At 68.8% G+C, this 57,671-nt stretch carries 49 protein-coding genes and 1 tRNA gene (2 of these 50 only partly in view); 19 read left to right on the top strand and 31 right to left on the bottom strand.

Annotated features, from left to right (window positions below):
• Positions 1–386: the 5' portion of a hypothetical protein gene (locus ACIA12_RS05500; protein WP_396365586.1), read on the bottom strand. It extends 346 nt beyond the left edge of the window; the window shows 386 of its 732 coding nt (coding positions 1–386); the start codon lies at positions 384–386; the stop codon falls past the left edge of the window.
• Positions 387–599: 213 nt separating this feature from the next.
• On the opposite strand from ACIA12_RS05500, the gene ACIA12_RS05495 reads away from it, so the two are divergent.
• The 3 genes from ACIA12_RS05495 to ACIA12_RS05485 all read left to right on the top strand — a co-directional run bounded on the left by ACIA12_RS05495 (position 600) and on the right by ACIA12_RS05485 (position 8,864).
• Complete coding sequence (locus tag ACIA12_RS05495) at positions 600–7,706, top strand: hypothetical protein (RefSeq protein WP_396365585.1); 7,107 nt, start codon at positions 600–602, stop codon at positions 7,704–7,706.
• Positions 7,707–7,769: 63 nt separating this feature from the next.
• Positions 7,770–8,300 (top strand): hypothetical protein, encoded by a 531-nt coding sequence (locus ACIA12_RS05490; RefSeq protein ID WP_396365584.1) that lies wholly within the window; start codon positions 7,770–7,772, stop codon positions 8,298–8,300.
• Positions 8,301–8,303: 3 nt separating this feature from the next.
• On the top strand, positions 8,304–8,864 hold the full coding sequence (locus tag ACIA12_RS05485) for a hypothetical protein (protein WP_396365583.1): 561 nt from the start codon (positions 8,304–8,306) through the stop codon (positions 8,862–8,864).
• Between the two features lie 6 nt (positions 8,865–8,870).
• On the opposite strand, the gene ACIA12_RS05480 is transcribed toward ACIA12_RS05485, so the two are convergent.
• From ACIA12_RS05480 to ACIA12_RS05435, 10 genes are all read right to left on the bottom strand, one after another.
• Entirely contained in the window at positions 8,871–9,497 is a 627-nt protein-coding gene (locus tag ACIA12_RS05480) for an acVLRF1 family peptidyl-tRNA hydrolase (protein ID WP_396365582.1), read from the bottom strand.
• A 32-nt stretch (positions 9,498–9,529) separates the two neighbouring features.
• Positions 9,530–12,130, bottom strand: coding sequence for an HNH endonuclease (locus ACIA12_RS05475; RefSeq protein WP_396365581.1), 2,601 nt, complete (start codon positions 12,128–12,130; stop codon positions 9,530–9,532).
• A 119-nt stretch (positions 12,131–12,249) separates the two neighbouring features.
• A complete protein-coding gene (locus ACIA12_RS05470; protein WP_396366030.1) occupies positions 12,250–12,606 on the bottom strand; it encodes a metal-sulfur cluster assembly factor in 357 nt (118 codons plus the stop codon).
• Positions 12,607–12,628: 22 nt separating this feature from the next.
• Positions 12,629–13,087, bottom strand: a complete 459-nt coding sequence (gene sufU, locus ACIA12_RS05465) for a Fe-S cluster assembly sulfur transfer protein SufU (RefSeq protein ID WP_363823930.1) — start codon at positions 13,085–13,087, stop codon at positions 12,629–12,631.
• Between the two features lies 1 nt (position 13,088).
• A complete protein-coding gene (locus ACIA12_RS05460; RefSeq protein ID WP_396365580.1) occupies positions 13,089–14,375 on the bottom strand; it encodes a cysteine desulfurase in 1,287 nt (428 codons plus the stop codon).
• Positions 14,372–15,136: a Fe-S cluster assembly ATPase SufC gene (sufC, locus tag ACIA12_RS05455; RefSeq protein WP_396365579.1), complete on the bottom strand. Its 765-nt coding sequence runs from the start codon at positions 15,134–15,136 to the stop codon at positions 14,372–14,374. Before sufC ends, ACIA12_RS05460 begins: the two co-directional genes overlap by 4 nt.
• Positions 15,137–15,167: 31 nt before the next feature.
• Positions 15,168–15,503: a non-heme iron oxygenase ferredoxin subunit gene (locus ACIA12_RS05450; protein ID WP_396365578.1), complete on the bottom strand. Its 336-nt coding sequence runs from the start codon at positions 15,501–15,503 to the stop codon at positions 15,168–15,170.
• Positions 15,504–15,505: 2 nt separating this feature from the next.
• Entirely contained in the window at positions 15,506–16,696 is a 1,191-nt protein-coding gene (gene sufD, locus ACIA12_RS05445; protein WP_396365577.1) for a Fe-S cluster assembly protein SufD, read from the bottom strand.
• Positions 16,696–18,108 (bottom strand): Fe-S cluster assembly protein SufB, encoded by a 1,413-nt coding sequence (gene sufB / locus ACIA12_RS05440; RefSeq protein WP_328324179.1) that lies wholly within the window; start codon positions 18,106–18,108, stop codon positions 16,696–16,698. The genes sufD and sufB overlap by 1 nt, the downstream gene beginning before the upstream one ends.
• On the bottom strand, positions 18,105–18,833 hold the full coding sequence (locus ACIA12_RS05435; RefSeq protein WP_396365576.1) for a helix-turn-helix transcriptional regulator: 729 nt from the start codon (positions 18,831–18,833) through the stop codon (positions 18,105–18,107). Before ACIA12_RS05435 ends, sufB begins: the two co-directional genes overlap by 4 nt.
• 127 nt (positions 18,834–18,960) lie before the next feature.
• Here ACIA12_RS05435 and ACIA12_RS05430 point away from each other — a divergent pair, with 127 nt between their 5' ends.
• From ACIA12_RS05430 to ACIA12_RS05420, 3 genes are read left to right on the top strand one after another with little or no spacing between them, the layout of a single operon-like run.
• The gene (locus tag ACIA12_RS05430; protein ID WP_396365575.1) at positions 18,961–19,680 is read left to right on the top strand and encodes an ABC transporter ATP-binding protein; all 720 of its coding nucleotides are present in this window, start codon (positions 18,961–18,963) and stop codon (positions 19,678–19,680) included.
• Complete coding sequence (locus tag ACIA12_RS05425; protein WP_396365574.1) at positions 19,677–20,456, top strand: ABC transporter permease; 780 nt, start codon at positions 19,677–19,679, stop codon at positions 20,454–20,456. The genes ACIA12_RS05430 and ACIA12_RS05425 overlap by 4 nt, the downstream gene beginning before the upstream one ends.
• 25 nt (positions 20,457–20,481) lie before the next feature.
• Positions 20,482–21,408 (top strand): heme A synthase, encoded by a 927-nt coding sequence (locus tag ACIA12_RS05420; protein WP_396365573.1) that lies wholly within the window; start codon positions 20,482–20,484, stop codon positions 21,406–21,408.
• Here ACIA12_RS05420 and ACIA12_RS05415 read toward each other — a convergent pair.
• Together ACIA12_RS05415 and ACIA12_RS05410 are read right to left on the bottom strand one after the other, a co-directional pair.
• Complete coding sequence (locus ACIA12_RS05415) at positions 21,401–22,450, bottom strand: ScyD/ScyE family protein (RefSeq protein WP_396365572.1); 1,050 nt, start codon at positions 22,448–22,450, stop codon at positions 21,401–21,403. The genes ACIA12_RS05420 and ACIA12_RS05415 overlap by 8 nt on opposite strands.
• A 484-nt stretch (positions 22,451–22,934) precedes the next feature.
• Positions 22,935–23,906, bottom strand: a complete 972-nt coding sequence (locus ACIA12_RS05410) for a heme o synthase (protein ID WP_396365571.1) — start codon at positions 23,904–23,906, stop codon at positions 22,935–22,937.
• A 315-nt stretch (positions 23,907–24,221) separates the two neighbouring features.
• Between ACIA12_RS05410 and tkt the strand changes: the two genes are divergently transcribed.
• The 7 genes from tkt (at position 24,222) to ACIA12_RS05375 (ending at position 33,641) form a co-directional block, all read left to right on the top strand.
• The gene (gene tkt, locus ACIA12_RS05405; RefSeq protein ID WP_396365570.1) at positions 24,222–26,399 is read left to right on the top strand and encodes a transketolase; all 2,178 of its coding nucleotides are present in this window, start codon (positions 24,222–24,224) and stop codon (positions 26,397–26,399) included.
• A gap of 33 nt (positions 26,400–26,432) precedes the next feature.
• The gene (gene tal, locus ACIA12_RS05400) at positions 26,433–27,542 is read left to right on the top strand and encodes a transaldolase (RefSeq protein ID WP_396365569.1); all 1,110 of its coding nucleotides are present in this window, start codon (positions 26,433–26,435) and stop codon (positions 27,540–27,542) included.
• On the top strand, positions 27,539–29,170 hold the full coding sequence (locus ACIA12_RS05395; RefSeq protein WP_396365568.1) for a glucose-6-phosphate isomerase: 1,632 nt from the start codon (positions 27,539–27,541) through the stop codon (positions 29,168–29,170). Before tal ends, ACIA12_RS05395 begins: the two co-directional genes overlap by 4 nt.
• A complete protein-coding gene (zwf, locus tag ACIA12_RS05390) occupies positions 29,167–30,717 on the top strand; it encodes a glucose-6-phosphate dehydrogenase (protein WP_396365567.1) in 1,551 nt (516 codons plus the stop codon). Before ACIA12_RS05395 ends, zwf begins: the two co-directional genes overlap by 4 nt.
• Positions 30,714–31,967, top strand: coding sequence for a glucose-6-phosphate dehydrogenase assembly protein OpcA (locus ACIA12_RS05385; RefSeq protein ID WP_396365566.1), 1,254 nt, complete (start codon positions 30,714–30,716; stop codon positions 31,965–31,967). Before zwf ends, ACIA12_RS05385 begins: the two co-directional genes overlap by 4 nt.
• Positions 31,964–32,746 (top strand): 6-phosphogluconolactonase, encoded by a 783-nt coding sequence (gene pgl, locus ACIA12_RS05380; RefSeq protein WP_396365565.1) that lies wholly within the window; start codon positions 31,964–31,966, stop codon positions 32,744–32,746. Before ACIA12_RS05385 ends, pgl begins: the two co-directional genes overlap by 4 nt.
• An 82-nt stretch (positions 32,747–32,828) precedes the next feature.
• On the top strand, positions 32,829–33,641 hold the full coding sequence (locus ACIA12_RS05375; RefSeq protein ID WP_396365564.1) for an isocitrate lyase/phosphoenolpyruvate mutase family protein: 813 nt from the start codon (positions 32,829–32,831) through the stop codon (positions 33,639–33,641).
• A gap of 49 nt (positions 33,642–33,690) precedes the next feature.
• Here ACIA12_RS05375 and ACIA12_RS05370 read toward each other — a convergent pair whose 3' ends face one another.
• The 7 genes from ACIA12_RS05370 to whiA form a co-directional block, all read right to left on the bottom strand.
• Entirely contained in the window at positions 33,691–34,050 is a 360-nt protein-coding gene (locus tag ACIA12_RS05370) for an RNA polymerase-binding protein RbpA (protein WP_026162441.1), read from the bottom strand.
• Positions 34,051–34,066: 16 nt separating this feature from the next.
• Entirely contained in the window at positions 34,067–34,300 is a 234-nt protein-coding gene (gene secG, locus ACIA12_RS05365) for a preprotein translocase subunit SecG (protein WP_328324205.1), read from the bottom strand.
• Entirely contained in the window at positions 34,297–35,115 is an 819-nt protein-coding gene (gene tpiA / locus ACIA12_RS05360) for a triose-phosphate isomerase (RefSeq protein ID WP_396365563.1), read from the bottom strand. Before tpiA ends, secG begins: the two co-directional genes overlap by 4 nt.
• A gap of 6 nt (positions 35,116–35,121) precedes the next feature.
• Positions 35,122–36,324: a phosphoglycerate kinase gene (locus ACIA12_RS05355; RefSeq protein ID WP_396365562.1), complete on the bottom strand. Its 1,203-nt coding sequence runs from the start codon at positions 36,322–36,324 to the stop codon at positions 35,122–35,124.
• A gap of 84 nt (positions 36,325–36,408) precedes the next feature.
• Positions 36,409–37,413, bottom strand: a complete 1,005-nt coding sequence (gap, locus tag ACIA12_RS05350; RefSeq protein ID WP_328324211.1) for a type I glyceraldehyde-3-phosphate dehydrogenase — start codon at positions 37,411–37,413, stop codon at positions 36,409–36,411.
• Between the two features lie 204 nt (positions 37,414–37,617).
• Entirely contained in the window at positions 37,618–39,147 is a 1,530-nt protein-coding gene (locus ACIA12_RS05345) for a M4 family metallopeptidase (protein WP_396365561.1), read from the bottom strand.
• A gap of 175 nt (positions 39,148–39,322) precedes the next feature.
• On the bottom strand, positions 39,323–40,306 hold the full coding sequence (whiA, locus tag ACIA12_RS05340; protein ID WP_020384835.1) for a DNA-binding protein WhiA: 984 nt from the start codon (positions 40,304–40,306) through the stop codon (positions 39,323–39,325).
• Positions 40,307–40,442: 136 nt separating this feature from the next.
• On the opposite strand from whiA, the gene ACIA12_RS05335 reads away from it, so the two are divergent.
• On the top strand, positions 40,443–40,940 hold the full coding sequence (locus tag ACIA12_RS05335; RefSeq protein WP_396365560.1) for a SigE family RNA polymerase sigma factor: 498 nt from the start codon (positions 40,443–40,445) through the stop codon (positions 40,938–40,940).
• The gene (locus ACIA12_RS05330) at positions 40,937–41,692 is read left to right on the top strand and encodes a hypothetical protein (RefSeq protein ID WP_396365559.1); all 756 of its coding nucleotides are present in this window, start codon (positions 40,937–40,939) and stop codon (positions 41,690–41,692) included. The genes ACIA12_RS05335 and ACIA12_RS05330 overlap by 4 nt, the downstream gene beginning before the upstream one ends.
• Before the next feature lies 1 nt (position 41,693).
• On the opposite strand, the gene yvcK is transcribed toward ACIA12_RS05330, so the two are convergent.
• Genes yvcK through uvrC form a run of 3 tightly spaced genes read right to left on the bottom strand, consistent with a single transcriptional unit; the run spans position 41,694 to position 45,531 of the window.
• The gene (gene yvcK, locus ACIA12_RS05325) at positions 41,694–42,635 is read right to left on the bottom strand and encodes a uridine diphosphate-N-acetylglucosamine-binding protein YvcK (RefSeq protein WP_396365558.1); all 942 of its coding nucleotides are present in this window, start codon (positions 42,633–42,635) and stop codon (positions 41,694–41,696) included.
• Positions 42,632–43,498, bottom strand: coding sequence for an RNase adapter RapZ (gene rapZ / locus ACIA12_RS05320; protein WP_396365557.1), 867 nt, complete (start codon positions 43,496–43,498; stop codon positions 42,632–42,634). The genes yvcK and rapZ overlap by 4 nt, the downstream gene beginning before the upstream one ends.
• Entirely contained in the window at positions 43,498–45,531 is a 2,034-nt protein-coding gene (uvrC, locus tag ACIA12_RS05315) for an excinuclease ABC subunit UvrC (RefSeq protein ID WP_396365556.1), read from the bottom strand. The genes rapZ and uvrC overlap by 1 nt, the downstream gene beginning before the upstream one ends.
• A 198-nt stretch (positions 45,532–45,729) precedes the next feature.
• On the opposite strand from uvrC, the gene ACIA12_RS05310 reads away from it, so the two are divergent.
• A complete protein-coding gene (locus ACIA12_RS05310; protein ID WP_396365555.1) occupies positions 45,730–47,013 on the top strand; it encodes a S8 family serine peptidase in 1,284 nt (427 codons plus the stop codon).
• 106 nt (positions 47,014–47,119) lie between these two features.
• Here the strand turns inward: ACIA12_RS05310 and ACIA12_RS05305 are convergent, their stop codons facing one another.
• Both ACIA12_RS05305 and uvrA read right to left on the bottom strand, forming a co-directional pair.
• Positions 47,120–47,653, bottom strand: a complete 534-nt coding sequence (locus ACIA12_RS05305) for a Rieske 2Fe-2S domain-containing protein (protein ID WP_396365554.1) — start codon at positions 47,651–47,653, stop codon at positions 47,120–47,122.
• Positions 47,654–47,936: 283 nt separating this feature from the next.
• Entirely contained in the window at positions 47,937–51,008 is a 3,072-nt protein-coding gene (gene uvrA / locus ACIA12_RS05300) for an excinuclease ABC subunit UvrA (RefSeq protein WP_396365553.1), read from the bottom strand.
• A 127-nt stretch (positions 51,009–51,135) separates the two neighbouring features.
• On the opposite strand from uvrA, the gene ACIA12_RS05295 reads away from it, so the two are divergent.
• On the top strand, positions 51,136–51,837 hold the full coding sequence (locus ACIA12_RS05295; RefSeq protein ID WP_396365552.1) for a maleylpyruvate isomerase family mycothiol-dependent enzyme: 702 nt from the start codon (positions 51,136–51,138) through the stop codon (positions 51,835–51,837).
• Positions 51,838–51,851: 14 nt separating this feature from the next.
• The gene (locus ACIA12_RS05290; RefSeq protein WP_396365551.1) at positions 51,852–52,511 is read left to right on the top strand and encodes an MBL fold metallo-hydrolase; all 660 of its coding nucleotides are present in this window, start codon (positions 51,852–51,854) and stop codon (positions 52,509–52,511) included.
• Between the two features lie 45 nt (positions 52,512–52,556).
• Here the strand turns inward: ACIA12_RS05290 and ACIA12_RS05285 are convergent, their stop codons facing one another.
• Positions 52,557–53,543, bottom strand: a complete 987-nt coding sequence (locus ACIA12_RS05285; protein WP_396365550.1) for an alpha/beta fold hydrolase — start codon at positions 53,541–53,543, stop codon at positions 52,557–52,559.
• A 96-nt stretch (positions 53,544–53,639) separates the two neighbouring features.
• Between ACIA12_RS05285 and ACIA12_RS05280 the strand changes: the two genes are divergently transcribed.
• Positions 53,640–54,173, top strand: a complete 534-nt coding sequence (locus ACIA12_RS05280; protein WP_396365549.1) for a GNAT family N-acetyltransferase — start codon at positions 53,640–53,642, stop codon at positions 54,171–54,173.
• Here the strand turns inward: ACIA12_RS05280 and ACIA12_RS05275 are convergent.
• The 5 genes from ACIA12_RS05275 to ACIA12_RS05255 all read right to left on the bottom strand — a co-directional run.
• A complete protein-coding gene (locus ACIA12_RS05275) occupies positions 54,163–55,092 on the bottom strand; it encodes a S1C family serine protease (RefSeq protein WP_396365548.1) in 930 nt (309 codons plus the stop codon). The genes ACIA12_RS05280 and ACIA12_RS05275 overlap by 11 nt on opposite strands.
• 33 nt (positions 55,093–55,125) lie before the next feature.
• The gene (locus tag ACIA12_RS05270) at positions 55,126–55,920 is read right to left on the bottom strand and encodes a hypothetical protein (RefSeq protein ID WP_396365547.1); all 795 of its coding nucleotides are present in this window, start codon (positions 55,918–55,920) and stop codon (positions 55,126–55,128) included.
• A 51-nt stretch (positions 55,921–55,971) separates the two neighbouring features.
• A tRNA-Pro gene (locus ACIA12_RS05265) sits at positions 55,972–56,045 on the bottom strand.
• A 70-nt stretch (positions 56,046–56,115) separates the two neighbouring features.
• Entirely contained in the window at positions 56,116–57,498 is a 1,383-nt protein-coding gene (gene der, locus ACIA12_RS05260; protein ID WP_396365546.1) for a ribosome biogenesis GTPase Der, read from the bottom strand.
• Positions 57,491–57,671 carry the final stretch of a lysophospholipid acyltransferase family protein gene (locus ACIA12_RS05255; protein WP_396365545.1) on the bottom strand. The gene runs 551 nt beyond the window's last position, so the window shows 181 of its 732 coding nt (coding positions 552–732); its start codon lies off the right edge, out of view; its stop codon occupies positions 57,491–57,493. The genes der and ACIA12_RS05255 overlap by 8 nt, the downstream gene beginning before the upstream one ends.

Below are 57,671 nucleotides of genomic sequence, written 5' to 3'. Positions count from 1 at the left end.
TTGTCGGTGAAGTTCTTGTCGGTGACGTACTGGCCCGGGTACAGCCAACTCTTCGAATACCTGCCCTTGACCCGCTTCTCCCACTGATCGGACGGGATCAGGGCAGCGGTCTTGCCTGCCAGGTCGCCTCTGGCCAGGTCGTCTTTGGTCATCTTGTGGCCCGGGCTGATCGGATCGGCGCCGATCGCGACGTAGTCGGTCCGGTCGCCGCTGCGGAGCGCGATCAGGGCCGACCCGGCGGCGCCGAGCAGGATCAGGATCACCGCCAGCGCGGCGAGCGCGGGACGGCGCTCGCGGCCGGAGGGAAGTCGGTTCGAGCCACCGGCCGGTGCCTTGGAAGCGCGGGCGCCAGGGGCGGGGGGACGCGTGGAGGACGAGAAACTCACGCGCCTACCGTAATGGTCGGGCAGGACCATCCGAACCGAATGGTCCCGCCGTTACCTCTTCGGTGCCCTGACCGCGACCCTGATCCGGGTACAGCCGGTACTCAGTGCCATCGATCGGTAGCCGGATTGAAATCTTTTGCCGGTTGCCCGAGGGAACCCAGGAGGTTACTTTGCGGTCACACTCACGTCAGCGACGACGAAGGAGCCGGCTGGATGACCATCGCGGCACCGGGCGATCCGGCACAGGGCGATCCAGCCCGGGGCAGCCCGGCACGGGATGACCTGGCCGCTGCCCGCGCCCGTGAGGCGCTCGGCATCGCCTTCGGCGTGGTCGCGCCCTCCGGCGTCCGCCTGCGCGACGGCAGCTTCCGGCTGGATGCCCATCAGACGCTGCCGGCCGAGGTCGTCGACGCTCTGGACAGACGGCTCAGCCGCCGGGCAGCGGACCGCGCGAGCGACGAGCGGTTGCTGGCCGAGTCGGTCGCGCTGGTCGGTGCCGAGGTCGCCCGCGGTCGCGACCTCGAGCCGGCGGACGGCGCGATCGCCGCGCTGGATCGCCTCTTGCACGTACCCGGCCTGCAGCAGGCCCGTCGTGACGAGGCCGACGCGATGCTGCGGATCGTCCTCGAGAGCGCCGCCCCGTACTCCGAAACCGCCGCGGCCCGCCTGGCCGACCTGCCGGACCGATCCCAACCGGCCACGCCGACAGAACTCGTAGCAGGCGCACGCCAGATCCGCCGCGACGCCCACCTCCTGAACCACCAAGCACCAGCCCCCGGACCAACCGGTACCGCGCTGCAGATCGCGCAGCAGCAGCCGCAGCCGCACCGACGCGGGCGCCATCGTTCCCGGCCCGGCTCGAGACACCGCCGGGCGGCGAACGCGCGGACCGCGACCCCCGAAGTCCGTGGCTCCGGACTGGTCACCGGAATCGGCGGCCGCCCAGCCCTCGACCCGAACCTCGACGAGCGGACAGCCCTCGCCGCCCTGCAACAGCTCGGCCGCGCGGAACTCGGCGGTTTCATCACCAGCAGGCCGACCATCGACCCCCACGCCCAACTCGCCGTACTCCAGATGGCGACGAGCGACGCACCGCAACACGTCCGCGTCGAGGTCCTGCCCACCTCCCGCGGCCTCGTCGCCGAGGGCCGGCTCCGCTCGGGCACGGCCAACGATCCCCACATACTCCGGATCTCGCCGCGCCTGGCCGACGATCAGCTCGCTCAGGTCTGGGTCCACCAGCTCAGCCAGCTGACCCACGAGCTCAATCCAGCCAACGCGCAACGACCGCCCGGCGTGCTGAACAAGTTGCGCTCGGCCTTCGGGCGCGACAACCGCGATCGCACGCTGAACGCCGACTATGCGTCGTACCAGTTCCTCAACAGTTCCTGGCAGCAGGCGAGGGGCCAGCAGAATCCGCAGCGCACGGCCGTGCTGGAACGGGATCTCGATGCACTCGCGACCTCGATCCGTCAGAAGGGCGGCGTGGCGCCCACCCTTCCCTGGGCCGCCGACGCGATCCACGTCCGTGGCGCGGCCGCGGCGGGCACGGCGGCGGCGCTCGCAGTACGGGCTGAGGCGGCCGAGCTGGCGCCGTACACGCCGGCTGCGCTGAGGCTGAAGGTGACTGACGCGGTCACTGGCCTGGAGTCCGAGGTCCAGGCGCTGCAGACCCTGGCTGACGCGAAGACAGCGAGCTCCACCGCGGCCGCCGAGGAAGCGCGGGAGCTGTCTGGCAAAGCCGTTGCCGAGAGCAAGTTTCACGACAAGGGCGCGCCCGAGCGGGCACGGGTGCTGGAGGTCCAGGCCGCAGGCGCCGTCCGGAAGGCCAAGCGCCACACGGAAATCGCCGGCGGCTACAGCGAGGCAGTAGGCGCAGCCGAACAGGCATTGACCAGTCAGCGCGACCTGCTGGCCGAGCTCAACGCAGTGCTCGCCGACCCGAACCGCCCGCAGGCAGCACTCGCCACACTGGCCCAGAATGCGGCTGAGAAGACCAGTGCGTACCAGCTCGCGTCGGATGCGGCCCTGCCAGTCAAGGACGTCCTGCACACCGGGGTACCGGCCGGGGAACTGCCAGCGGTCCCAGTAAGCGAGATCAACCAGGTACTGGCCGCGCACGGTATCTCCGCCCGGCTCAGTGACGGTGGGACCCCGTTACCGGTACCCCCGGCGGCGTACCGGCGACTGGTGACGGCCGAGGGAATCGAGTTCACCGTCGGCGGGAGTCCCAACTCCGATATCACCGAGCTGGCCCAGGTCCGGTTCCGGCTCAAGGCTCACGATGTGCGCGAGAACCTTGACCGGGACTACGACCTGGCCGAGCAGATGTCGGGCACGATCGGCGACGGCGGCCAGAGCGTCTCGACCACCGCCGCCCACTCGACCAGCGCCAACTTCGGCGTGAGCGCCCAGCCGGTCATGGCGATGGCGCCGCCTGGGAGCGCGGTCCACACGCTGTCGCAGTTCGCCGCTCCCCGCGTGGATGTGTCCTCCGGGCACGGGTTGAGCGAGTCGAGCGGATCCAGCTCACACGAGAAGGAAGGGTCGGTCGACGACGACCGGGGCGAGTCGCTGCAGGTCGGCTGGACCGGTCAGTGGGAGATCGAGGTCCGCGCGTCCGCGACCGAGCCCTGGTCGGCACCGGCCGCGTTCGACGCCGGCCAGCAGCTGACGTGGGTGTCGGCGGCGTACACGGTGAAGCCCGCCGCCGAGACCGTCACACTCGCCGAGCTCGGCCGGGCGGACGAAGTCAGCCAGGTCTTCCCCCGCCATACGGTCACCAATATCGACGGCATGACCTCCATCCGCGATCGGCTCGTCGCGGGCGGCCGCGAACGGTTCGGCAAGATCGACCGGGTCGCCTACGGTCAGATCGACGGCCTGCTCACCCAGGATGTCTCCCGGCTGTTGCGGCAGACGAGCAGGCCCGGCGGATACGGCCGGCAGATCGTCAGCGCGGGCGAGGCCGTGTACCACGTGCAGCTCGAGGTCGAGCCGATCTGGAGTACGGCGAAGCTCAGTGGCGAGGCCAGCTACGACCTCTGGCAGGAGAAGGTCGGCGTCGACTTCAACGGCGTCAGCGCGAGCCAGAACTCCAGCACCTCCGCGTCGGCGTCCGTCGGTGTCGGTGGGACCTTCAAGGACGTCGGCCCGACCACGGCTGACGTCAGCCCGAGTGTGTCGGCCGGTCGCAACGTGTCGCGCCAGGGTGGGCTGAGCGTCAGCGCGACCTCGATCACGCCGGTCGTTCACCGCAACCAGGGGCCGACGCAGGGCGTGGTGGTCGGCTTCCGGGTCCGGGCGACGCTGCGCGACCTCAGCCACCCCAAGGCGGATCCGGTCGTCATCAACGACTTCTGCGACGCCAGGCTCCGAATCCCCGAGAACGACCTGCTCCGCGCCGGCGGCCGGGTCGACAAGAACGCGGTACTGCGCAAGCCCGACGGCACTCTCCGCCTCGACCAGCACAATCGGGCCCTGCTCCGCGGCGATCCCGAGCCGCCGACCGGAGAACAGACGCTGCCACCCGTGATCGGGCCAGGCGCCGAGCAGATGCATGGCGCGGGCCAGGCGCTCGTCCAGAACTTCACCGGCGATCGCGACGCGTTGGAGCAGACCCTGCGCAAACTCAGTCGCGAAGGCTTGGTCCCGCCGCTCGACGACAACCTCCAGCCGGTCTTCGACGACCTGCCCGACGACCGCCGGCTGCGCAGCGGGCAGCTGATCAACTACGACCGGGTGATCCAGACCATCGGGTCCGATCGGCTCGAGGCCGGCTACAACCAGGCCTGCCAGAGCGGCATCCCGATGGTGCTGATCGACCAGCGGACCGGCCATGCGCCGCGGTACCGGACCTTCCGGGTCGCGGTCCAGCAGGACTTCGACGACGTCACCGGCGAGGGCACGAGCACGACGGACAACGTCGTACGGCTCGGCATCGCCTCGGACGCGAACAGTCGCTCCGGGGGCCGGTCGAAGGGCATGCCGGTGTCAGCCGGAGCCGGGGTCAGCGACGGTCCGGCCGAAGGTGTGCGTGGCTGGGCCGGACGACTCGGCGTGAAGCTCAGCCGGAGCGCGCTCGGCCGGAGCTTCAGCTGGTCGGCGGGCCGCCGGGTCAACCGGGTGTCGCTGACCGAGACCACTGCGCCGGTCGACATCCTCCGCGTCGGCCACGAGATCGTCGTCACCGAGGTCACTCCGAAGGGCGACACCACTCCCCTGGCCAGTGCGCCAGGCAGCGCCCGGATCTTCGTCGACAGTGCCTTGTCGCGTGCGGATGAGCCGGTTCGCGGCGCTCAGCCCAAGGCCCCGAGCATGTCCGCGGTCAAGCAGTCGATGCCGGTGCACGTCGACGCCGGCAACCCGGTCGATCGGATCACCTCGGCCGTCGACGCGATCGAGCTGGGCTCCAACACGTACCTCGAACTGCACGCGATGCTCGGACCGGACAGCCTGGTCGCGCACAAGGAGTGGATGAACGGGGAGCACCGGCTTCCACTGACGATCGTCCCGCCGGCCGGCAATCCGGTCGGCGCGGCCCGGCAGGGCACGATGCTGCCGCGCGGGTACAGCGTGGTGGTCCGGGGCGAGGCCGTCGATCGCGCGTTCGTCGCCATCACCCAGCAGAACTCGGGTGACATCAACCTCACCATGAAGGACACCGGCTTCACCTCGGGCCGGTCGTCGTCAGGCGGGGTCGGGGTCGACGGCGGGGCCGGTCTGGTTCAGGCCGATGGGTCCTCGTTCGGGGTCAGCCTCAGCGCCGGGCGTACCGGTGGCACCTCGCAGTCGACGAGCAACAGCCAGACGATGGGCGAAGAGGGCCTGCTGATCAACGTCGGCACGCATCACCAGTTCGTCGACCGGTACAAGCTGGTCGCGGACGTGGTCGATGCCGACGGCAACGTCGTCCAGTCCGTCCCGCTGCAGGACGCGAAGGTGCAGACGACGACGCCGGAGCGGCGGGCGCTGAGGCTGTACGGGCGTGGTGAACTCGACTTGCCGCTGGAGGTCGTCAGTGACGCGGCCGAGCGGTATCTGGGCGGTCAGCTCAAGATCGGCGCGCGCGACGCCGGCGCCTTCGTCCGTCGGTACAAGCGGGAGAAGGCCGGCGTCACCACCGGTCTCGCGGCCGAGCACACCGACGAGCGGCTGGCCGAGCGCCTCGTGACGCAGGCGAAGGAGTCCCAGGCGACGCCGGCGGTCCCTGCGCCGCGGCTCGATGAGGTGATCGCTGGGATCGAGCAGGTCGGCGATCAGCCGCGCGCGATGAGCTTGCCACCGCAGTACGACATCGGCCTGGCATCGGCGCAGATCGAGGACATCAGCCCGATCGGCCAACCAGGCGGCCACGTCGACCTGCTCACCCCGGCGCTGCGTCAGGTTGAGGAGCTGGCGCCGGGGGTGCTGGCGACCAACCCGATGCTGCGCGCAGCACTGGCCATCGATCTCGGTACGGACGGTTGGCAGGGGCATCTGGGCGACATGTACGGCGTCCGCGGGTTCGTGACCGAGGTCGAAGTACCGGTCCCCGGACAACCTCAGCCCGACCTGGTGGTCGTCCAGGTCAAGGCGCAGTACGCCGGACCGCCGATGGTCGACGGTACGCCGGACGTGCCCGAGGTGGACGCGATCGGGCTCAAGCAGAACTACGACTACCTCGGGCAGGACCAATCCGTCTCGCACTCCACGACCTACTCGGCCGGCGCGGAACTGAAGGGCTCTACCGACACGTCGCTGTCCGGTGGAGTCGGCACCGAGCGAGGCCGGACCGTCGCGGCCAGGCGGGGCACCCAGAAGACACACATCGACCGGACGGGCCACTTCAAGCAGGCCGAGATCCACCGCGACGCCGTCTTCGACATCCAGGTGTCCCGGGTCCGCAACGCGGGCGCTGCCACGATGGCAGGAGTGCGCTGGCGGCTGAACAAGACGCTGCCGGCCGAGCAGACGACCCATGCGACGCCCGTCCGGGTCGGTGCCCGGATGACGCAGATGGTGCCGCGGGAGTTGCTCAAGGAGGTCACCCCCGACGCTCCGGCTCAGCAGGCCCCGCAGCCTGATCACCGCTCGTTCCAGGTGCCGGAAGGCGCGACTGCCGAGGCGATGGTCCCGCACGGGCCGGGCGAGCCGGAGACCGATCAACTCCACGCGCAGATCCGGGGGTACCTGGTCGCCCACAAGGATCTGGGCGAGGCGGCGATGCGGGAGCACGACGTCGCGCTCGCGGGCCAGCTCTCACCGACCGCCCTGCGGGCCGCGCTCAAGCGCCTGACCAGCGAGGAAGGCCTCGAACTGACGGCGATCGCGGGCCGAGGCAACTCGGGTACCAAGTTCGTCGTCGTGGTCAAGGCCAGGCCGGTGGGCTGGACGATCCAGGACACGCCGATCCCCGGCGGTCAGGCCGGCCAGGTGTGGCGCGACATGGAGAGCAACGGGATCACCACGACCGGGAACAGGCTGATGCCGGGGACTGCGAGCGGCGGTACGAGCGGCGGACCGGTCAACATCGGTGGCTCGGTCAGTGAGCAGCTCAAGGAATCGTCCTCCGACTCGCAGGGGACGCGGCTGGAGACGAGCCGTTTCCAGGAGGGCGCCCTCGGCACGGTCGAGGCGCCGATGGTCTACAGCGTCACGGTTCACGAGGTGTCCGACACGGGCAAGAGCGCCCCGAAGATCAAGCATTCCGAGCACCTGCCGGAGACTTCGAAGGCCGTGTACTACCTGAAGATGCTGCAGCACGAGTACCTCGACGGGCTCCGCCAGCTCGAGTCCGGCCGCCGGGCCGCTCCCCCGTTGGAGGCCGCGGTGCCCAGGGCCGGCAAGGCCGAGCTGCGCGCGTCGGAGTACGGGATCGATGCCTCTGGCAACAGAGTTCACCAGCCGTACCAGCCGATGGTGGCCGCGTTGAGCAAGGCGGTGAACGAGCAGCGGACGGTGAATCTGACCATCGAGGAAGCCGATGGTGAGCGGAACTACCAGGCCTTCGCGGACGGCACGATGACCGAGCTCGGCGACAACAGCGGTTATGCCGAGGCGTTCGCACAGTTGCATCCGCAGGTGGCGCTGATGTGTGAAGGACGGGTGCCGCTGCGCGAGCTGTACAACGCCACGCCGAGGTCGGAGTCGTTCAACGCCAGGGTCGCCTCGGAGTTGGTGGACAACGGCGTACCGCTGGCGATGCTGAAGGGGCTCGACCACTCGGCGACGGTCCGGCAGTTGCCAGCGGCATCCGGGCAGGGCGAGCGGCAGCAGATCGGTGGTGCCACGTCGGCCAGGACGATCACGGGCCACGGGCCGTCTTTGGCTGGTTCCTGACAGGTGTGGGGCTGCTGCCCGGACAGCGGGCATGATGGTCCGACGACGACGAGAGGGAGACCGATGGCCTTCGCGGTCGCACGCACGAGGGACGAGGCGTACCTCTACCTCGAGCTGCAGCCCTGCCCGGACTGCGGTTCGGTTGAGGCGCCTTGGGAGCATGCGCTGATCGAGGTCGACGGCGAGCTGGTGATCAGCTACGCCGCGATCTGTCCGGGCTGCGACGCGGAGCGCGAGTACCTCTTCGGGATGCCCGCTCGCGAGACCGCGCCCGATTCCTGGCCGACCTTCGGTGGTACCGAGCCCTCGGAGCTGCTCGACGCGGGCCAGTGGATGGCGGTGGCCGATCAGGCTGCCGGCAATGTGCCGGTGGATCCCGCGGAGGCCCGGATCGCCTTGTCGATCGCGCGGGCGGCGGTCGGTGAAGTGATCAAATTCGTGCCGGCCGGGCAGGACGTCGTACCGGCGGACGAGTTCTGGACGCCGCAGGGGCGCCGGGTATTCGACGCCGAACCGGGTAGGTTCCGGCTGGACCGTCTGCTGGTGGTCCACGACACGTATTCCGAACTCGTACGGGAAACAGGAGCGAACTAACCGATGCTGACCGCAAGGACGCTGGCCGAGGCGCAGGTCTACGTGAGCTTGTCGACAGCGGTCGACGAGTCCCTACCGGCCGTAGAGCCGGCCCCGATCCAGCCGGGCGTGAACTCCGTCGAGGGCGAGGACGCGTGGACGCTCACCACGACGGCCGGCGAGATCGTGGTGCCGTACGCATCGGAGCAGGCGGCCCGGACGGTCGGTTCCCGCTTCGGGCTCGGGGTCTCGCCGCTCGTGGATGCCGCCCAGTGGGTGCTGGTCGCGGAGACCTACGCGCGCCGGGCGATGACGGCTGACCTCGCGTACACCGGCGAACCCGACCAGGACCGCACCAGCGTCGAACTGAACTGGGAGTTCGCGGCCGACGCGGTCGGCGAGGCGCTGAAGTTCCTGCCCGAGGGCGCCGAGGACGTCCCCGACGCCGGTGTCTGGTCCGACCTGGGCACGCGGACCCGCGCCCAGAACCCCCAGATGCTCACCCGCGGCAAGCTGGTCGACGACCTCCAGTACTACCGCGGCACCCTCGACGACTTCCGCGCGTTGTACGGCCCATCGGCCTGAGCGCTGTCAGCCTGCCTCGGGCGGGTCGGTGAGTTCGATCCGGATCGCCCGGGCGTCCACACTGGCCTGCTCCAGCACCTTCTGCTTCGGGTCAGCCACGCCGAGAAACGGCGGCCGGACCAGCGGCCGCAGGGCCTTCAACCGCGGATCCTCCAGCACGGTGTCGATCGCCTTGCGGTCTCCCCCGCACACCAGTACGTCGAGCTTGGCCGGCGCAAGAATCCGTACCGCCACCTCAGTCGCAGCGTTGAACGCCTCCCGAGCCTGGTTGTCCCGCCGCCGGGCAAACCGCTGCTGCGACCACCCACCAGCCTTGGTCGTCCCCTGCACATGCCGCGACCCAACCTTCGAGTCGATCAACTTGCCCCCATCGAACACACCCGCGCCGTAGCCTCCGCGGCGTACCAGCAGAACCCCCAGCCGCCGGTCGGCGAGCACGTGTGCGATCAAACCGGCGGGCGTCAGGTCTTCCAACGGCCCGAACGGTACGGCGATCTCCGCCCGGGCGCCATCCTCCGCGGCAGCGCTCAGTCGAGCCGGCGTCACGTCGTACGAGGTGACGCCATGGCGCTCGGTGAAGCCGGCCAGCCAGCGTTCGAGCCGCTCGGGGCCGATGGAGACGATACGGGTCACCCCGTCACGCTAGCGCATCCGCTGCGACGTGCTCACTTCTTCGCCAGCCGGGAGATCGAGGCGCCGCCGGTGTGCTGCACCCCGTTGTGCAGGCTCCACGGGACGAGAATCATCTTCTTGCCGCCGTGGTGGTGGTGCCAGGTCCAGTCCCGCACCTTCAGCATCTCCTCCACCGAACTCTGGGTCGGCTTCCCGCGGAAGGTGAAGCCGTCGAGCCCTTCCGATGTCAGCTCCTCGGCCAGGATCCGGTTCGCCTCGCGGAAGTCGGCCGCGTCACCGGCCATCGCCGGCAGCTCGATCTCGTAGAGAGCCCATTGCTGGAAGTCCGGGTAGCCACCGCTGTAGGGGACGCCGTTGCGGGCGTAGGTGAGCACCGCGGGATCGTAGCTGTACCAGATCGAGTCGCCCTTGGCGCCGGACCAGTGGCCGGTCCGTGGCAGCCGTGGCTTGTTGAACAGCCGGGGCGCGTCGTCGGTCAGCCAGGGCGACCCCGGGCGTTCCGCCAGGCTCGGATCGGCGAGCGCACCGTAGACCTCTGCCTGTTTCTTGCGCAGTTCCTCGATCGCCTCGTCGATCTCCTCGAGTTCCTCGGCCGAGACCTCGGTCTCGGCCTTGAGCCGGAGCTGACCGTCCAGTTCGAGGTCGATCTTCGACTTGTAGACGTCGAGCCGGTCCTTGGCCCCCAGGTCCTTCCACTTGCCGAGCTGACCGTCCTCGCTGAGCAGGGCCATCTTCTTCGCGTTGGCCGGCTCGGCGAGCTGCTGCAGGTGGATCGCCTCCTCCCGGATAGCGAACGCGTTGCCCTGCTCGCGGAAGATCACCTCCGGGATCAGCTCGCCCTTCGAACCGGTCCGGATCAGGGTGGCCGCATGCGCGGTGGAGTCGTACTGGGCGACGAACTCGTGCTTGGGCACGATCGTCACTTTCAGGTCCTTGTGCAGCTCGGCCAGCTCCGGCGTCAGTCGTTCTAGCACAGCAGCGCGCAACGCGCCGGTCGTCGGCCCAGGCGGGAGCTTGGCCGCCTGGAGCAGCGCCGCCTCCTCGACGTTCTTCCGCGTTCGCGCGACGTCCGCGATCGCTTCCCGGGTCTCGAGCTTCGCCACGTCGACAGTCCCGCCGGCGGCCGCCTTCACCGCGCGAACAGCGGCCACGGCGTCGGCGAACGACAGCCCGACCGAGATCCAGGCGAACACCAGGTCCGCCTCGCTGCTGACCAGATCCTGAGGTATCAGGCCGTCGCCCTTGTTGACATCGGTGTTCGCGGCCGCCTGGGCAGCCGCGAACTCCGCCGTCGCCTTGACCGCGTCGTACGCTCCGGCGCCGGCCGCCAGCCCGGCCAGCACCCAGCCGGCGGTACCACCGGTCAGCGCCATCGCCGCCAGCCCGAACGCCAGCTGGAACAGCTGCAGCGCCTGCTTCTCCATCTTGTTGCCAGCAGCAACCGCCTGTACCTTGTCGTCGATCCAGCGCAGCCGCTCCTTGTCGGTGATGCCCAGGCCGGACTTGGCGGCGGCGACGACGTTGGTCAGTCCCCACAGATCGATCTCGCCGCTCATCACGTTGGTCCGGGTGACGGCGATCGCCTTGTCGACGTCATCGGTCGCGCCGGCCAGTGCCTTGGTCTGTACCTCCGCGGGCTGCTGCAGGAAGGTTGCGAGAGCGCCCGTCGGCACCTTCGGCCCGCCCGCCGGGGCGCCGAGCTCGTCGTCGAAGTGGTCGATCCGCGACAGCAGGGGGTAGGCCAGCAGCACCGCCTCCCGCTGCACCCGCAGGTCTGCCATCTGCTGCTCGTGGGTCGCCTTCTCCGCCGTCGTGTCATGCCTGGCGCCCGCGGTGGCCATCGTGTACGCGTGCTCGCGGCGCTCGAGCTCCGCGTCCACATCCAGCAGCTTCTTGCCGACCGAGGCGATGGTCGCGGAGTCCGCCGGTGGCAACCCCTGCCCGAACCGCGCGCGCCGGTCAGCGGCCTCCGCGGCCGACCGATCGAGGGTGCTCAGCGCCGACGCGCGCAGGGCCAGTCCGAACTGCTTCAGGAACTGGTCCTCGGCGACCAGGTCCTTCATTCCCCCGCCGAACGCCCGCCGCGCGTTGTCGAACGGGTTGGCGCCCGGCTTGAGCGTGTCCTGTTGGTCCATCCAGGACTTGTAGTCGTCGGCGTTCCCGTACTGGTGCGGAAGGATCGCCGCGCCGTCCTCGGTGACGAAGGCGAGTACGCCGGGCTCGCCCTTGACGTTGGAGATGGGCGCGTCCGGATACATCCTGGTGCCCTTGAAGGTGAAGGACGAGAACCAGTCGGGGTACTCGACCGGATAGATGACGAACGAGGTCCCCTCCGCGAAGACGGCATGCGCCCCTTCGAGGCTGGTGGCGAAGGTGACAGCCACGTCGCGGCTGCTGAACGACTTCTCCAGCCGCTCCCCCGTGGTCAGCGCGGAGGGCCCGACGGTTCCCCAGGTACCGACCCGTTGCTTGGCATGCTGGGCCGGCCCAGCCAACGCGCCGGCGACGGCAGCATTGCCGGCTGTCCCCTGCAGAGCCGCGATCTGCCCTGCCGCGCCCCCGGAGTCCTGCGAGGCGGGCGCGGGAGCGCGTGGCGCCTCGGCGCGGCGGGGTTCCTCGGCAACATCACGCACACTTCCAGTGAACGGCACCGGCCGCCGCGCCACGTAGCCCTTTCAGGCAGACCTTCGGCGCAAAGACAAACGAGAGCCCGGGCCACCTGACCCGGGCTCTCGCAAACTCGAAGTGATGCTCAGACGTTGAAGCCGAGGGCGCGCAGCTGGTCGCGGCCGTCGTCGGTGATCTTCTCCGGGCCCCACGGCGGCATCCAGACCCAGTTGATCCGGAAGTCGTTGACCAGGCCGTCCAGCGACATCCGGGTCTGGTCCTCGATCACGTCGGTCAGCGGGCAGGCCGCGGACGTCAGCGTCATGTCGATGATCGCGGTGTTGCTGTCGTCCACGGTCACGCCGTAGATCAGGCCGAGGTCGACGACGTTGATCCCGAGCTCGGGGTCGACGACGTCCTTCAGCGCCTCGGTCACGTCCTCGACAGCGACCGGTGACGTGCCGGCCGGCTGACCGGCCGCTTCGAGGTCGACCTCGGGCAGTTCGATCTTCTCGTCGGTCTGGTCAGACATTGCTTGCTCCTTCTTTCTTCGCGAGTGCCTGGGCGGTCGCGTCCCGCCAGGCCGACCAGCCCAGCAGTGCGCACTTGACCCGGGCCGGGAACTGCGCGACACCCGCGAAGGCGACGCCGTCTTCCAGAACCTCTTCGTCCGGTTCGACATTCCCCCGGCCCTGCATCAGTTCCAGGAACTTCTCGTACGTCGCCATGCCCTCGGCGACCGGCTTGCCGATCACCAGGTCGCTCATCACCGAGGTGGCGGCCTGGCTGATCGAGCAGCCGACGCTGTTGTGCGTGACGCCGGTGACCGTGTCCCCGTCGAGCTCGACGCGCAGCGTGACCTCGTCCCCGCAGGACGGGTTCACGTGGTGCACCTCCACGTCGTACGGGTCCGACAGCCCCGCGTGGTGCGGGCTGCGGTAGTGATCGAGGATGATCTCTTGGTACAGGCTGTCGAGCTGCATATCAGTCCACCTTGAAGAATGACCGGACGAAGCCGAGGCCGTCGACGAGCGCGTCGATCTCGGCGGGTGTCGTGTACAGGTAGAAAGACGCTCTGGTCGACGATTGCATTCCGAACCGCTCGTGCACCGGACGCGCGCAGTGGTGCCCGGCCCGGACGGCGATGCCACGGGTGTCGAGAACGGTCGACACATCGTGCGGGTGCACGCCGTCGAGCTCGAAGCTGATCGCGCCACCGCGGTCGGCGATGTCGGTCGGCCCGAGGATCTTCAGGCCCGGCACCGTCTGCAGTCCTTCCAGCGCGTACGCCGTGATCGCCTGCTCGTGAGCCGCGACCTTGTCCATCCCGATACCGGCCAGGTAGTCCACCGCTGCACCGAGCCCGACTGCCTGCGCGATCGGCGGCGTACCGGCCTCGAAACGAGCCGGCGGCGGCGCGTAGGTCGAGCCGGTCATCCGGACGACCTCGATCATCTCGCCACCACCGAGGAACGGCGGCAGCTCGGCGAGCAGCTCGTACCGGCCCCAGAGCACCCCGATGCCGGTCGGCCCAACGACCTTGTGACCGGTGAACGCGAGCAGGTCGGCGCCAAGCGTCGACACGTCGACCGGGAACTGCGGCACTGCCTGCGAAGCGTCGACTACGACCGTCGCGCCGACAGCGTGGGCCTTGGCGGCGATCTCGGTGACCGGGTTGATCGTGCCGAGCGCGTTCGAGACCCAGGTCAGCGAGACGACCTTGGTGCGCTCGTTGATCAGCTCCTCGATGTTGCTGAGGTCGAGCCGGCCCTCGTCGGTGACGCCGAACCAGCGCAGGGTCGCGCCGGTCCGCTCACAGGCGAGCTGCCACGGGACGATGTTGCTGTGGTGCTCCATCTCGGTGATGAGCACCTCGTCGCCCGGCTTCAGCGATGCGCCGAGCGTGTGCGCGGCCAGGTTGAGCGCCTCGGAGGCGTTCTTGGTGAACACGATCTCGTCGCGGTTGGTGGCGCCGATGAAGGCCGCCACCTTGTCCCGGCCGCCCTCGTACGCCGCAGTCGCCTCGGCGCCCAGCTGGTGCATGGCGCGGGCCACGTTGGCGTTGTGGATCAGGTAGTGATCCTCGATCGCCTTGACCACCTGGCGCGGCTTCTGCGACGTGTTCGCCGAGTCGAGGTAGACCAGCGGATAACCGCCGGCCAGCTCGCGCGCGAGGATGGGGAAGTCCGCCCGGACCGATTGCACGTCCAAAGGACTCAAAAAAGATGGAGTCAGCGGACTGCTGAAGGTCCGCCGCGGAGCGGTGGTCATGCCTTGGCGGCTGTCTTCAGGAAGCGCTCGTAGCCGTTGGCCTCGAGCTCGTCGGCCAGCTCCGGGCCGCCCTCTTCGGCGACCTTGCCGTCGACGAAGACGTGCACGAAGTCCGGCGTGATGTAGCGCAGGATCCGGGTGTAGTGGGTGATCAGCAGAACGCCCTTGTCACCCTTCTCGGCGAACCGGTTGACGCCGGTGGAGACGATCTTCAGCGCGTCGATGTCGAGGCCGGAGTCGGTCTCGTCGAGGATCGCGATCTTCGGGTCGAGCAGCTCGAGCTGGACGATCTCGTGCCGCTTCTTCTCACCACCGGAGAAGCCCTCGTTCACGTTCCGGGTGCCGAAGTCGGGGTCCATGTCCAGGTCGGCGAGCGCCTTGTTGACGTCCTTGACCCAGGTCCGCAGCTTAGGCGCCTCGCCGTCGATCGCGGTCTTGGCGGTGCGCAGGAAGTTCGACACCGACACGCCGGGGACCTCGACCGGGTACTGCATGGCCAGGAACAGGCCGGCCCGGGCGCGCTCGTCGACGGTCATGTCGAGCACGTCCTCGCCGTCCAGCGTCACGGTGCCGGAGGTGACGTTGTACTTCGGGTGGCCGGCGATCGAGTACGCCAGCGTGGACTTGCCGGAACCGTTCGGGCCCATGATCGCGTGCGTCTGACCACCGGCGATGGTCAGGTCGACGCCGCGCAGGATCTCCTTCGGGCCGTTCTCGGTGTCGACCGACACGTGCAGGTCGCGGATCTCGAGTGTCGCCATGAGGTTTTCTATCTCCGTCGTTAGGAAGCCGTTAACTAGCGCTGTTCAGGGGGTTCTTGACGTCGACCATGAGCTGGTCGCCGTCGACGCGGACCGGGTAGACCGGCACCGGGTCGTAGGCCGGCAGGCTGGTCGGCTCGCCGGTGCGCAGGTCGAACCGGGAGCCGTGCAGCCAGCACTCGATCTCGCAGTTGCCGACGTCGCCCTCGGACAGCTGGATCTGCGCGTGCGAGCACTCGTCGCGGACGGCGAAGTACTGGCCCTCGCTCTTCACGACGGCCACCTCCACCCCGCCGACCTCGGTGGCGACGACCCCTTCGTCGGGAACGTCGGCCACCGCGCACGCGCGTTCGAACGAATCACTCATGCTCAGGCCTTGGCCGCCGCGCTGAGCTCAGCCGCCCGGGCGAGCTTCTGCTCGATCACGTCGTGCAGGTGGTCGGTGACCTCGGGGACACCGATCCGGCCGATGATGTCGTTGAAGAAGCCGGACACCACCAGTCGCCGGGCCTCGTCCTCGGGGATGCCGCGGGCCTGCAGGTAGAACAGCTGCTCGTCGTCGAACCGGCCGGTCGCCGAGGCATGCCCGGCACCCTCGATCTCGCCGGTCTCGATCTCCAGGTTCGGCACCGAGTCGGCGCGGGCGCCGTCGGTGAGCACCAGGTTCCGGTTCAGCTCGAAGGTGTTGGTGCCCTCGGCCGCCGCCCGGATCAGCACGTCGCCGATCCAGACCGAGCGGGCCCGGTCGCCGGCCAGCGCGCCCTTGTAGAGCACGTTCGACTTGCAGTTGATCGCCTCGTGGTCGACGAACAGCCGGTTCTCGTGGTGCTGGTCGGTCTCGGCGAAGTACACGCCGAGCAGTTCGGCGTCGCCACCCGGACCGGCGTACCGGACGTTGGTGGACAGGCGGACGATCTTGCCGCCGAGGGTGACCGCGACGTGGTTGAGCTTGGCGTCGCGGCCGATCACGGCGTCGTGCTGGCCGACGTGGATCGACTCGTTGTCGCCCTGCTGGATCGACACGACCCGCAGCTCGGCGCCGTCGCCGACGACGATCTCGACGTTGGCCGCGTACTCGCCGCTGCCGGTGTGGTCGATGATCACGGTCGCGCGGCTGTGCCGGCCGGCCTCGATCACCAGGTGACCGAAGCCGCGCCCGCCGAGGCTGGCGACGTTCACGTGCACCGGCTCGGACAGCTCGGCCTCGGCCGGGATCCGGACGGCCTGCGTGTCGACGGCCTGGTTCCAGGCCACGACGGCGATCCGGTCCTGCGGGGTGAGCGCCTTGACGGCGTCCGCGGCGATGCCTTCGAACACCACACCCTCGGGGCCGTGCGTGTCGATCTTCGGGGTCTCGGTGCCGGCCTCGTCGGCGAACAGCGCCTTGAGGGCCTTGACCGGGGTGAAGCGCCACTCCTCTTCACGGCCGTTCGGCACCGGGAAGTCGGCCACGTCGTACGACGTGGTCCGCTCGCTCCGGGCCTGCAACGGCACCGGGGAGCCCGGCCCGTGGGAGTGCGCCTGGTTACCGGTCGCAACCAGGGTTTCGGTGGCTGACATCAGCCGACGGCCCCTTCCATCTGCAGCTCGATCAGTCGGTTCAGTTCCAGCGCGTACTCCATCGGGAGCTCGCGGGCGATCGGCTCGATGAAGCCGCGGACGATCATCGCCATCGCCTCGTCCTCGGCCATTCCCCGGCTCATCAGGTAGAAGAGCTGGTCATCGCTGACCTTGGAGACGGTCGCCTCGTGCCCCATCGCGACGTCGTCCTCGCGGACGTCGACGTACGGGTAGGTGTCGGAGCGGCTGATCGTGTCGATCAGCAGCGCGTCACAGCGGACCGTGGACTTGCTGTGGTGCGCGCCCGGCGCCACCTCGACCAGACCCCGGTACGACGTCCGGCCACCGCCGCGGGCGACCGACTTGGAGATGATCGAGCTGGACGTGTACGGCGCGTTGTGCACCATCTTGGAGCCGGCGTCCTGGTGCTGGCCCTCACCGGCGAACGCGATCGACAGCGTCTCGCCCTTGGCGTGCTCGCCCATCAGGTACACGGCCGGGTACTTCATCGTCACCTTGGAGCCGATGTTGCCGTCGATCCACTCCATCGTCGCGCCCTCTTCGCAGGTGGCGCGCTTGGTGACCAGGTTGTAGACGTTGTTCGACCAGTTCTGGATCGTCGTGTAGCGGCAGCGGGCGCCCTTCTTCACGATGATCTCGACCACGGCCGAGTGCAGCGAGTCCGACTTGTAGATCGGCGCCGTACAGCCCTCGACGTAGTGAACGTAGGCGTCCTCGTCGACGATGATCAGGGTCCGCTCGAACTGGCCCATGTTCTCGGTGTTGATCCGGAAGTAGGCCTGCAGCGGGATGTCCACCTTGACGCCCTTGGGCACGTAGATGAACGAGCCGCCGGACCAGACCGCCGTGTTCAGCGCGGCGAACTTGTTGTCGCCGACCGGGATGACGGAGCCGAAGTACTCCTGGAACAGCTCCGGGTGCTCGCGCAGGCCGGTGTCGGTGTCCATGAAGATGACGCCCTGCGCCTCCAGGTCCTCACGGATCTGGTGGTACACGACCTCGGACTCGTACTGCGCGGCGACGCCGGCGACCAGGCGCTGCTTCTCCGCCTCGGGGATGCCGAGCCGGTCGTAGGTGTTCTTGATGTCCTCGGGCAGCTCTTCCCAGCTGGTGGCCTGCTTCTCCGTCGAGCGGACGAAGTACTTGATGTTGTCGAAGTCGATCCCGGACAGATCGGCGCCCCACGACGGCATCGGCTTGCGGTCGAAGAGCTTCAGGCCCTTCATCCGCAGGTCCAGCATCCACTCCGGCTCGTTCTTCAGCGTGGAGATGCCCCGCACCACGTCGGCGCTGAGGCCGCGCTTGGCGATGGAACCGGCAGCGTCGCTGTCGGACCAGCCGAACTTGTACGTGCCGAGCCCTTCGAGCTCGGGGTGAGCGGTTTGCGTCATCGAGTGGTCCTCGCAGATTCGCTGTCGGATACAGGGGAAACCGGTGCCGGGGCACCGGGAATGTGCGTAGTGCAGACACCGTCGCCGTGGGCGATGGTGGCCAGTCGCTGGACGTGCCGGCCGAGGAGTCTCGAGAACACCTCGGTCTCGGCCTCGCACAGCTGCGGGAACTGCTCGGCCACGTGCGCGACCGGGCAGTGGTGCTGGCACAACTGCTCGCCGGCACCGGCTTGCTGGGTGGATGCGGCATAGCCGTCCGCGGTGAGCGCCTGGGCCAGTACCTGCGCCTTGTCGCTCTCGGGAGCCGCCGCCAGCAGCTCCCGGTACCGCTCTTCCACCTCGGCGACCCGTTGCCGGGCGAACCCCACGACGGCCTCGTCGCCACCGGACTCCGCGATGAAGCGGAGCGCGGTCGCGGCCAGGTCGTCGTAGGCCTGGTGGAAGTCGTGCCGGCCGGTGTCGGTCAGCACGAAGACCTTGGCGGGACGGCCACGGCCGCGGGGGCCGTAGACGCGCTCCTCGCGGCTCTCGACCAGGCCCGCTTCGAGCAGGTGGTCGAGGTGCCGGCGGACCGCCGCCGGGGTCAGTTTGAGTCGCTCGGCCAGCACCGCGGCGCTGGACGGCCCGTTGGTCAGGATCGAGCGGGCGACCCGGTCCCGGGTGGACTCGTCCCGCGCGACAGCGGTGCCCTCAGGGGCGGTGCCGAAGTGTGCGGGAGTTTTCACAACATCAGTGTCACCTAATTGCCGGGGCCCTTCAAATAAGGCTGCCCTAACCGGTTCACGCCGCCCCGCCTGCCGCTTGGGGTGACCGTGAGCAGGGTCACGTCAAGGGGGTGACTACGCTGCACTTGTGCCAGTCGCGGTGGAGATCGACAACCTCGTCGTCCGGTACGGCGAGAAAGCCGCTGTCGACGGCCTCAGTCTCACCGTAACCGGCGGAACAGTGACGTCCGTGCTCGGCCCCAACGGAGCCGGCAAGACGACCACGGTGGAGAGCTGCGAAGGCTTCCGCCGGCCCGACTCGGGTCAGGTCCGGGTGCTCGGGCTCGACCCGATCGCCGACCACGACGAGCTGATGCCCCGGATCGGGGTGATGCTGCAGGAGGGCGGCGCCTGGTCGGGTGTCCGCGCGCTGGAGATGCTCCGGTACGTCGCTTCGCTGCACAGCCATCCACTGGAGTTGCCGGCCTTGGTGGAGCGACTCGACCTGGGTACTTGTGGGCGCACGCCGTACCGGCGACTGTCCGGCGGGCAGAAGCAGCGGTTGTCGCTGGCGATGGCGATCGTCGGCCGGCCTGAGATCGTCTTCCTCGACGAGCCGACGACCGGGCTGGACCCGCACGGGCGCCGGGAGATCTGGCAACTGATCCGGGACCTGCGCGACGACGGGGTCACGGTCGTGCTGACCACGCATGCGATGGACGAGGCGGAGCAACTGTCCGACCAGGTGCACGTGGTGTCGGCCGGCAAGGTGATCGCCTCCGGCAGCCCCGACGTACTGACCGAACACGGCGCCAAGTCGCTCGAGGACGTCTATCTGGCCCTGACGGCCCGGGAGAACAGCAAGTGAGCACTACGTATGTCCCCCGCCCTGGCTCTGCCCCGTGGCCGCGGAAGGTCTACTCGCATGCGGTGATGGAGTTTCGGCTGCTGCTGCGGAACGGGGAGCAACTGCTGCTTGCTCTGGTGATCCCGTTGGGGCTGCTGCTGCTTCTGGGTGGTACTGGTCTGGGTGACAGGCTCCCGCTCGGGGACGGGCCGGCGGTGGACCTCGCAGTGCCGCGGGTGCTGGCGCTGGCCGTGCTGTCCACCTCGTTTACCTCACTGGCCATCGCTACTGGGTTCGAGCGGCGGTACGGCGTTATCAAGCGGCTGGGTGCTTCTCCCCTGTCTCGCACTGGGCTGCTGGCCGGGAAGATCGGGTCGGTCCTGGCGATCCAGGTGATACAGCTGACAGTGCTGATCGTTGCTGGGTTCGCCCTGGGGTGGAAGCCGGTCGGTGGGGCTACTGCGGTCTTCGGCGTCGTGCTGATGGTGCTGTGCGGTACTGCGGCCTTCGCCTCACTCGGGCTGCTGATGGCCGGCGTACTGCGGGCTGAGGCGACTCTGGCCGCCGCCAACCTCCTCTACCTGCTGCTGTTGGTCGGTGGCGCGATCATGACGCCGGTGGAGGAGTACCCGTCGAGCATGCAGGGGGTAGTACGGCTCCTGCCGAGTGCTGCGCTGGCCAACGGGCTGGCGAACTCCACCCTGGAAGGCGTTGTGCCATGGGCCGCCGCCCTGTCCCTGGCGCTGTGGGCGGCAGTGCTCGGATACCTGGTGTCCCGGACCTTCCGGTGGGACTGAGCAGACCCTTCTCTAGAGTGTGCCGGTGACCACGGAAGCGCCCACCCACCCGACCGAGCCCGTCACCGGATTCTGGCGACTGGTGCCAGAGCCGAGTCTGGACGTCGTCCGCCGCTGGGGCTGGACCTCGGTGATCGTCAACATCGGCATCGTGGTGACCGGTGGACTGGTCCGGCTGACCGGCTCCGGCCTGGGCTGCCCGACCTGGCCGTCCTGCACCGACGAGTCGTACGTCCCGCACAGCGCGCTCGGGTACCACGGCGCGATCGAGTTCGGGAACCGGATGCTCGGGTTCGTGGTCGCGGCGGTCGCGATCTGCACCTGGCTCGTCGTGATGCGGTACCGGCCCCGGCGTACCGACCTGCGCCGCCTCGCGACGGCGGCTGCCCTGGGCGTACCGCTGCAGGCCGTGATCGGCGGCGTGAGCGTCCTCACCGGGCTGAACCCGTGGATCGTGTCGGCGCACTTCCTGGTGTCGCCGATCATCATCACGTTGACCGTGGCGATGATGCGGCGGTCGCGGACGAGTCCCTATCCGCACACTCCCCCGGTGGTTCGGGCGCTCGCAACCGCTTGTGTGGTGTGCGTCTGGCTGACCGTTGCCCTCGGCACCGTTGTCACCGGCGCCGGGCCGCACTCGGGTGATCCGGAGACCGGCCGGAACGGGTTCGATCCGGAGATCATCAGCCAGCTGCACTCCGACAGCGTGTTCGCGCTGCTGGGGGTGTCGATCGCGCTGGTGATCGCCACCCGCGTGACGGCGACCTCCCGCACCCTGCGCAAGCTCGCTGCCTGGTTGCTGGCGGTCGAGCTGCTACAGGGTGCGGTCGGCTTCACTCAGTACTTCACCGGCCTGCCGTGGGGTCTGGTACTGGTCCACATGTTCATGGCCGGTCTGCTGATCGCTCTGGTCACTGCGGTGTACGGCGAACGCGGAACGCCGGCTACTTGATCCGGTAGATCGCTCCGGGCCCGAAGAGCGGCGACGAGACGAACACGTCGCCCCACCTGTTGATGGCCGCGCCGGCCGGAAGGACCAGCTTGCCCTTGGCAAGTTCCTTCTTGTAGCCGGCCTTGTGGTTCCGTCCCTGGTACTGCAGGTACAGCGAGCCGATCACCGGCTCTGTGCTCGGCCCTTCGGCAGCGAGCCAGGTGGCCTTGGCCAACTCGACAACCGCGATGGTGCCGCGCGGCCCACCGGCCAGGTCGACGATCGACGTGTAGCCGTCGGCGTACCGCTTGCAGTTGCCCTTGTTCGGCTTCAGCGGGTCGCAGACCGCGTTGACCGAGCCCGGCTTGATCCGCCAGATCTCCGAGGTCCCCTTGGTCGCCGGGAAGCCACGGAGCTCACCTACGTAGTAGTAGCCGTCGGATCCGACCGTCACCGACGTGGCGACCGCCTCGGCCGGCATCAGCTGACCACCGAACTCAGCAGGTGCCCTGACGACGCGCGGCTTCAGCCGTGCGACCGTCTTGATCTTGCCGTTCGGCCAGACCCGCAGCAGGTCGTTGCCCGCGGCATCACTGACCAGGACCGTACCGTCGCGCAGCGTGGCCACACCGAACGGGTTGGACTCGGTCGGCGGGTCGGCCAGGTTGTACGGATCCGGGTCGTGCGCCTGGTACTTCGCAATGTTCGCCACCGCGAGCGGAGCCTTGCCCGGTCGCATCCTGAACAGGGTCGCTCCACCTGGCGGAAGCGGCTGCCCCGGCTCACCACCGGCGCCGGTCAGCGCGTACGTCCGCCCCCACCGATCCGTGTCGATCGCCGGCGGGAAGCCGCCCGGCACGGTTCCGAGCTTCTTGATCCCCTTGTTGGTCCCGTAGCCCCAGGCCTCGTACACCGACCCGTCGCCCACGCTGTAGACGATCTTGGCCCCCTTGGCCGCAACCCCACGCGGCCCGTTCAGCCCGGTCACCACCGGCTTGAGACTGCTGTGCCCACCAGTACCGTCAGCCTGCCCGGCCACCAGCACCGTACCGACCAACGCCACAGCCGAAACCGCCGCTATTCGTGCTGTTCTCGCTCGCACTACTGCCCCCTACGAGTCCGTCCCCCCAGAGTGGAGCCGCCCTCCACGGACCCTCCATGGCAACACCGCATCCTCTTCAGGTCAACGGCAAAGCACACCGCCACCACCCGTGTACCGACGGCAAATAGGCCGCCGAGGCAACAACCCCTTCCCAATCAGGCAACCACTTTGGGCACCAGCCAGTCATCACCTCGCCGGATGCGTGCCCAGCCGGTGCTCAAAGTGGCTCGACTCGCTCGGCTCAGCGCTCGACCGAAGCTGATTCAACGCCTGCACCCGGCAGCAGACGACAGCCAGGCACGGCACCGCGCGCAAGCGGCAGCATCCCATCGCGCGTCAGCGCCAAGGCATCGCGCGTCAGCGCAGAAGAAGGGGTGGGTGGGAGCGCCCAGAGCTGGTCGCGACGGAGGAGCGGGCTGCGGCGGGCGCGTGGGCGTACGTAGTACTAGCGCAGCAGGGGGTCGATGGCTGCGGCTATGAAGAGCAGGGCCAGATAGATGTTGGAGAAGTGGAAGAGGCGCATGGGGCGGAGGGCTGCTCCGTCGGCGCCGGTGTTGGCTCGGGCCAGGAGGGCGAAGGCTTCGCGGAGGAAGACGACGCCCAGGGCGACGGCTGCCAGGGGGTAGACCCAGCCGGTGCCGCCGACCGGCCAGAGGGCGATCGAGGTGATCACCATGACGATCGAGTAGACGAGGATCTGGCGGGCCGTCTGGACCGCGGTGGCGACTACCGGGAGCATCGGGACGTCCACCGACGCGTAGTCCTCGCGGTAGCGCATGGCCAGCGCCCAGGTGTGCGGGGGCGTCCAGAAGAAGACGACGCCGAAGAGCACCAGCGGTGTCCAGGCCAGCGAGCCAGTGACCGAGGTCCAGCCGATCAGGGTCGGGAAGCAGCCAGCGATCCCGCCCCAGACGATGTTCTGGACGGTACGCCGCTTCAGCACCATCGTGTAGCCGAAGACGTAGAACGCGTTCGCCGCCAGCGCGAGCATCGAGGACAGCCAGTTGACCAGCAGACCGAGCTCGATCGTCGCCAGGATGCCAAGCACGATGCCGAAGACGGTCGCCGAGCGCGGGCTGACCGCGTGCCGGGGCAACGGCCGGCGGCGGGTCCGGCGCATCTGCTCGTCGATGTCGCGGTCGAGCACGCAGTTGATCGTGTTCGCGCTGCCGGCGGCCAGGATCCCGCCGACCAGGGTGGCGGCGACGACGCCCAGCCCGGGGACTCCCCCGGCGGCCAGGAACATCACCGGCACGGTGGTGATCAGCAGCAACTCGATGATGCGCGGCTTGGTCAGACCGACGTACGCCTTGATCACGTCGCGTACCGACGGACGGGACATCTCGAGGGATGGGTCCGTCGGGAGCGGCGCCGGGTACGACGTCGTCGCGGCTGGACGCGGGTCGACGGCCGTCACGAACACCTCGAAAACTCATGATTGACGCCGGGCACCGGCGCTGACGGTTCGACAGTCTACGACGGCCCGTAGGAGTCCCTTGCACCCACCCGTGCCGGGGTGTCGGATGTGATCTGTGAGACGCCCTTGACAACCGGGGAACAACGACAGGCCGGTCCCGGTTGCCGAGGTATGAAGGGCTCGGGACGGCTGGGCGAGTAGGCTCGCTCACGGTGACGCGAGGGGGCGCGACGGCGTGTGGACGCCAGCGTCCGGCCGGCCCCTCGAGCGCCAGTTCCTGCAGTGTCAGCAGCCATCGAGAGGAGCGCCGCCGGCGTGACGGAGAAGACCAGCCCCAAGCTTGACTGGACCGAGCTCGACAAGCGCGCGGTCGACACCGTGCGGGTCCTCGCGCTGGACGCCGTGGAGAAGGTCGGCAACGGCCACCCCGGTACTGCGATGAGCCTCGCCCCCGCCGCGTATCTGCTGTTCCAGAAGGTGATGCGGCACAACCCCGCCGACCCGCACTGGGCCGGCCGCGACCGCTTCGTCCTGTCGGCCGGGCACTCCAGCCTGACCCTCTACATCCAGCTCTACCTGGCCGGCTTCGGCCTCGAGCTCGACGACCTGAAGTCGCTGCGTACCTGGGGCAGCGCGACTCCCGGCCACCCGGAGTACAGCCACACCCCCGGCGTCGAGACCACCACCGGTCCGCTGGGCCAGGGCGTCGGCAACGCTGTCGGCATGGCGATGGCGGCCCGTCGCGAGCGCGGTCTGCTCGACCCGAACACGGCCAGTGGTGAAAGTCTTTTCGACCACCGGGTGTACGTGATCGCATCGGACGGTGACCTGGAGGAGGGCATCTCCTCGGAGGCCTCCTCGCTGGCCGGCCACCAGAAGCTCGGCAACCTCACCGTCATCTACGACGCGAACAAGATCTCCATCGAGGACGACACCAACATCGCGTTCTCCGAGGACGTCGCCGCCCGCTACGCGGCGTACGGCTGGGACGTCCACGACGTCGACTGGACCAACGGCGGCACGGGCTACGAGGAAGACGTGCAGGCCCTGTACGACGCGATCGAGGCCGGCCACGCGGTCACCGACAAGCCGACCTTCATCCGGTTGCACACCATCATCGGCTGGCCGGCCCCGAACGCGCAGAACACCGGCAAGATCCACGGCTCGGCCGCCGGCGCCGCCGAGGTGGCCGCGACCAAGACCGTGCTCGGCCTGGACCCGGACAAGTCGTTCGACGTCCCCGACGACGTGATCGCGCACACCCGCGGCGCGATCGAGCGCGGCAAGGAACTGCAGGCCGAGTGGACGACGAAGTTCGACGCGTGGCGTCAGGCGGCGCCTGAGCAGGCCGCGCTCTTCGACCGGCTCGACAAGCACGAGCTGTCCCCGGGCTGGAAGGACGCGCTGCCGAGCTGGGAGGCCGACGCCAAGGGCGTCGCCACCCGGGCCGCCTCCGGTGAGGTTCTGACCAAGATCTCGCCGGCGCTGCCCGAGCTGTGGGGCGGTTCGGCCGACCTGGCCGGCTCCAACAACACGACCCCCAAGGGCCAGCCGTCGTTCATCCCGGCCGAGCACGCCACCAAGGAGTTCCAGGGCAACGAGTACGGCCGCGTCCTGCACTTCGGGATCCGCGAGCACGGCATGGGCTCGATCCTCAACGGCATCGCCCTGCACGGCGGCACCCGCCCGTACGGCGGTACCTTCCTGGTCTTCAGCGACTACATGCGTCCGGCCGTCCGGCTGGCCGCGCTGATGAAGCTGCCGGTCACCTACGTGTGGACGCACGACTCGATCGGCCTCGGCGAGGACGGCCCGACCCACCAGCCGATCGAGCACCTGGCCGCCCTGCGCGCCATCCCGGGCCTGGACGTGGTCCGCCCGGCCGACGCGAACGAGACGGCCGCCGCCTGGGCCACCATCCTCGAGCACACCGACCGTCCGGCCGGCCTCGTGCTGACCCGCCAGAACGTACCGACGTACCCGCGGGGCACCGACGGCTACGCGACGACGGAGAACGTCAGCAAGGGCGGTTACACCCTGCTCGACACCGACGGTGAGCCCGACGTGATCCTGATCGGCACCGGCTCGGAGGTCCAGCTGGCCGTCGAGGCGAGCAAGACGCTGGCCGCCGAGGGCATCAAGGCGCGGGTCGTCTCGATGGTGTCGCGCGAGTGGTTCGACGAGCAGGACGACGCGTACCGCGACTCGGTCATCCCGCCGAGCGTGAAGGCCCGGGTCTCGGTCGAGGCTGGGATCAAGCTCGGCTGGCGCGAGATCGTCGGCGACGCCGGCCGCAGCGTCAGCCTGGAGCACTACGGCGCTTCGGCCGACTACAAGAAGCTGTACACGGAGTTCGGCATCACCGCCGAAGCCGTCGTACAGGCAGCGAAGGACAGCATCGCCGCGGCAGCCGAGCTCGGTGGCAGCGGGGTACCGGCAGGACGTGCCGCGGCCGGACCAGTGGGTCCGGCAGACACCTACGCCGCCAAGTAAGCAACCACGACAGAACATTCGGAGGCTTCGGACATGACCGATCGTTTGAAAGACCTCGCCGACGCCGGCGTTTCCATCTGGCTCGACGACCTGTCCCGGCAGCGGCTGACCAGCGGCAGCCTGGCGAACCTGATCCACGACCAGCATGTCAGCGGGGTGACCACCAACCCGACCATCTTCGCGAAGGCGATCTCCGACGCCGGCGCGTACGCCGAGCAGGTCAACCGGCTCGGCGCCGAGGGTGTCTCGACCGACCAGGCGATCCGGGTGATCACCACCGACGACGTGCGCGACGCCGCCGACCTGTTCAAGCCCGTGTACGACGACACCGACGGTGTCGACGGCCGGGTCTCGATCGAGGTCGAGCCGGGCCTGGCCCGCGACACCGCCAAGACGATCGCCCAGGCCAAGGAGCTGTGGGAGACCGTCGGCCGGGAGAACGTCTTCGTCAAGATCCCCGCGACCAAGGAAGGCATCCCGGCGATCGCCGAGACGCTGGCCGCCGGGATCAGCGTGAACGTGACGCTGATCTTCTCCCTCGAGCGCTACAAGGCCGTCATGGACGCGTTCCTGACCGGCGTCGAGAAGGCGATCGACAACGGCCGCGACGTGACCAAGCTGGGCAGCGTCGCGTCCTTCTTCGTCAGCCGGGTCGACACCGAGATCGACAAGCGACTCGATGCCATCGGCACCGACGAGGCGAAGGCCCTGAAGGGCAAGGCCGCGATCGCCAACGCGCGGCTGGCCTACGAGGTGTACGAGGAGGTCTTCGCCTCCGACCGCTGGCGCGAGATCGAGACCGCCGGCGCCAAGCCGCAGCGCCCGCTCTGGGCCTCCACGGGCGTGAAGGACCCGGCGTACAAGGACACCCTGTACGTCGAGGAGCTGGTCGTCGCCAACGTCGTCAACACGATGCCGCAGGCAACGATGGACGCGTTCGCCGACCACGGCGAGGTGCGCGGCGACACGGTCACCGGTGACTACGACGCCGACCGCAAGGTGATCGCCGACCTGGAGAAGCTCGGCATCTCCTACGACGAGGTCGTGCAGGTGCTCGAGGACGAGGGCGTCAGCAAGTTCGACGTCTCCTGGACCGAGCTGCAGGACACCGTCACCGCGGCGCTGAAGGCGGCCGCCAAGTGACCGAGGCACTCGAGGTCAAGGCATACGGCGAAGGTTGGCGCGAGGTCGTCGACCGGCTGGTGAGCGAGAAGATCGCTTCCCGGATCGCCGCCAAGGATGCGACCGTCTGGGGCCCTGAGGCCGAGTCCGAGTCGGCCATCCGGCTCAGCTGGGTCGACCTGCACGACTCGTCCCGGCCCCTGCTGGCCGAGATCGAGGCACTGCAGGCCGACCTGCGCTCGGAGGGCCTGGACCGGATCGTGCTGGCCGGCATGGGCGGCTCGTCGCTGGCTCCGGAGGTCATCACGCGGACGGCGGGCGTGGAGCTCGTCGTGCTCGACTCGACCAACCCGAGCGTGATCGCCCGGGCGCTGGCCGGTGACCTGAGCAAGACGGTCATCGTGGTGTCCAGCAAGTCCGGCGGCACGGTCGAGACCGACAGCCAGCGCCGGGTCTTCGTCAAGGCGTTCACCGACGCCGGGATCGACGCCGCCTCCCGGGTGATCGTCGTGACCGATCCGGGCTCGCCGTTCCAGAAGCTGGCCGAGGACGAGGGCTACCGCAAGACGTTCCTGGCCGACCCGCACGTCGGTGGTCGCTACAGCGCCCTGACCGCCTTCGGTCTGGTTCCGTCGGCGCTCGCGGGCGCCGACGTGGCCGAGCTGCTCGATCAGGCGGCGTCGGCCGCTCCGGCGCTGCAGGCTGACGACGCGGAGAACCCGGCGCTGATTCTGGGGGCCGTACTGGCCGGCAGCCCGGGTCGCGACAAGGTGATCATCGCCGCGGGTGGCTCCTCGATCGTCGGCTTCCCCGACTGGGCCGAGCAGCTGATCGCGGAGAGTACCGGCAAGAACGGGACCGGCATCCTGCCGGTCGCGGTACGCAGCCTGAAGGCGCCGGAGCTGCACAGCGGCGCCGGGGACCTCATCCACGGCCTGCTGGCCGCGGACACCAGCTCCGCGACGGTCGCCTCCGGTACGCCGACGGTCGTCACCAGCGGCCCACTCGGCGCGCAGTTCCTGCTGTGGGAGACGGCGACAGCAGTCGCCGGGTACCTGCTCGGGATCAACCCGTTCGACCAGCCGGATGTCGAGAGCGCCAAGAAGGCCGCGCGCGGTCTGCTGGACGCTCAGCCGGAGCCGGAGGCCGCGGCCTTCACCGACGGCGCGATCGAGGTCCGCGGGACCGAGGGGCTGCTGGACGGCGTCGACACCGCTCAAGGCGCGATCGAGGCCCTGCTGAGTCAGCTGGCCGAGGATGGGTACCTCGCGGTGATGGCGTACCTGGACTCCCAGCGCGACGAGAAGCTGGTCGCCATTCGCCCGGCGCTGAGCAACCGTACCGGCCGTCCGGTGACCTTCGGCTGGGGCCCGCGCTTCCTGCACTCCACCGGGCAGTACCACAAGGGCGGCCACCCGCAGGGTGTGTTCCTGCAGATCACCACCTCGGAGTCGTCCGACGTGGAGATCCCGGACCGTCCGTTCAGCTTCGGCACGCTCATCTCGGCGCAGGCCGCGGGCGACGCCGGAGTCCTGGCCGACCGCGGCCGCCCGGTACTACGGCTGCACCTCACCGATCCCGCCGCCGGTGTCGAGCAGCTGATCGACCTACTGGACGCACACGACAAATCGGAGGACAGCGGCGCATGACCGCAGAACTCAACGAGGAGTCGACCGGCCCGGTGAACCCGCTGCGGGATCCCCAGGACCGTCGGCTCCCGCGGATCGCCGGGCCTTGCAGCCTGGTGATCTTCGGCGTCACCGGTGACCTGGCCCGCAAGAAGCTGATGCCGGCGGTGTACGACCTGGCGAACCGGGGCCTGTTGCCGCCCGGCTTCGCGCTGGTCGGTTTCGCCCGCCGCGACTTCACCAACCAGGACTTCGCCCAGATCGTGCACGACTCGGTGAAGGAGCACGCCCGGACCCCCTTCCGGGAGGAGGTCTGGCAGCAGCTCGCCGAGGGCTTCCGGTTCGTCCCCGGTGACCTGACCGACGACGAGGCGTTCAAGCGGCTCAAGGAGACGGTCGACGAGCTGGATGTCAACCGCGGTACGGGTGGCAACCACGCGTTCTACCTGTCCATCCCGCCGGGCCTGTTCCCGCAGGTCGTGCAGCAGCTGAACGAGCACGGACTGACCGAGGAGACCCCGGGTTCCTGGCGCCGGGTGGTGATCGAGAAGCCGTTCGGGCACGACCTGAAGAGCGCTCGTGAGCTGAACCACGTGGTCGAGTCGGTCTTCCCGCCCGAGGCGGTCTTCCGGATCGACCACTACCTGGGCAAGGAGACCGTCCAGAACATGCTGGCGCTGCGGTTCGCCAACGCCATGTTCGAGCCGGTCTGGAACAGCCACTACGTCGACCACGTGCAGATCACGATGGCCGAGGACATCGGCATCGGTGGCCGCGCCGGGTACTACGACGGCATCGGCGCCGCCCGGGACGTGATCCAGAACCACCTGCTCCAGTTGCTCGCGCTGATCGCGATGGAGGAGCCGGTCTCCTTCGACGCGTGGTCGCTGCGGCAGGAGAAGAAGAAGGTGCTCGCGGCGGTCAAGCTGCCCGAGGACCTCAGCCTGCACACCGCGCGCGGCCAGTACGCAGCCGGCTGGGCCGGTGGTACGAAGGTCAAGGGCTACCTGCAGGAGGACGGCATCCCGGCCGACTCCGCCACCGAGACCTTCGCCGCGCTGCGCGTGGACGTCGACACCCGCCGCTGGGCCGGTGTCCCGTTCTACCTGCGGACCGGCAAGCGGCTCGGCCGCCGGGTGACGGAGGTGGCCGTGATGTTCAAGCGCGCGCCGCATCTGCCGTTCACCAAGACGGAGACCGAGGAGCTCGGCCAGAACGCCCTGGTGATGCGGATCCAGCCCGACGAGGGCATCACCATGCGGTTCGGCGCCAAGGTGCCCGGCACGATGATGGAGATCCGGGACGTGAACATGGACTTCGCGTACGGCGGCTCCTTCACCGAGTCGTCGCCGGAGGCCTACGAGCGGCTGATCCTGGACGTGCTGCTCGGCGATCCGCCGTTGTTCCCGCAGCACACCGAGGTGGAGCTGGGCTGGAAGATCCTCGATCCGGTGATCAACTACTGGGCCGAGCACGGCAAGCCCGAGCAGTACGAGTCGGGCGCCTGGGGCCCGACCTCCGCCCACGAGATGCTCGCCCGCGACGGACGCGCTTGGAGGCGGCCATGATCATCGACCTCACCGACACGACGTCCAGCGAGATCGCGTCGGCACTGCTGCGGGCCCGCCGCAACGCCGGTTCGCCGGCGATGGGCATGGTCGGCACCATCGTGGTGGTCGTCGACGAGGCTTCCCACCACGACGCGATGAAGGCGGCGAACGAGGCCGGCCGCGAACACCCCTCACGGGTGCTGGTGGCGATCCTGCGTCCGGGCCGTGGCTCGGGCGGGCTGGATGCCGAAGTACGGGTCGGCGAAGGCATCCCCGGCGAGGCGGTGCTGCTCCGGCTGCACGGCGAGCTCGCCAAGGTGCCGGAGTCGGTCATCACGCCGCTGCTGCTGCCCGACTCCCCGGTCATCGTCTGGTGGCCGGGTGGCGGGCCGAAGGTGCCGCACGAGGACCCGCTGGGTGCGCTGGGCCGTCGCCGGGTGACCGACGCGGCCGCTGGTCGCCGGGCTGCGGTGGACTTCCCGGCGCGGGCCGAGGGCTACGCACCGGGCGACACGGACTTCGCGTGGTCGCGGCTGACGCCGTGGCGTGCGCTGATGGCTGCCGCGCTCGACCAGTACCCGACGAAGGTCTCGGGGGCCGAGGTGGTGTCGGCCAAGGGCAACGCCTCAGCCGATTTGATGGCGGCTTGGCTGCAGTGCCGTCTCGGCGTACCGGTGGAGCAGCGCAATTCGCGGGGGCCGGGGATCACCGCGGTACGGATGTTCACGCCGGCCGGGCCGATCGCGTTGACGCGGCCGGACGGTGCGGTGGCCACGTTCAGCATCCCTGGTCAGCCCGACCGGCCGGTGGCGCTGAAGCGGCGGAACACCTCCGAGCTGCTGAGCGAGGAGCTGCGGCGGCTGGACCCGGACGACGTGTACGCGCAGACGCTGGCGTGCCTGGTCGAGCGGGACAAGATGCCGGAGTCGGCCAAGATCGTCAGCGAGGCGGACCGGCGGTCCGTGCAGTCGGCCGCCGAGAAGGCTGCGTCTCGTACCGCGAGTGTGGCGGGCAAGGCGGCATCGGCCGAGCTCGAGGCCCACGCGGCCGATGCGAGCCGGAAGAAGCCTGGTCCGAAGAACGCGGCGAAGTCACCGGCGGCCAAGAAGGCGAGCGCGGCGGCCAAGTCGGCGCGCAAGGCGGTCGCCGCCAAGAAGGCCTCGGCGACGAAGAGCACTGCCACCAGGAGTACCGCCACGAAGGGTGCGGCGACCAAGAAGGCCGCGGCCAAGAAGGGCACGAGCAAGAGGGTGGCTGGCCGGTCATGAGTGATCCGTCGATCCTGATCAACCGCGACTCCGAGGGCCTTGCCCACGCCGTCGCGGCCAGGCTGATCACCAAGCTGGTCGACGCGCAGAGCGACGGCGGGGTCGCGCAGGTCGTACTGACCGGCGGCCGCGTCGCTGCGGTGGTCTACAAGGCCGTCGCGGAGTCACCGGCCCGTACTGCGATCGACTGGGGCCGGGTCGAGTTCTGGTGGGGCGACGAGCGCTTCCTGCCCGAGGGCGACCCGGAACGCAACGAGACCCAGGCGTGGGACGCGCTGCTGTCCCATGTGCCGGTCGACAAGGCGTTGGTGCACCCGATGCCAGCCGACACCGGTCAAGGCGCCGAGACGGCCGCTGCGGCGTACGCCGAGACGCTGGCGGCCGTCGCCGGTCCGCGTGACGGCGCGGTCGACGACGATGGCGAGGGACCGGCGTTCGGAGACGGCGTACCGGCGTTCGATGTGCTGATGCTCGGCGTCGGGCCGGACGGTCATGTCGCATCGCTGTTCCCCGAGAACCCTGCACGGACCGTCGTGGACAGCTCGACGGTCGCGGTGTTCGACTCCCCCAAGCCGCCGCCGACCCGGGTCTCACTGACCTTCCCGGCGCTGGCCAACGCGCGGGAGACCTGGTTCGTCGTCTCCGGCGAGGACAAGGCTGACGCAGTCGCTGACGCCCTCTCCGGCAAGGGCGACCTGCCCGCGTCGATCCCGAAGGGCATCGACCGCACGCTCTGGCTGATCGACGAGGCAGCTGCCTCGAAGCTCGCCAAGAACTGACCCCTGGCGGCCCGCTGCGCGAATGCGCAGCGGGCTGTTGTTTCGGTGGGTGCCGAACAGTGCCGATGGCACGATGGCTGTCATGACGACGTTTCGAGCGCTGCATGAAGCGACCACCGGATTTGTGATGCCGAACGCGTGGGATGCCGGCAGCGCCGTGCTGCTGGCGGAGGCCGGCTTCCCCGCGATCGCGACCACGAGCGCGGGTATCGCCTTCTCGCTCGCCAAGGGCGACCACACCCTGCCCGACGGCGCGCCGGCGGTCTCCCGCGAGCAGATGTTCGAGCGCATCCAGCAGATCACCGAGGCTTCCGGCGTACCGGTGAACGGCGATCTGGAGGACGGGTACGGCGAGAGCCCAGAACGAGTGGCCGACACGATCACCCTCGCCCGGCAAGCAGGCCTGGCCGGCGGCAACATCGAGGACTACGACGGCCACACCCTGTACGCCGAACAGCTCTCCGTCGACCGAATCGTCGCCGCCCGCGAAGCAGCCGGCCCGGACTTCGTCCTGACCGCCCGCACCGACGGCCAACTCCTCAAGACACCGGCTGCCCTGGCCGACTCGATCCGCCGGGCCAACCTCTACCGCGAAGCCGGCGCCGACTGCCTCTACGTCCCCGGCGTCAACGACCTCGGCACCATCGCCACCCTGGTCAAGGAGATCGACGGCCCACTCAACGTCGTGATCGGCCTGGGCACCAGCACCCTCACCACCCACGCCCTACTCGCTGCAGGCGTCAACCGAATCAGTCTCGGCGGCAGCATCGCCCGAGCCGCCCTGGCCTTCATCCGAGCAGCAGCCCAAGAGCTCATCACCCAGGGCACCATCACCTTCGCGGCGAACCAGATCCCGCAAGCCGAGCTGAACCAGCTCTTCGGCACACCGAAATGACAGCGCCCGGTTCGTCAGTGACGAACCGGGCGATGCCGAGGTGCGAGAGTCAGAAGATGATCTCGCCGCGGGCGCGGCGGGCGCGGAGCTTCTGCAGGGCTTCGTCGAGGATCTCGGCGGCCTCCTGCTCGCTGCGGCGTTCCTTCACGTACGCGAGGTGGGTCTTGTACGGCTCGATCTTGGTGGGGGGCGGCGGGTTGTTGACGTCGGTGCTGGTCGGCAGACCGCACCTCGGACAATCCCAGGCCTCCGGTACCGCCGCCTCCACCGCGAACACCGTCGCGGTCTCGTGCCCATTGGCACAGAAGAAGACGACCCGCTGGCGGGGCGCGGTGTCGCCGCGCTCCGCCTCGCCCATTGGTCCGGCACCTACCCGGCTGCCACGAATAGCACTGCCACCACCAGCCACGGGAGCTACTCCCCTCTCAGCCGAGCTTGTACAGCAGGCCGAGCCCGACGATGGCGGCGAACCAGATCAGGCCGACGCCGATCGTGATCCGGTCCAGGTTCCGTTCGGCCACCGACGACCCGCCCAGGCTGGACGAGACGCCGCCACCGAACAGGTCGGAGAGGCCGCCACCGCGGCCTTTGTGCAGCAGCACGAGCAGCGTGAGGATCAGGCTGCAGATGACGACGACGATCGAGAAAGCGAGAATCACGAGGAGTAGCCTAACTGAAGGTCCAGGTAACGGCAGATACCGGCGAACTCGTCCACCTTGAGGCTTGCTCCACCCACCAGGCAGCCGTCGACATCCGGCTGGGCCATGATGCCACCTGCGCTGGCCATCTTCACCGACCCCCCGTAAAGAATCCGTACCGAGTCGGCCACGGAGGGCGAATACGCCTCCTCGAGCCGGGCCCGGATCGCGCCGCAGACCTCCTGCGCGTCCTCGGGGGTGGCGACTTCGCCGGTACCGATCGCCCAGACCGGCTCGTAGGCGATCACCAGCTTGCGGATGTCGTCGGCCTTCAGCCCGGCGAAGGCGCCGTCGATCTGCTGCACGCAGTGGTCGACGTGGCCGTCGGCCTTGCGGACCTCCAGACCCTCGCCGACGCAGACGATCGGGACCAGGCCCTTCTCCAGCGCCTTCTTCGCCTTGGCGTTCACCAGCGCGTCGTCCTCGCCGTGGTACTGCCGGCGCTCGGAGTGGCCGGCCAGCACGTAGGTGCAGCCCAGCTTGACCAGCATGTCCGCCGAGATGTCGCCGGTGTAGGCGCCCTCGTCGCACTTGGAGACGTCCTGGGCGCCGTACTTGATCTTCATCCGGTCACCGTCGACCAGCGTCTGCACGCTGCGGATGTCGGTGAACGGCGGCAGCACGGCCACCTCGACCCGCTCGAAGTCGTGCTTCTTGTCCTGCAGCGTCCAGCTCAGCTTCTGCAGCAGGTGCACGGCCTCGACGTGGTTGACATTCATCTTCCAGTTGCCCGCCATCAACGGCGTACGGGCAGCCTTGGCCTCAGAGCCAGCCATTCGTTGTTACTCCTCTTCCAGCACAGCGAGACCCGGGAGCTCTTTGCCCTCCAGGTATTCCAGTGACGCGCCGCCACCGGTCGAGATGTGGCCGAACTGGTCGTCGGCGAAGCCCAGCTGCCGTACCGCGGCCGCCGAGTCACCACCACCGACCACGCTCAGTCCGTCCACCTCCGTCAACGCCTGCGCCACGGCCTTGGTTCCACCCGCGAACGCCTCCATCTCGAAGACGCCCATCGGGCCGTTCCAGAACACCGTCTTGGCCGACGCGATCTCCGCGGCGAACGCCTTGCCGGAGTCGGGGCCGATGTCCAGGCCGAGCTGGTCGGCCGGGATCGCGTCCGCGGCAACGACCGTGGCAGGCGAGTCGGCCTTGAACTCGGGCGCGACCACGATGTCGGTCGGCAGCACGATCTCGACGCCCTTGGCCTTCGCGGTCTCCAGGTAGCCCTTGACCGCGTCCAGCTGGTCTTCCTCGAGCAGGCTCTTGCCGACCTCGTGGCCCTGCGCCTTCAGGAACGTGAAGACCATGCCACCGCCGATCAGCAGCTTGTCGGCCTTGGCCAGCAGGTTGTCGATCACGGCCAGCTTGTCCGACACCTTCGCGCCACCCAGTACTACGACGTACGGGCGGGCCGGGTCCTCGGTGAGCTTCTTCAGCACCTCGACCTCGGCCAGCACCAGGCCGCCGGCGGCGTGCGGGAGCTTGCCGGCCACGTCGTACACGCTGGCCTGCTTGCGGTGCACGACGCCGAAACCGTCGCTGACGAACACGTCGGCCAGCCCGGCCAGCTCCTCGGCAAGCGCGCCGCGCTCGGCCTCGTCCTTGCTCTCCTCGCGAGCGTCGTACCGGACGTTCTCGAGCAGCAGTACCTCACCCTCGTCCAGCTCCTGGACGGCCTCCTGGGCGCTGTCGCCGGTGACGTCGGTGGCGAAGCGCACGGTGACGCCCTCGGGCTCCAGCAGTTCGCCGAGCCGCTTGGCGACCGGCGCCAGCGTGAACTCGGGGTTCGGCTTGCCCTTGGGCCGGCCGAGATGGGCGGTCACGATCACCTTGGCGCCGGCCTTGGCCAGCTTCAGCAGGGTCGGCACGCTGGCCCGGATCCGGCCGTCGTCGCCGATCTCGTCACCCTTGATCGGCACGTTCAGGTCGGAGCGCACCAGCACCCGGCGCCCCGCGAGGTCGCCCAGGTCTTCGATGGTCTTCACAGTTCTTGCTGTCCTGTCTCGAAACAGGCTTGCGCCCGAAGCGACACCAGGGTCACCTTCGGACGCAAGCTGTGGAACGGAACGTCAGAGCGAGGCGCCGACGTAGTTGACCAGGTCGACGAGACGGTTCGAGTAGCCCCACTCGTTGTCGTACCAGCCGACGACCTTCACCTGGTTGCCGAGCACCTTGGTCAGGCCGGCGTCGAAGATGCAGGAGGCCGGGTCGGTGACGATGTCGCTCGACACGATCGGGTCCTCGGTGTACCGCAGGTAGCCCTTGAGCGCACCTTCGGCGGCGGCCTTGACGGCTGCGTTGACCTCTTCGACCGAGGTCTCGCGGCCGACATTGACGGTCAGGTCGGTGGCGGAGCCGGTCGGCACCGGGACGCGCAGCGCGTAGCCGTCCAGCTTGCCCTTGAGCTCCGGCAGGACCAGGCCGATCGCCTTGGCGGCGCCGGTCGAGGTCGGGACCACGTTGATCGCCGCGGCGCGGGCGCGACGCAGGTCGGAGTGCGGGCCGTCCTGCAGGTTCTGGTCCTGGGTGTAGGCGTGCACCGTGGTCATCAGGCCCTGCTGGATGACGAACTCGTCGTGGATGGCCTTGGCCATCGGCGCGAGGCAGTTCGTGGTGCAGGACGCGTTCGAGATGACCGTGTGCTGGTCGGCGTCGTAGAGCTCGTGGTTGACGCCCATCACGATGGTCAGGTCCTCGTTCTTCGCCGGGGCGGAGATGATGACCTTCTTGGCGCCGTTGTCGGCGTGCGTCTTGGCCTTGGTGGCGTCGGTGAAGAAGCCGGTCGACTCGATCACGATGTCGGCGCCGACATCAGACCACTTCAGGTTCGCGGGGTCGCGCTCGGCGAACGCCTTGAAGGTGTGGCCGCCGACGCTGATGTCGGTGTCGGTGGCGGACACGTCGCCGGGAAAACGGCCCAGGATCGAGTCGTACTTGAGCAGGTGGGCCAGGGTCTGGTTGTCGGTCAAGTCGTTGACGGCGACGACCTCGATGTCGGCACCGGACGCCTGCACGGCGCGGAAGAAGTTACGGCCGATCCGGCCGAAGCCGTTGATACCTACGCGTACGGTCACGGGACTACGTCTCCTCAAACTAGCTTTCGAGCACTGCCGCTACACCCGAAACACTAGCCCAACAGCCCACTCGACCCACTGGTACCGTCCACATATAACCACCGTGACCCGCCGGTAGCCTCCGGAGCAGACCACTGAGAACGTCCGATGGCCCCCGGGACTTCTCCCGGAGGCCATCGACTCGTCACCGCTCGCCAACCAGGGTCAGCTGACGACGTTCACCGCCGTCCAGGCCTTGCCGACGGCCTGGACCTCGGCGCTACCGGCGCCGTACAGGTCGGTGGCCGCGGACAACGTGGCCGCCCGCGCCGCCTTGTAGTCCGAGCGCGAGGTCAGGTACGTCGTCAGCGCGCGGTACCAGATCTTCTCGGCCTTCGCGATGGTGATACCGGTGACCGTCACGCCGTTGGCCGTCGGGCTGTTGTAGGCGACCCCGTTGATCGTCTTCGCGCCGCTGCCCTCGGACAGCAGGTAGAAGAAGTGGTTGCCGACACCCGACGAGTAGTGCACGTTCAGCCGGCCCACGCTCTTCGACCAGAAGTCGGCGCTGAGGCCGTCCAGCGACGGCTTGTCCATCCGCCGGATGTAGTTGGTCGCCGGGTTGTAGTCGACGTAGATCTCCTCGCCCATCACGTAGTCCGGGGTGTCCGAAGCGTTCGCCGCGTAGAACTCGACCGCCGTGCCGAACATGTCCGACGTGGACTCGTTCAGGCCACCGGACTCGCCGCTGTACCGCAGACCGGCGGTCCGGCTGGTGACACCGTGACTCATCTCGTGCCCCGCGATGTCGAGCTCCACCAGCGGCAGGATGCCCTGACCGGGATCACCGTCGCCGTAGGTCATGCAGAAGCAGGAGTCGGACCAGCCGGCGTTCACGTACGCGCCGTCGTGCACGTACGACTTGGCGCCCTTGCCGTCGTTGGCGATGCCGTTGCGGCCATGGACGTTCTTGTAGTAGTCCCAGGTCTTCGCGATGCCGTAGTGGGCGTCCACCCCGGCGGTCTGCGCGTTGCTGTTCGAGCCGGTGCCCCAGACGTTGTCGGCGTCGGTGAAGAGCACCCCGGCGTTGTACGTCGCGTTGCCGCCGCGGACCGGGTCGACCATCGAGTAGCTGGTGGCACCCTTCGTGGTGTCGAGACCGACGGTTCCGACGTACAGGCCGGTGCCGCTGCCCAGGTCGTCCTGAACGGTGCTCCAACTGTCGAGCACCTTGCCGTTCTGGGCGTCGACGTACGTCTCGGTGCCGGTCGGCTGGCCGTCCGCCTTGCGACCGGTGCTGGTCACCTTGTACGCCAGCCGCGACTGGCCGGCGTTCGTCACGAAGACGACCAACTGCTGCTTGCCGGTCTTCTGCTTGGCGGCGGCGAGCGCGGTCGAGGCCGCGACGGTCGGCTTGGTGGACAGGCTCAGCGCGCCGACCCCACCCGAGGTCGCCCGGACGGCCCCTGCCTTCGTCTGGTGGACGACGAAGTCACCGCCGACCACGGGCAGGCCCTGGTACGTCCGGTCGAAGCGGACGTGGCTGGTGCCGTCGGCGTCGACGACGACATCGCGGGGTTTGAGGTCGTCGGAGCCACCGAGCCCCAACTTGGCCGCGTTGGCCCGCGCCGCGCTGACCGGCGACGGCGCCTGGTCGGCGCTCGGCGGTGCTGCGTTGACCCCACTGACGTTCGACAGGCCGGCAACGGCGGCGATCGCCGCGACTGCCAGACCCGCGCGGAAACTGCGCTTCATGTGTGTGCTCCCTTGGGCGGAAACCACGGTGGGAGCCGGTCTGGCTCCCACCATGCGATGGGCACGCACACTTTGCGCCGCGCGAACGGCTCAGCGGAACGGATCGTCCTGACAAAACGGCGGAATCGCGCGGAATTCAGGGAAATCCTTCGGACGACGCAGCGTCCGGGTCAGGTCACGCAGGGTCGAGCATGTCCGGGGTGAGGTTGGCCTCGGTGTTGGGGATGCCGAGGTCCGCGGCGCGCTTGTCGGCCATTGCGAGCAGGCGACGGATGCGGCCGGCGACCGCGTCCTTGGTCAGCGCCGGCTCGTGCAGTTGGCCGAGCTCCTCGAGGCTGGCCTGCTTGTGCTCCAGCCGCAGCTTGCCTGCCACCTGCAGGTGGTCCGGTACGTCGTCACCGAGGATCTCCAGCGCCCGCTCGACCCGTGCACCGGCCGCGACGGCGGCCCGCGCGGAACGGCGCAGGTTCGCGTCGTCGAAGTTGGCCAGCCGGTTCGCCGTGGCGCGGACCTCGCGCCGCATCCGGCGCTCTTCCCAGGCCAGTACCGACTCGTGCGCGCCGAGCCGCGTCAACAGCGCGCCGATCGCGTCGCCGTCACGGATCACCACGCGGTCCACATTGCGGACCTCGCGCGCCTTCGAGCCGATCCCAAGTCGTCGCGCGGCACCGACGAGAGCCAACGCTGCCTCCGGGCCGGGGCACGTGACCTCAAGCGACGAGGACCGGCCAGGCTCGGTCAGCGACCCGTGCGCCAGGAACGCGCCCCGCCAAGCCGCCACAGCGTCGCAAGACGCCCCGGACACGACCGCCGGAGGGAGACCCCGCACCGGCCGGCCACGGTTGTCCACCAGGCCGGTCTGCCGCGCCAGCGCATCACCGTCACGGACGACCCGTACGACGTACTTGGTCTGCTTCCTGATTCCGGACGGCGAGATCACCACCACGTCCGACGGATGCCCGAAGATCTCCGCGATGTCCTTGCGCAACCGCCGTGCGGCCGCACCGCTGTCGAGCTCCGCCTCCACCACGATCCGGCCGGACACGATGTGCAGACCGCCCGCGAACCGCAGCACGGAGGACACCTCGGCCTTGCGGCAACAGGGTTTGGTGACCTGGATACTGGTCAGCTCGGACTTCACCTGTGCTGTCATCGCCATGTAGTGAATCCTCCCACCGCTGTCAAAGACCCTCGCCTCACCTGTGGTCCAACTGTCAGAAGTGGCTGGTGTTACGCGTTGCGGCAACCTTTCGTGTCACTGAGCTCGTTACTCCCCCGACGAGAGGAGCGCGTGGATGCGAAGACGCGACGAGGCGGACTTCACCGAGTTCGCCGGTGCGGCCATCGGCAGGCTGCGGCGGACGGCGTACCTGATGTGCGGCGACTGGCACCGCGCCGAGGACGCCGCACAGGACGCCCTGGTCCGGATCTACCGGCGCTGGGACAAGCTCAACCGGCAGAACGGCCTCACCACCTACGCGCACAAAGCCGTCGTCTCCGTCGTACTCGACCAGTCCAGACGCCCGTGGCGCCGCGAACACACCACCGCCGAACCAGGCGACCTGCCGTGCCCCGACGCGGCCAGGACGATCGACGACCGGCAGCTCGTGATCGCTGCGCTGGAAGGCATCCCGGCCGGCCAGCGAGCCTGCGTCGTACTGCGCCACTACGCCGACCTCAGCATCGAGGAGACGGCCCAGGTGCTGGGCATCTCGATCGGCACCGTCAAGAGCCAGACCTCCAAGGGCCTGCTCGCCCTCCGCGCCCAACTCGGCGAAAGGACATCGTCATGAGCAAGGACATCGAAGGCCTGCTCGCTACCGCCGCCGATGACGCCGACCAGCCACTGCGGCACTCCGTCGACGACATCGTCCGGCGCGGCCGCCGCTCGGTCCGCCACCGCCGGCTCGCAGCCGTCGCCACCGCCGGTCTCACCGCGGCCGTGGCCGTCACCGGGGTCGCGGTCTGGCAGGGCGATCGGAACGATGGATTCGGACCGGCCGAGTTCGGCCGGACCAAGCCCGCGCCATCGGTGAGCCCGCTGGCAGACGCCGAGATCATCAAGCGCTGCGGCCAGAACGACAAGGAATGGCTGGAGTCCCCCGCGGCCGGCGACGACAAGGCCGGTCCGATCGACCAGAGGTGGACGGTCCCGCTCAAGACCGGCCGCGGCGACGTCTTCCTCGCCTACCTGGTCTCCCCCGACCGTACCGTCATCGGAACCTGCCACATGAAGGGCAAGACGATCAGTACCGGCGAATCCTCTTACGGCCGGGAGCTGATGGCGAACCAGTCGGATCACCCACCGCAGGCGCAACCCGCGGCAGGCCCCAGCGAGAACTGGACGCGAGTACCTCCGACCGTCAACCGGCTCGTCGCGGTACCGCCGAACGGCGAGCCGTGGGAAGCGCTCGTCTCGAACGGCTTCTTCGCCTGGGGAATCCCAGATCCGGCCGGACAGCAGCAGGTTCTGGTCACGATCGTGGGCCTCGACGCGAACGGCAAGGTCGTGTTCAGGGCGAAGTCGGCGATCAGCCCTGGCTGAGCTACTCGAAGAGTTCGCGGTAGATCTTGGCGAGCTTGCCCGGGTCGTGGTGCAGGTGGCGGGCTTCGTCGGCGATGTCGGCTATCACCAGATGCGCGCCGAGGGAGTCCGCGGTACGGCGAAGCGACGCTGGATCGGGTACATGCTGCTCATCGGCGAGGACCACATCGATGCGGAGGTCCGGGGCGTGGGCGGCCAGTACTTCGAGATGGGTCTCCGGCGAGAAGCCGTCCGTCTCGCCCTTCTGCTCGCCGAGGTTGAGGGTGAGCAACCGTCGCGCGCTCGTCTCCTGGAGGCCGCGAGACAGGGCCGGGACGAGCAGGTTCGGGATGACCGAGGTGAACCAGGAGCCGGGGCCGACGACGACCCAGTCGGCTTCGGCGATCGCGACGAGCGCTTCCGGGCAGGCTGGTGGGTCCGCTGGGTCGAGGGAGACGTCCACCACTTGGCCTTCAGTGGTGGCGACCTCGGCCTGGCCTCGGATCTCGGTGATCGCCTCGGGGTGGGCGGGGTCGAGTCCGATCACCCGGGCGGTGATGTCCAGCGGTACGGCCGACATCGGCAGTACCCGGCCTTGTGCGCCGAGCAGCCGGGCGACCCAGTCCAGGCCGTCGACGGCCTCGCCGAGCAGCTCCCACAACGCGACGATCAGCAGGTTGCCGACCGCGTGGTCGTGCAATTCGCCGTCACTGCGGAATCGATGCTGCAAGACGTCAGCCCACGTGCGGCCCCACTCGTCGTCGCGGCACAGCGCGGCCAGTGCCATCCGCAGATCGCCTGGCGGAAGTACGCCGAGCTCCTTGCGGAGCCGGCCCGACGAACCGCCGTTGTCGGCGACCGTGACGACCGCGGTGAGCTGGTCGGTGACCTGACGCAGTGCGGACAGCGAGGCGGCGAGGCCGTGCCCACCACCCAATGCGACGACCCGTGGAGCCCGCGTCACTCCCGCCCCAGATCCCGGTGCACTACCAACGTCGGTGAACCCTTCTCGCGCAGCCGTTTGCCGATCTCCTCGGCCATCGCGACGCTCCGGTGCTTGCCGCCGGTGCAGCCGATCGCGACCGTGACGAATCGCTTGCCCTCGTTCAGATAACCGGTCCGCAGCGTGTCCAGCACGTCCACATAGTTCTGCAGGAACTGCTGGGCCAGCGGATGACCGAGCACGAAGTCTGACACAGGCTTGTCCTGGCCCGTCATCGGGCGCAGGTCGGGCTGCCAGTACGGGTTCGGGATGAACCTCATGTCGGCCACCACGTCGGCGTCGACCGGGATCCCGTACTTGAAACCGAACGACACCACGGTGGCCCGCAGCTCGGCGTTGTCCTCGTCGCCGAAGGCGTTGACGATCTTCGCGGCGAGCTGGTGGATGTTCAGGTTCGAGGTGTCGATCACCATGTCGGCGCCGGCCCGGATGTCGCCGAGCAGCTCGCGCTCGCGCTGGATCCCGGTCAGCAGCCGGCCCTCGCCCTGCAGCGGGTGCGGCCGCCGGACGCTCTCCTGCCGGCGCACGATCACGTCGTCGGAGGCCTCCAGGAACAGCGTCACCGGCCGGTAGCCCTTGGTCCGCAGGTCCTGGATCGCCGAGCCCAGCTCGTCGAAGAACATCCCGGTCCGGACGTCGACCACGATCGCCAGCCGCGGCGAGGCGCCGGTACCGACGATCTGCTCGACGATCGTGGTCAGGAACATCGGCGGCAGGTTGTCGACCACGAACCAGCCGAGGTCCTCCAGCACGTCCGCGACCGAGCTCCGTCCCGCGCCGGACATCCCGGAGACGATGATCAGGTTGCTGCTCGAATCGTCCATCAGTTCTCAGTTCTCCCCGTTGGTTCCCCGTGGCGCAGGCCGGTGAGCTCCGGCCCGTCGTCGTCCAGTATCTCGCCCGTCGCGGTGTTGACCGACGGCGCTCGGGAGGTGTCGGCCTTCGTTGCCGCCGAGTTCACCGCCAGTACGACGGACTCGGCCGTCCGGCGCCCGAACCCGGGCAGCTCGGCGACCTCGTCGACAGTGGCCTGGCGCAGCTTCTTCAACGACCCGAAATGCTTGAGCAGCGTCTTGCGCCGTACTTCGCCCAGCCCGGCGACCTCGTCGAGCACGCTCTCCACCATCGACTTCGACCGGCGGTTGCGGTGATGCGTGATCGCGAACCGGTGGGCCTCATCGCGCAGTCGCTGCAACAGGTACAGGCCTTCGGACGTACGGGAGAAGATGACTGGGTCCTCGTCGTCGGGCAGCCAGACCTCCTCGAGCCGCTTGGCCAGGCCGCAGACCGGGATGTCGCCGAGACCGAGCTCGTCCATCGCCTGCCGGGCGGCCGCGACCTGTGGCGGGCCACCGTCGACGACGACCAGGCTCGGGGTGTAGGCGAACTTCTTCGCCCGGCCGGTGTCCGGATCGATCAGGTACGCCGTCGGGTCCTCGCCGTCGGGGATGCCGGCCCGGTCCTCCAGCATCCGCTTGAACCGCCGGGTCAGCACCTCGGCGATCGAGGCGACGTCGTTCTGGCCGTCGACGCCCTTGATGACAAACCGGCGGTACTCGCTCTTGCGCGGCAGGCCGTCCTCGAAGACCACCATCGAGGCGACCACCTCGGTGCCCTGCAGGTTCGAGACGTCGTAGCACTCCATCCGCAGCGGGACCTCGGGTAGGTCGAGCGCGGCCTGAATCTCCTCCAGCGCGAGGTTGCGGGTGGTCAGATCGCTCGCCCGCTTGGTCTTGTGCATCGCGAGCGTCTGCTGCGCGTTGCGCTCGACGGTCGCCATCAGGTCCTTCTTGTCACCGCGTTGCGGCACCCGGATCGCCACCCGCGAGCCACGGAACTCGGACAGCCACTCGACCAGCGCCTCCTCCCCCGCCGGCAGCGTCGGTACCAGGATCTCCCGCGGAATCGCGTCCGCGTTCTCCCCTGCGTACAGCTGCTGAATGAACCGCTCGACCAGGTCGGCCGTCGTCGCGTCACCGTCGGCCTTGTCCGCGATCCAACCGCGCTGACCACGGATTCGGCCGCCACGCACATAGAAGATCTGTACCGCGACCTCGAGCGGGTCCTCCGAGAGCGCGATCACGTCCGTGTCCGTACCGTCGCCGAGGACGACCGCGTTCTTCGCGAGCGCCTTGTCGAGCGCACTCAGGTCGTCCCGGATCTTCGCGGCCCGCTCGTACTCCAGCTCGGCCGCCGCGGCCTTCATCTCCTTCTCCAGCCGGCGCACGTACGTCGCGGTCTGGCCGGACAGGAACGCGGAGAAGTCCTCGACGATCTTGCGATGCTCGTCCTGGCTCACCTGGCCGGTGCAGGGTGCCGCGCACTTGCCGATGTAGCCGAGCAGACAGGGCCGGCCGATCTGGCGGTGCCGGTTGAAGACGCCCTTGCTGCACGAGCGCATCGGGAACACCCGCAGCAGCAGGTCGACGGTCTCCCGGATCGCCCAGGCGTGGCTGTACGGACCGAAGTACCGGACGCCCTTCTTCTTCGGGCCGCGGCCGACCATCACCCGCGGGTACTCCTCGTTGAGGGTGATCGCGAGCCACGGGTACGACTTGTCGTCGCGGTACTTCACGTTGAAGCGCGGGTCGTACTCCTTGATCCAGGAGTACTCCAGTTGCAGCGACTCGACCTCGTTGGCCACCACCGTCCAGTCGACCTTCGCCGCGGACGTCACCATCGTCTGGGTCCGCGGGTGCAGGTTGACCAGGTCCTGGAAGTACGACGACAGCCGCGAGCGCAGGTTCTTCGCCTTGCCGACGTAGATCACCCGCCCGCTGGAGTCGCTGAAGCGGTAGACACCGGGCGAGTCGGGAATCGATCCGGGGGCGGGACGGTAGGAGGAGGGATCAGCCACCGACCCAGCCTAGTTCGCCCTGCCGACAGAACACGCCGGACCTAACGATCGTCCGGCGGTCGTGTTGCGGGTTGCCTCATATGGCTCGGTTGATCACGGCTTGGGATGGGCGCGGTCCGTAGCTTGTCACTCAGGGTTGACGTGCAGGATCCGTGCGTGAGGCAACCGGGCCCGCGCTGACTCGAGGGAGTTGCGCCCATGTCCCCAGTGACAACACCGCGCTGGTACCGGCCTCTGGCCCGGCCTTGTCCTCGGCTGCGAGCCGCTGCCGGCGCTACGGCGGCCGTCGCGCTCACCGTGGCCGGCCTGGTCGCCACCACGACCAGCAGTCAGGCCGGGGTGATACCCCCTGACTCGTCAACCACCACAGTCCGTGGAGCCGGCAGTCCGACGGCCGTTCCGGGCAGCTACGTGGTCGTCCTGTCCGGGGCACGCTCGGCCGCGGAGACCCGGGTGACCACGCAGAACCTCGCGAAGTCGTACGACGCGAAGGTCCGCCGGCAGTTCAGCGCCTCGATCAAGGGCTTCTCGGCGACCATGTCGCCGGAACAGGCGCAGAAGATGGCCGGCGACTCCCGGGTCGCGTTCGTCCAGCAGAACCAGCGGTTCAGCGTCAACCAGGACAACCCGCCGTGGGGGCTGGACCGCGTCGACCAGCGCGACCTGCCGCTGGACCAGAAGTACGAGCCCTCGGCAACGGCCGACAACGTCAGCGTGTACGTGATCGACACCGGCATCTACGCCGCCCACAAGGACTTCGGCGACCGCGCCGCGGTCGGCACCGACACCGTCGGCGACGGGCAGAAAGGCGTCGACTGCATGGGCCACGGCAGCCACGTCTCCGGCACCATCGCCGGGACGAACTTCGGGCTGGCCAAGGGCGCGAAGATCTACGGCGTCCGCGTTCTCGACTGCAACGGCTCCGGTACGACCGAGACCGTCGTCGCCGGGATCGAATGGGTGACGGCCAACGCGAAGAAGCCCGCGGTCGCGAACATGAGCCTCGGCGGCAACGCCGATGCCGCCCTGGATGCGGCCCTGAAGGCGTCGATCGACTCCGGCGTCACCTATGCCGTTGCTGCAGGCAACGACTCCTCGGACGCCTGCAACAACTCACCGGCCGACGCGCCGGCGGCGATCACGGTCGGCGCGACCGACGACAAGGACGCGAAGGCGACCTTCTCCAACTGGGGCAAGTGCGTCGACCTGTTCGCGCCCGGCGTCGACATCGAGTCGGTCGGCATCACCTCACCCGACGCCACCGCCAAGATGAGCGGCACGTCGATGGCGACCCCTCACGTCACCGGCGCCATCGCCCTGTACCTGAGCGCCCACCCCGACGCCAAGCCCGCCGACGTCGCCACCGCCCTACTCGGCGCCACCACCCCCGACAAGGTCACCGACCCCGGCACCAACTCCCCCAACAAACTCCTCTACACCGGCCTCCCCGCCCCAACCCCCACTCCCCATTTCGGCGGTTAACCGCTCAGCTTGTGGGTTGTCACCCCGGAATCAGGGGTGACAACCCACCATTTGGGGGGCTAACCACCGAAATGGTGTGGGGAGTTTCTGGGTGTGGTGGGTTGGGTCAGGCGGGGCCGAGGATGTTGCCGCCCTGGACGGTGACCGGGATCGCCGCGAGGGGTGCTGGGGCCGGGCCGCCCTGGACACTGCCGTCCTCGGCGCTGTACTTGCTGCCGTGGCACGGGCAGTTGATGGTGTTGTTCTCGACCGTGCGGACCAGGCAGCCCGCGTGCGTGCAGACCGCAGTGAACGCCTTGAACTCACCGGCCTTCGGCTGGGTCACCACGATCTTGTCGAACACCTTGCCCCCACCCACGGGGACATCGCTGGTCGGGCCGAGGACCGCTCCCCCGCCGCCGCTGGACGGCGTACCGGAGGAGGACGGCGCCGAAGGGGCCGAGGTCGGTGCGCTGGCCGGCGCGGACGTGGTGCCGCCGCTGGACGGCGTACTGCCCGCGTCGTCGCTGCCACCGCACGCGGCGAGCAACGGCACGCTGACACCGGCGAGACCGGCCACCGCAGCGCCGCGGAGCACCGCCCGCCGGTCACGCAACGTGTCGATCGCCCGGGCGAGTTCTGCCGTTCTGTCGTCGCTCATGAATCTGGACCTCCAAGAGCCTGCTGGCGAAAGTAGTTGAACGCTTGCTTACTTGCTGTTGTAGCCCACGGCACCAAATCCCCGTCCGACCGTGGTCGATACCTTCGCTACACGGATCAGTCCGCCGGATGGTTCAACGGACCACCAGGCTTTTACCGAACACGCGCAGAACCCCCGCCCGGGAGCCCGGATGCGGGGGTTCTGAACGTACTGGTTCGCTACCAGCAGGTCAGCCGACGCGCTGGAGTGCCAGGACCTTCTCAGGCCGGCACTGCACGCCTGCTCAGCCGGCGCGCTTGCGCGCCGCCACCTTCTTGGCCGGCGCGGCCTTCTTCACCGCCGCGCTCTTCACCGGCGCCGTCTTCCCAGCCACGCCCTTGGCCGCCGTCGACCTCACAGCGGTCTTCTTCGCCGCGGCCTTCTTGGCCGGTGTCTTGGTGGCGGCTTGCTTCGCCGCGGTGCTCTTCACGGCTGGTGCCGGGGCGGCCTGCTTCGCGCTCGGCTTCGCCGCGCGGCCGTGCAGGATCTCGGCCAGGAACTCTCCGGTGTACGACGCCGGGTTGGCCGCCACCTCCTCCGGCGTACCTTCCGCGACCAGCGTGCCGCCGCGGCGGCCGCCGTCCGGGCCGAGGTCGACGATCCAGTCGGCGGTCTTGATCACATCGAGGTTGTGCTCGATCACCAGCACCGAGTTGCCCTTGTCCACCAGGCTGCCCAGCACGCCGAGCAGCTTGCGGATGTCCTCGAAGTGCAGACCCGTGGTCGGCTCGTCCAGCACGTACACGGTCCGCCCGGTCGAACGCTTCTGCAGCTCGGACGCCAGCTTGACCCGCTGCGCCTCACCACCGGACAGCGTCGGCGCCGGCTGACCGAGCCGCACGTACCCGAGACCCACCTCGTTCAGCGTGGTCAGGTGCCGCGCGATCGCCGGGATCGCGGCGAAGAAGTCCGCGGCCTCCTCGATCGGCATGTCCAGGATGTCGGCGACCGTCTTGCCCTTGTAGTGGACCTCGAGCGTCTCCCGGTTGTACCGGGCGCCGTGGCACACCTCGCACGGCACGTACACGTCCGGGAGGAAGTTCATCTCGATCTTCAGCGTGCCGTCACCCGAGCAGGCCTCGCACCGGCCGCCCTTGACGTTGAACGAGAACCGGCCCTGCTGGTACCCGCGGACCTTCGCCTCCGGCGTCTCCGCGAACAGCTTGCGGACGTGGTCCCAGACGCCGGTGTACGTCGCCGGGTTGGACCGCGGGGTCCGCCCGATCGGCGACTGATCGACATGGATCACCTTGTCGACCAGCTCGAGCCCGGAGATCTTGGTGTGCCGGCCGGGGATCGTCTTGGCGCCGTAGATCTGCCGCGCCAGCGACGTGTAGAGGATGTCGTTGACCAGCGTCGACTTGCCCGATCCGGACACCCCGGTGACCGCGACGAAGACCCCGAGCGGGATCGCCACGTCGATGTCCTTCAGGTTGTGCTCCCGCGCGCCGAACACCTTCAGCTCGCGACCCTCGGTCAACGGCCGCCGAACGGCCGGGATCGGGATCTCGCGACGGCCGGAGATGTACGCGCCGGTGATCGAGTCCGGGTGGTTGCGGAGCTCCTCGACCGTGCCGGACACGACGACCTGGCCACCGTGCTCACCGGCGCCCGGGCCGATGTCGACCACCCAGTCGGCGTGGTCGATGGTGTCCTCGTCGTGCTCAACGACGATCAGCGTGTTGCCCAGGTCCTTCAGCCGGACCAGGGTCTCGATCAGCCGCCGGTTGTCGCGTTGGTGCAGACCGATCGACGGCTCGTCGAGCACGTACAGCACGCCGACCAGGCCGGAACCGATCTGGGTCGCGAGCCGGATCCGCTGCGCCTCGCCACCGGACAGCGAGCCGGCCGGCCGGTTCAGCGCCAGGTAGTCCAGGCCGACGTCGAGCAGGAACTGCAGCCGCTCGCCGATCTCCTTCACCACCCGCTCGGCGATCTGCATCTCCCGCGGCGACAGCACCATGCCGGCCAGGAAGTCGTGCACCTCGTCGATCGACATCGCGCCGATCTCGGCGATGTTCTTGCCGCCCATCGTGACCGCGAGCGAGATCGGCTTCAGCCGGGCGCCGTTGCAGGCCAGGCAGGGCACCTCGCGCATGTAGCCCTCGAACCGGTCCCGGCTGGTGTCGCTGGACGCCTCCGCGTGCCGGCGCTCGACGTACGGGATGACGCCTTCGAAGGTCGTGTTGTACGACCGCTCGCGGCCGTAGCGGTTCTTGTACGAGACGTGGACCTGGGTCTCGTGGCCGGTCAGCAGCGACTTCTTCGCCTTCGCGGGCAGCTCGGCGAACGGAGTACTGGTCTTGATGCCGAGGTCCTTGGCCAGGGCGGCCAGCAGGCGCTCGAAGTACTGCGTGACGTTGGCGCCCGCCCACGGCTGGATCGCGCCCTCGTCGAGCGACTTCGACGGGTCTGGGACGAGCAGCTCGGGATCGACCTCCATCCGGGTGCCGAGGCCGGAGCAGACCGGGCAGGCGCCGTACGGAGAGTTGAAGGAGAACGAGCGCGGCTCCAGCTCATCGATCGCGAGGGGGTGATCGTTCGGGCAGGCGAGCTTTTCGGAGAAGCGGCGCTCGCGGCCCGGGTCGTTCTCCGGCAGGTCGACGAAGTCGAGCGTGACGATGCCGCCGGACAGGCCGAGCGCGGTCTCCACCGAGTCGGTCAGCCGCTGCTTCGCGCTGCCCTTGACCGCGAGCCGGTCGACGACCACGTCGATGGTGTGCTTCTTCTGCTTGTCGAGCTTCGGCGGCTCGGTCAGCTGGATCGTCTCGCCGTCCACCCGGGCCCGGGAGAAGCCCTGGCCGGTGAGCTGGCGGAAGAGGTCGAGGTACTCGCCCTTGCGGCCGCGGATCACCGGCGCGAGCACCTGGAACCGGGTGCCCTCGTCCAGCTCCAGCACCCGGTCGACGATCTGCTGCGGGGTCTGCTTGGCGATCGGCTCGCCACACTCCGGGCAGTGCGGGCGGCCGGCCCGGGCGAACAGCAGCCGGAGGTAGTCGTACACCTCGGTGATCGTGCCGACGGTCGAGCGCGGGTTCTTCGAGGTCGACTTCTGGTCGATCGAGACGGCCGGCGACAGGCCCTCGATGAAGTCGACGTCGGGCTTGTCCATCTGGCCCAGGAACTGCCGCGCATAGGCGGACAGCGACTCGACGTAGCGCCGCTGGCCCTCGGCGAAGATCGTGTCGAAGGCCAGGCTGGACTTGCCGGACCCGGACAGCCCGGTGAAGACGATCATGGCGTCGCGCGGCAGGTCGAGCGAGACGTCCTTCAGGTTGTGCTCACGCGCTCCGCGCACGATCAGACGGTCAGACACAAGCTCTACTCTCAGCCGTTCTCGAGGGATTTCCAGGGGCGTCCGTGATGCTAACCGGGCCCACCGACAAAAACTTCCGCGCCGGTTCCGCAGGCGCTTTCGAAAGCATATTCGATAGAGTCCCCACATGGTCGCACCGGAGCCAACGAGCCGCCTGATCGCCGAGTTACCGTCCGCGGGCCGGCGCCTGCTCGACACCGTCAGCCAACTACCGGACGACGCCGTACTGCGTCCGTCGCTGCTGCCCGGCTGGACCATCGGGCACGTGCTGAGCCACGTCGCCCGCAATGCCGACGCGCTCGTGAACTTGTGCGACTGGGCCCGTACCGGCGTCCGTAAACCAATGTACGTGTCGGCGGAAGCGCGCGAGTCGGACATCGCGGAGGGCGCCGCCCGGCCCTTGCGGGAGCAGGCCCTGGACATCGCCGACACCCAGGCGAGGCTGCTGGAGCGCTTCGAGGACCTCCCGGCCGACGCCTGGTCGGCTGAGGTGGCCTGGCCGAGTGGGGCCGTCCGTGCTGCGACCCAGGTAGTGACGGCTCGGTTGTGCGAGTTGGAGGTGCACCAAGTCGACCTGGGGCTCGGGTACACGTTCGACGACGTGCCGGTCGAGTGCCGGGATGTGCTGCTCACTTACACGACCAGTAGGTGGCCTAGTGGGTTCCCTGTGGCATTGCGGAGTACGGACTCACCCTGGGTGTCGCCGGAGCCCCCGGCCGATGCAAGGATCCTCAGTGGTGGCAGTGCTGCTCTGCTGAGCTGGGTGCTCGGCCGGAGCGACGGTAGTGAGCTGGGTGGCGACGTGCCGCAGGCACCGCCCTGGGGATGAACCGAGGAGAACGCATGACGGAGTATCACGGCAACGTCCATGTCGGCGGGCCGGCGCAGACGCACGAGCTGGCCAAGCTGATGATCACCAAGGTCGCCGTGGGGCCGGGCAACAACAACGCCTACCTGCTGCGCAGCCGGATCACCGACGAGCAGGTGCTGATCGACGCCGCCGACGAGGCCGAGACGCTGCTCAAGGTGATCGGTGAGGGCGGGGTCAGCCGCGTCATCACCACCCACCAGCACGGCGACCACTGGCAGGCGCTCGCCGAGGTCGTCGCCCGGACCAACGCGATCACCGTCGCCGGCCGCGACGACGCCGACGGCATCCCGGTACCGACCGACGAGCCCGTCGCGGACGGCGACCGCATCCACTTCGGCGAACTCAGCCTCGAGGTGATCCAGCTCGTCGGCCACACCCCCGGCTCGATCGCCCTCCTCTACGACGACCCCACCGGCCCGCCCCACCTCTTCACCGGCGACTCTCTGTTCCCCGGCGGAGTAGGCAACACCCGTGGCGTCAAGTCCAACTTCGACTCCCTCCTCCACGACGTGGAAACCAAACTCTTCGCCCGCCTCCCCGACGAGACCTGGGTCTACCCCGGCCACGGCGCCGACACCACCCTCGGCACCGAACGCCCCCACCTCAACGAATGGCGCGAACGCGGCTGGTGACGCGCACCACGCCACCTGCCGGACGTACCTCGAAGGGCTGGAGCGTCAGGGGGCCAGGAAGGTGAGGAGGGTGGTTGTCAGCTCGGCTGGTTTTTCTTCGAAGAGCCAGTGGCCGGAGTTTTCGACCACGCCGCCGGTGACGTTGGTGGCGTAGTCGCGGACCTGGTTGAGGACGAAGGGGCCCCAGCTGTACTGGGCGCCGAGGGCCAGTACCGGCATGGTGAGTTTGGTGTGGCCGTTGATCGCATTGTCGGCGACGTCCTGATTGAAGGCCCGGAACCATTCGAGGCTGGCGCGCAGGTGGCCGGGGCGTTGCATGTACCGGCCGTAGATTTTCGCGTCGGCTGTGGTCACGCCGTCCTTGTTGTACTCGACCATGTCAGCGAAGCCGTCGATCCACTCGGCCTCGCGGCCGCGGATCATCTTCTCGGGCAGTCCGTTGCGGAGGTTGAAGAAGCCGAGGTTCCAGGAGCCGGGCCCCTGCGGCGTCAGGGACGGTGAGCTGTAGAGCAGCTGGTCCGGGATCGGTGCCTCGGTGAGGGCGAGCTTGGTGACGTCGGCCGGATGCGCGGCGGCGTACGCGTAGGCAACCATCGTGCCGATGTCGTGGCCGACCAGGCGGATGTCATGGTCGCGGCCGAGCGCGACCAGCAGGCCGTGAACGTCGGCCGCCATCGTCGATTTGTCGTAGCCGCCGGCCGGAGCATCACTGCCGCCGGCACCGCGCAGGTCCGGCGCGATCACGTGGTAGTGCCTGGCCAGCTCCGGCAACACCTTGTGCCACGCGTACCAGGTCTCCGGGTAGCCGTGGAGCAGGACGAGCGTCTTGCCGCGACCGCCTTCCACGAAGTTGATACCGACACCGCCGACGTCGAGCTTGCGCTCGGTGAAGCCCTTCGGAGGCTTCGGTCCCCCATGGCTGCTGGAGTATTCGACGGCAGACGCCGTAGCCGACGTCGCCGCGGTCGTACCGGCGAAGAGGCCACCGGCGATGGTGGCCACCGCGAGCGCGGCGGGCAGGATCTTCTTCATCAGGGCAATACCTCACGGTCGGCGGGCTGAACGGTCAATTGACAGAACAGCCGGCCCGCGTGTGACAACGAGGCCTGCGCCCTAGGCTCTGTGGGTGTGAACGGATTCGCGCCCTACGACCCCGACTCGACCCGAAGGCCCGCGGAGAGCGCGATCTCGGTACGACCGGCGGTCGCTGGGGATCTCGCTGTCTGCGCCGAACTGATCGTCAGCCGGACCGGTGGGCCGGTCGGGAAGCGCCAGGCGATGTTGGTCGACGACCTCGAGCGGGACGACCGGTACGTCGCGGTCGCCTGCGCGGGCTCTGAAGTGGTCGGCTATGGCGGCGTGTTCCATCACGAGCTCACGCCTGAGCATCCGGCGGCGCCGACCGGGTACTACCTGGTCGGTCTGATCGTCGCGCCGGCCTGGCGGCGGTACGGGATCGGAGAGCAGCTCACTCTTGAGCGGATGCGGTGGACGGCCGAGCGTGCTGCTGAGATCTACTACTTCGCCAACATTGCCAACGGTGCAACCCTCGACCTCCACGAGAGGTTGGGGTTCACCGAGGTGACCCGTGACTTCACCTTCCCCAAGGCGCCGATGGCACCGGGGGCCGGTGTGCTGCTGAAGGCTTCGCTCAGTCGGTGAGTTCGGCGGGCTCGGCGACGACGTCGACCAGGGCGCCGTTGCGGACCGCGGTGATCTCGGTACGCCGGCCGATCGCGTCGGCGAACAGTTGTCGCTGGAGGGATTGGGCGTCCCGGAGCGGAGTGCCGTCGACGGCGAGCACCAGGTCGCCCTGCCGCAGCCCGGCGTCGGCGGCTGGGCTGCCGGAGATGACCTCGACCACCCGCAACGCGTTCCGCTGACCGAAGCGCTCGGCCAACTGCGGGCGGAGTGGGGCCGGGGTGGTGACCAGACCGAGGTACGCCCGGCGGACCCGGCCGTCGTGCAGCAGCGAGTAGATGATCCGTCGGGTCGTCGGATTCATCGGTACCGCCAGCCCGAGACCGATGCCGGCGACCGCCGTGTTGATGCCGATCACCCGGCCGTTGCCATCGGCAAGCGCTCCCCCGGAGTTGCCCGGGTTCAGGGCCGCATCCGTCTGGATCACGTCCTCGATGATCCGGCTCGCCGTCCCCGACCGGACCGGCAGCGACCGCCCGAGCGCGCTCACTACCCCAGCCGTCACGCTGCCCGCCAGCCCGAGTGGATTTCCCACCGCAACCACCAGATTGCCGACCTTCACCTTGTCCGCGTCGCCGTACTCCGGCGGATCGGGGATCTCGCGGTCCGCCCGCAACACGGCCAGATCCGACAACCGATCCACCCCGATCACCCGAGCCTGCGCAGCCGTACCGTCCGCGAACTCCGCCGTCGCACTGCTCCCGTCACCCACCACGTGCGCGTTGGTCAGCAGATGCCCGTCCCCCGTCAGCACCACGGCCGACCCGGACGACTCCCCGCGCCGCCCCGTCACCCGCAAACTCGCCACCCGCGGAATCAGCAACTCCGCCACCCCCGACACCACTCGCGAGTACGCGTCCAGCACGTCGTCATCCATCATCTCGCACCTCCTGATTACATCATTACTCAGCAATCAAGCCGGTGCTTCCCAACTCACGACGCCGCTGGCGTCACCCACGCGGTACGGCTGGTAGGAATCGCCATCGATCTGGACCCGGCCGGCCAGGACGGAACTCGGGATCAGGTAGATGCTGCCGTTGCCGAGGACGATGAAGAACAGGTCGAGGGACTCCGGATCGTAGGGCATCTTGCCCGCCGATTTGTCGAGCGAGTACGGCCGGCGTCCCACGCCGACCTGCCAACGACCGCTGCTGTCAGGACGAGCCGACGTTTTGATCTGCACCCGCTGGACACCGTCCGCAGTGGTCACCAAGAGGTCATAGATCTGCGGCTCCACCGGCAACGCAACCGCACAGCCACGGATAGCGAACCATGCCATCGCAATGCCTGGCGCCGCGGCGCTGAGCATCTCGGGCCGCACCGGCTGATCGAACACGTGGCCTGGCTGCGCCAACTTGTGTGGCGTTTTCAGGTGGCTGCAATCGAGGCCGAGCCGGACGGCATGACCCTTGATCCGGACCCGCTCTGAACCGTTGTCGGAGACTCCGAGGCTGACGAACACCTCACTCCAGCAGGTCGATCCCTGGACAGCTTGCCGGAGCTCGCCATCTGTCCATCGACGTTGCCCGGTGAAGTGTCCCGCGTCCAGCTCCAGCCTGAGCGCGTGGCGCTTGATGGTGCGGATCACACCCGCGGACGTGCCCTTCAGGCCCAGAGCGCGAGCCACCGCCCGCCATGATCTGTTGTCCTCAACTGCCTTACGCAGTTGGGCATCGCTCCAACTGCGCCTGTCCCCGATCGTCGCCATACGGAGACAGTAAAGAGGGGCACCGACAGAATCGGTGCCCCTCTTTTTCGGTCGGGCTGCCGAGATTTGAACTCGGGATCTCTTGTCCCCCAGACAAGCGCCTTACCAGGCTAGGCCACAGCCCGAAGGCCGTCCCCGTGAGGACGACCGGGGTAAACCTTACCCCATTCGGAGACCACTTTTGACCAGGGGTGGTTAGCGTTTCGGCTTCTTCACGCGGGGGCGGATCTGGACATGGACGGGGCTGCCGACGAAGCCGAAGTCTTCGCGCAGGCGGCGTTCGATGAAGCGCTGGTACGACGGCTCGAACGCGCCCGAGGTGAACACCGCGAAGGTCGGCGGCATCGTCGTCGCCTGGGTGCCGAACAGGATCTTCGGCTGCTTCCCACTGCGCACCGGGTGCGGGTGAGCAGCGACCAACCGACCGAGGAACGCGTTGAGCTGGCCGGTCGGAACGCGGGTCTGCCACCCCTCGAGGGCTGCCTCGATCGCCGGGACCAACTTCTCCATGTGGCGCCCGGTCATCGCGCTGATGTTGACCCGCGGCGCCCAGCGGAACTGCACCAGGTCGCGGTCGATCTCGCGCTCGAGGTAGTACCGGCGGTCCTCGTCGACCAGGTCCCACTTGTTGTAGGCGATCACGAGCGCCTTGCCGGCTTCCTCGACGGTGTTCATGATCCGCAGGTCCTGCTCGGTCATCGGCTCGGACGCGTCGATCACCACGACGACGACCTCGGCCCGCTCGATCGCGCTGTTGGTGCGGAGGCTGGCGTAGTACTCGTGCCCCTGCACGTTCTTGACCTTGCGGCGGATGCCGGCGGTGTCGATGAAGCGCCACTGCTTGCCGCCGAGCACGATCTCCTCGTCGACCGGGTCGACGGTGGTACCGGAGACCTCGCTGACGACGACGCGGTCCTCCTTGGCGACCTTGTTCAGCAGCGAGGACTTGCCCACGTTCGGCTTGCCGACGATCGCGACCCGGCGCGGGCCGCCCAGCTGAGCGTCCCGCTCGGCAGGCGCCTCGGGCAACGCGGCCAGTACTGCGTCCAGCATGTCGCCGGTACCGCGGCCGTGCATCGCCGAGATCGGGAACGGCTCCCCGATGCCCAGGCTCCACAGGTTCATCGCCTCGGCCTCGACGCGCGCGTCGTCGACCTTGTTGGCGGCCAGTACGACCGGCTTGCCGGCCTTCCGCAGTACGCGAACGACGGCCTCGTCGGAGTCGGTGATGCCGACCGTCGCGTCGACCACGAAGAGCACCGCGTCAGCCGCGTTGATCGCGACCTCGGCCTGCGCCGCCACCAGCGCGGCCATGCCGACCGCGTCCGGGTCCCAGCCGCCGGTGTCGACCAGTGTGAAGCCGCGGCCGGCCCAGTTGGCGTCGTAGGAGACCCGGTCGCGAGTGACGCCCGGGGTGTCCTCGACCACAGCCTCGCGGCGGCCGATGATCCGGTTGACCAGCGTCGACTTGCCGACGTTCGGCCGGCCGACGATCGCCACCACCGGCAGCGGCCCGGTGTCCTCGCGGTCGTGGGTCGGCTCCGCGTCGATCTCGTAGCCGGTGGGCAGGTCACTCATCAGAATCCTTATGGTCTGGCTTGCCCGGTAGCGGGTGGCCGGTGGCTTCGACGGCCGCCTGCACATGGGCCCGCAACACGTCGCCGATCTGGTCGGCAACCGCGCGTACGTCGACATGCCTCCGGGGAAAGGATACGCGGTCAACCGTGAAGGTCTCGCCATATACCACGTCG

This window comes from Kribbella sp. NPDC051620, from assembly GCF_044453825.1.
GTDB lineage: Bacteria > Actinomycetota > Actinomycetes > Propionibacteriales > Kribbellaceae > Kribbella.
Note: the sequence above shows the minus strand (reverse complement) of the source record. Positions and strands in the feature narration are given on the sequence as shown.

Excerpts from the sequence above, each read along its gene's own strand:
- ACIA12_RS05495 (WP_396365585.1), top strand. The coding sequence starts at position 600 with ATGACCATCGCGGCACCGGGCGATCCGGCACAGGGCGATCCAGCCCGG.
- ACIA12_RS05490 (WP_396365584.1), top strand. The coding sequence starts at position 7,770 with ATGGCCTTCGCGGTCGCACGCACGAGGGACGAGGCGTACCTCTACCTC.
- ACIA12_RS05485 (WP_396365583.1), top strand. The coding sequence starts at position 8,304 with ATGCTGACCGCAAGGACGCTGGCCGAGGCGCAGGTCTACGTGAGCTTG.
- sufU (WP_363823930.1), bottom strand. The coding sequence starts at position 13,087 with ATGCAGCTCGACAGCCTGTACCAAGAGATCATCCTCGATCACTACCGC.
- ACIA12_RS05460 (WP_396365580.1), bottom strand. The coding sequence starts at position 14,375 with ATGACCACCGCTCCGCGGCGGACCTTCAGCAGTCCGCTGACTCCATCT.
- sufC (WP_396365579.1), bottom strand. The coding sequence starts at position 15,136 with ATGGCGACACTCGAGATCCGCGACCTGCACGTGTCGGTCGACACCGAG.
- ACIA12_RS05450 (WP_396365578.1), bottom strand. The coding sequence starts at position 15,503 with ATGAGTGATTCGTTCGAACGCGCGTGCGCGGTGGCCGACGTTCCCGAC.
- sufD (WP_396365577.1), bottom strand. The coding sequence starts at position 16,696 with ATGTCAGCCACCGAAACCCTGGTTGCGACCGGTAACCAGGCGCACTCC.
- sufB (WP_328324179.1), bottom strand. The coding sequence starts at position 18,108 with ATGACGCAAACCGCTCACCCCGAGCTCGAAGGGCTCGGCACGTACAAG.
- tal (WP_396365569.1), top strand. The coding sequence starts at position 26,433 with ATGACCGATCGTTTGAAAGACCTCGCCGACGCCGGCGTTTCCATCTGG.
- zwf (WP_396365567.1), top strand. The coding sequence starts at position 29,167 with ATGACCGCAGAACTCAACGAGGAGTCGACCGGCCCGGTGAACCCGCTG.
- ACIA12_RS05385 (WP_396365566.1), top strand. The coding sequence starts at position 30,714 with ATGATCATCGACCTCACCGACACGACGTCCAGCGAGATCGCGTCGGCA.
- pgl (WP_396365565.1), top strand. The coding sequence starts at position 31,964 with ATGAGTGATCCGTCGATCCTGATCAACCGCGACTCCGAGGGCCTTGCC.
- ACIA12_RS05375 (WP_396365564.1), top strand. The coding sequence starts at position 32,829 with ATGACGACGTTTCGAGCGCTGCATGAAGCGACCACCGGATTTGTGATG.
- tpiA (WP_396365563.1), bottom strand. The coding sequence starts at position 35,115 with ATGGCTGGCTCTGAGGCCAAGGCTGCCCGTACGCCGTTGATGGCGGGC.
- ACIA12_RS05345 (WP_396365561.1), bottom strand. The coding sequence starts at position 39,147 with ATGAAGCGCAGTTTCCGCGCGGGTCTGGCAGTCGCGGCGATCGCCGCC.
- whiA (WP_020384835.1), bottom strand. The coding sequence starts at position 40,306 with ATGGCGATGACAGCACAGGTGAAGTCCGAGCTGACCAGTATCCAGGTC.
- ACIA12_RS05335 (WP_396365560.1), top strand. The coding sequence starts at position 40,443 with ATGCGAAGACGCGACGAGGCGGACTTCACCGAGTTCGCCGGTGCGGCC.
- ACIA12_RS05330 (WP_396365559.1), top strand. The coding sequence starts at position 40,937 with ATGAGCAAGGACATCGAAGGCCTGCTCGCTACCGCCGCCGATGACGCC.
- rapZ (WP_396365557.1), bottom strand. The coding sequence starts at position 43,498 with ATGGACGATTCGAGCAGCAACCTGATCATCGTCTCCGGGATGTCCGGC.
- ACIA12_RS05310 (WP_396365555.1), top strand. The coding sequence starts at position 45,730 with ATGTCCCCAGTGACAACACCGCGCTGGTACCGGCCTCTGGCCCGGCCT.
- ACIA12_RS05305 (WP_396365554.1), bottom strand. The coding sequence starts at position 47,653 with ATGAGCGACGACAGAACGGCAGAACTCGCCCGGGCGATCGACACGTTG.
- ACIA12_RS05295 (WP_396365552.1), top strand. The coding sequence starts at position 51,136 with ATGGTCGCACCGGAGCCAACGAGCCGCCTGATCGCCGAGTTACCGTCC.
- ACIA12_RS05290 (WP_396365551.1), top strand. The coding sequence starts at position 51,852 with ATGACGGAGTATCACGGCAACGTCCATGTCGGCGGGCCGGCGCAGACG.
- ACIA12_RS05285 (WP_396365550.1), bottom strand. The coding sequence starts at position 53,543 with ATGAAGAAGATCCTGCCCGCCGCGCTCGCGGTGGCCACCATCGCCGGT.
- ACIA12_RS05275 (WP_396365548.1), bottom strand. The coding sequence starts at position 55,092 with ATGATGGATGACGACGTGCTGGACGCGTACTCGCGAGTGGTGTCGGGG.
- ACIA12_RS05270 (WP_396365547.1), bottom strand. The coding sequence starts at position 55,920 with ATGGCGACGATCGGGGACAGGCGCAGTTGGAGCGATGCCCAACTGCGT.
- der (WP_396365546.1), bottom strand. The coding sequence starts at position 57,498 with ATGAGTGACCTGCCCACCGGCTACGAGATCGACGCGGAGCCGACCCAC.